The following is a 41,748-nucleotide window of genomic DNA, read 5'->3' on the forward strand; positions in this document are numbered from 1 at the left end:
GAGACCTGCAGCCTGACCGACGTGCCCTCGTCCAGCCGTTCGTCTCGGCGGTCGCCCCGAACCGGCTCCAAGCGCCGAGGCTCGGTCGCACCTACCTGAGCGTCGGCGATCAGTGCGACCCCCACGCCGTTGAACGTGTTGTTCCACGAGGCAATGAGGTGATCGTTGGATTGCCCGTCAAATTGCGAGTTACGGGTGAAACCGAGGGAGAAGCCACCCAGGGACGGGTCCGCCCAGCTCAAACCTGCCGTGTATTGGCGCTTGAAACGCGCATCGAGGTCGTACCCACGCGACGCCTGGCCGGCGTCCAGTACCTCCCGGTAGCCGCGACTCTGTGCCGAGGCACTCAGGTTCATATTGAGGTTGGCGAACAACGGGCTTTCCAGCGACAACGTGCTGCGCGCGCCCCCTACCCCGTCCCGGCCATCACGGGACAGGTTATGGCGCACGCCCACGGTCATCTGATGAAAAAACACACTGCCCAGGGCGCCGCCCGCCGACTGATATTCATCGGTACTCAGCAAACCGAAGCCCAGCGACGAGCGCTGGCCAAGCCCCCAGGTGCCGCTGCCCATGGCAACTACAGGGGACTCCTGGTTGTCGACGGCCGTCTCACGCACCTTACCGAGGGAAAAATAGTACCCCGGCGCCACCGGTGCCCCACCACGAAAGGAAGCAGCGGGCACCACGAAACTGCGCTTTGCCCCACGCACGTCAATCACGCTCACGTCGAGGTCGCTGGTGCTGTTCAGCAACGGTAGACCGGTCAGCCTGAACGGACCTTCCGGCACCAGGGTGGAGTGGATCAATGCGCCCGACTGACGGACTTCAACCCGTGACTGGCTGTGAGCCAGTCCTTCAACAACGACATCGCTGTGGCCCGCACCGGTGCGCTGCTGGCCATCCGGGAAGAACTGCAAACCCGTTAGTTGTACACCGCCAAAGATAGGGTTGTTGCTGGAAATCTGTCCCACCTGGAAGGTCGACTGCAACGCCGCGATATCACGCTGGGCATAGGCATTCACCTGTTCGGTACGCGTCCTGCCATTGTCGGACACATAAAACTGGCGGCTGCGTACAATCCAATTACCCAGGTTGAATCCCGCCTCGGTATAGGCCGACACGAAACGACTTGACCCACTGCGCGAGTGGGTATCGAAACCCAATAGGTCGTAATTGAAGATGGCGGCCGCGCCACCCTCGGAAAAATTCCCGCCCTCCCACTCCGGCGCACGCAGGGACTGGGTCGGCACCACCAGGGTGACCTCGTCGCTGCTGGGGCGCAGCCGCACCATGGTCGCCGGATATTCCCCAACGAAATCATGGCAGGCCTGGTCAGGGGTGATGCCCTCGCGCAGCAGCCTGGACGGGGTAACCAGACCGGCTTTTGCCAGCAACGCAGGAGTGAAGCATAACTGCCCCTGATAATCGAAACGGGCATCGACCAACCCCAGCGGCGTGCCATTGACTCGCAGCCCGACCACATGGACACCTTCGCGAAAGCGCGCTGCGCTACGAAAGTATTCGGACACCTGCGGATCAATTCCAAGGGAGGTCAACGCAGCCAGATCAAAACCCTCCCCCAGCCCAACCGCTGCGCTGGTACCTGGCAGACTCCACAGTGTCGCAAGCCCCAGCAGAATTCTGGAGCGAGCCAGGGAAACATGGCTCGGCACGCTATTGGCAGAGCGACGGGTATGCCTGTTCTTTTTCATAGGCCCGTCAATCCGCATCAACCGTAACGGGCGCACGGTAACTGTCCACCGTAAACCCGTAGACCGTGGCCGGTTGAATTCCCACGGCCACCACTCCCGCCACCGAGCCTGCCGACGCAAGCGTCAGCACTTCGCCCGGCAGGATGTAGGTTCGCGGCAACGTTGCAACGCTTGCCTGCGGATGCAGTTGTACTTCCATCCCCAGGCGCACGACGTAAGCGCTGTTGTTGTGGACCCTCAACTGTTCCCCTTCACGCGTCCATGTCAGCAGCTGCCAGGGCGCGTCATGCCTGGGCAAGCCTTTGGGATGCAGGATCAATGGCAGGCTCTGGCGCAGGGTGATACCAATGGTCGCACCGCCAGGTGCACGTGCCTCGGGGATACCTTCAAAGGAAACCCGTTTCAGGCGCTGGGTCTTGAGCGGTGTCCTTGTGGTACTGATGAAGCGAACCAATTGGGTGTCGCCCGCTTCGACCCGAGTAATCGGAGGCGTCACGATCAACAAGGGTTCCAGGTCTTCCGGTATGTTTTGTATGACCGAATGAAGCAACGCAGGGCCAGGGTCCGTATTTTTAACATTAAGTGTCGCCTCACCCTCTTCCTCATTCAGAATGACAACGGTTGTCTCGGGCTGCATTCCGTCCGCCACTGCCATACCGCACAAAAAAAGGCACAGGCTTATATAGAACAGCAACGACTTCACGATTATTGATAAAGCATTCACCGATTTTCCCCACCGCCATAAAATCGAACACCAACAAATGCACACGCTAAAACAGCCGACACTTGACAGAGACAAGTAAGTGTCTTTGCGTTTATGCCGGCTATTAATGACGTACTTAGATATAATCCACAGACAGACTGGTGCGACCATCCAGCGTTACATCACGGGTCAGGTCCAAATCCTGCGTGCGGTTGATAACGGCTTTCACTTCAAGCGTGCCTGTAAGACTGGTGACGGATGCAGGTACCGCAGTGGTGCCGCTACGCCAGGAATACTGGGCAGGCGATTGGGCGACTTTACCGTCACTGTTCTGCCAGGCCGCCCCCTGACTGCTGCGCATGATGGGGCTCAGGGTCCCGCTGGACGATTGCAGGTTTTTGAGAGTAACGGAGTACCCACCGGTACGCTTGCTATTGGCGATGCCCAGGCCGTAGTTCTGCGCCTCGGTGAAACCGGCACCGAGGATGCCTGTCACCTTGCTGGCGGATTGCAGGTCGCTCAGCGCCACTCGAAACTGCGCCGGCGCTTGGCCGCAACTGATATTCAAGCTCACCGTTTTTGCTGCAAGAGGAGTGAACTGCGTCGGCGACAAGCTTGTGGCGAGAATTGTCTGATAATCGACGATACCGCCACCGGCGAGGCTAAGGCTGCAAGCCACCGGTTTGATAGTCCCTCGTACAATCAGCTCAGCAACATTCGTTGCATGGGCCCCGATACTTGCGGCCAAGCAAAGAGCACCCACTGTCACACCAAGCATTTTTTTCATATTCAACCTGTCATCTGTAATGAGCAGGTGCATTTACGACGGCCGAACATTCCGACCATAAATAAATAACACCACGGCGTAATTGCCGGATGACAGTCTGTCGCTTTGGTACCTGATTAAAGAATCAGACCAGGCGGCAGTTATTGTGGGAACCGTTAAAATAAACAGCGAGCCAAGCCGAAACACTCAGTAGGTGCAAATACAAAATCAATAAGCTATTAGTCGCTCCCTTGTAGGCAAATTCATAAACGGCATAAAAACAACAAAAGGTTAATAAAGCCTACAAGGATAACCTTGCATTCTCTTTGAACTTAGACAACTACCCTACATTTCCCACAAGAATGCCTCACAGACAGCCACAGAGAAATTACCGAAGCCGTACGCGTTGGCACCAAAGGTCGATCGTGGCACGATGGCTGGGTTATCGACCGAGACCCCCTAACCATGCCGCAATCCCAAGCCAAGAATCTGTCCCTGATCGCCGCCATCGACCTGGGCTCCAACAGCTTTCACATGGTCGTGGCCAAGGCCCAGAACGGCGAAATCCGCATCCTTGAGCGGCTGGGCGAAAAAGTGCAGCTGGCTGCCGGCATCGACGACGAGCGCCAGCTCAATGAAGAGTCCATGCAGCGCGGGCTCGATTGCCTCAAGCGGTTCGCCCAATTGATCAACGGCATGCCGCTGGGCGCCGTGCGCATCGTCGGCACCAACGCCCTGCGTGAAGCCCGCAACCGTGGCGAATTCATCCGCCGCGCCGAAGAGATCCTCGGGCACCCGGTAGAAGTCATCTCCGGCCGTGAAGAAGCACGTCTTATCTATCTGGGCGTGTCCCACACCTTGGCCGATACCCCCGGCAAACGCCTGGTCGCCGACATCGGCGGCGGCAGTACCGAATTCATCATTGGCCAGCGCTTCGAACCGCTGTTGCGCGAAAGCCTGCAGATGGGCTGCGTCAGCTACACGCAACGCTATTTCAAGGATGGCAAGATCACCCCGGCGCGCTACGCCCAGGCCTATACGGCGGCGCGACTGGAGATCATGAGCATTGAGCACGCCCTGCACCGCCTGACGTGGGATGAGGCCATCGGTTCGTCCGGCACCATCCGCGCCATCGGCCTGGCCCTCAAGGCCGGCGGCCACGGTACCGGCGAGGTCAACGCCGAAGGCCTGGCATGGCTCAAGCGCAAGCTGTTCAAGCTGGGGGACGCCGAGAAAATCGACTTCGACGGTATCAAGCCTGATCGTCGCACGATCTTCCCGGCAGGCCTGGCGATTCTCGAAGCGATCTTCGACGCCCTCGAACTGCAACGCATGGACCACTGCGACGGCGCCCTGCGCGAAGGCGTGCTCTACGACCTGCTGGGTCGTCACCACCACGAAGACGTGCGTGAGCGCACGCTCACCTCGTTGATGGAGCGTTATCACGTCGACCTGGAACAAGCCGCCCGCGTGGAGCGCAAGGCCTTGCACGCCTTCGATCAGGTGGCCGAGGACTGGGACCTGGAAGACGGCGTATGGCGCGAGCTGCTGGGCTGGGCCGCCAAGGTGCACGAAGTGGGCCTGGATATCGCCCACTACCATTACCACAAGCACGGCGCCTACCTGATCGAACACTCGGACCTGGCCGGCTTCTCCCGGGAAGACCAGCAAATGCTCGCCCTGTTGGTGCGCGGCCATCGCCGGAACATCCCCAAGGACAAGTTCGCCGAATTCGGTGACGAAGGCATCAAGCTGATTCGCCTGTGCGTGCTGCTGCGCTTTGCGATCCTGTTCCACCACATTCGCGGCACCCAGCAAATGCCCCAGGTGACCCTGCGCGCCAACGGCGACAGCCTGGATGTGGTGTTCCCGAAAGGCTGGCTGGATGAGAACCAACTGACCCAGGCGGACTTCGCCCAGGAAGCCGAGTGGCTGACGCGGGTGGGGTTCAGCCTGAACCTGCGCTAACGCGATCTAACGAGCGGCGGGCTTGCTGTGGTGAAAGGGCTCTAATGTATGAGCAGGCTTGTTGTGGTGAGCGGGCTTGCCCCGCGCTGGGCTGCGAAGCGGCCCTAACGCCAAACGCCGCGTTCTGCCTGGCAGAATGCGGTCGTTTTTAGTTGGGGCGGCTGCGCCACCCAGCGCGGGGCAAGCCCGCTCACTACACAGGCTTGCTCACACTTTAGAACCCGCTTAGTTCACCGTCAGAATCGGGCTACCCAGCTTCTCCAGCAACGTCGCCTGCGCACTGCGCGGGTTCTGGTTGCCGGTCGGCGTGTTGCGCACGTAGCGGCCGTCCGACTGCAGGCTCCAGCTATGGGTGTTGTCGGTGAGGTAGCTTTCCAGCTCCTTCTTGACCCGCATGATCAGCTTCTTGCCTTCAACCGGGAAGCACGTCTCTACGCGCTTATCGAGGTTGCGCTCCATCCAGTCGGCGCTGGAGAGGAACATCTGCTCTTCTCCACCGTTGAGGAAGTAGAACACCCGTGTGTGCTCCAGGAAGCGGCCGATGATCGAACGCACATGAATATTGTGCGACACGCCGACAATGCCAGGGCGCAGGCAGCACATGCCGCGCACCACCAGGTCGATACGCACGCCGGACTGGCTGGCCTTGTACAACGCGCGGATGATCTTCGGATCGGTCAGCGAGTTGAACTTGGCGATGATGTGCGCCGGTTTGCCGTCCAGGGCGAACTGGGTCTCGCGGGCAATCATGTCGAGCATGCCCTTCTTGAGGGTGAACGGCGCGTGCAGCAGCTTCTTCATGCGCAAGGTCTTGCCCATGCCGATCAACTGGCTGAACAACTTGCCGACGTCTTCACACAAGGCGTCGTCGGAGGTCAGCAGGCTATAGTCGGTGTAGAGCTTGGCGTTGCCGGCGTGGTAGTTGCCGGTACCCAAGTGGGCGTAACGCACGATCTCTCCGGCTTCGCGGCGCAGGATCAGCATCATCTTGGCGTGGGTCTTGAAGCCGACCACGCCGTAGATCACCACTGCACCCGCCGCTTGCAGTCGGCTGGCCAGTTGCAGGTTGGACTCTTCGTCGAACCGCGCCCGCAACTCGATCACCGCGGTGACTTCCTTGCCGTTGCGCGCGGCGTCGACCAGGGCATCGACGATTTCCGAGTTGGCGCCGGAACGGTACAGGGTCTGGCGTACAGCGAGTACGTGCGGGTCCTTGGCGGCCTGGCGCAGCAGGTCCACCACCGGCGTGAAGGACTCGAACGGGTGCAGCAGCAGGATGTCCTGCTTGCTCACCACGCTGAAAATATTCTCGCTGTTCTGCAGCAGTTTCGGGATCTGCGGGGTGAACGGGGTGTATTGCAGCTCCGGGTGGCTGTCCAGGCCGGTGATGCTGAACAGGCGCGTCAGGTTCACCGGGCCATTGACCTGATACAGCTCCGACTCGCCCAGGTTGAACTGCTTGAGCAGGTAGTCCGACAGGTGTTTGGGGCAGGTGTCGGCGACTTCCAGGCGCACGGCATCACCGTAGCGCCGCGAAAACAGCTCGCCACGCAGGGCACGGGCCAAGTCTTCGACGTCTTCGGAGTCCAGCGCCAGGTCGGCGTTACGGGTCAGGCGGAACTGATAGCAGCCTTTCACTTTCATGCCCTGGAACAGGTCATCGGCGTGTGCATGGATCATCGACGACAGGAATACATAGTTATCGCCAGGCCCCCCCACCTCTTCCGGTACCTTGATGATCCGTGGCAACAGACGCGGCGCCGGGATGATCGCCAAGCCGGAATCGCGACCGAAGGCATCGATACCTTCCAGCTCGACGATGAAGTTGAGGCTTTTGTTCACCAGCAGCGGGAACGGGTGCGTCGGGTCGAGGCCGATCGGGGTGATAATCGGCGCGATCTCGTCGCGGAAGTAGCGGCGCACCCAAGTCTTGATCTTGGTGGTCCAGTGACGACGACGGATGAAGCGAACCTGATGTTTTTCCAGTTCCGGCAGCAGGATATCGTTGAGGATCGCGTACTGGCGGTCCACATGGCCGTGTACCAGCTCGCTGATGCGCGCCAGGGCCTGGTGCGGCTGCAGGCCATCGGCGCCGGCCTGCTCGCGGGCGAAGGTGATCTGCTTCTTGAGGCCCGCCACGCGGATTTCGAAGAACTCGTCCAGGTTGCTGGAGAAGATCAGCAGGAATTTGAGCCGCTCCAGCAGCGGATAGGACTCATCCAGCGCCTGCTCGAGCACGCGGATGTTGAATTGCAGTTGTGACAGCTCGCGATGGATGTACAGGCTGCTGTCATCCAGGTTGGTCACGGCGACCACCGGGGCCGGCACGGGCGGCTCGGCCACCACTGCCGGTGCGGCGGGCTCGTGCTCCGGCGGGGTCTCGCTGACTTGTTCAACCACCGGGTGAGCGTCTTTTACGGCAACTTCTGTGAGTCCTTCGGTATTCATCGAGTGTTCCTGTGAGGGCTATTGTTGCTCTCTAAGCAATTGGGCGGCGCGGGCGGCGAAGTAGGTCAGAATGCCATCAGCCCCGGCGCGTTTAAAGGCTGTCAGGGATTCAAGGATCACCCCTTCACTCAGCCATCCATTCTGTATTGCAGCCATGTGCATCGCGTATTCGCCGCTGACCTGATAGACAAACGTCGGCACCTTGAATTCTTCTTTGACCCGATAAAGGATGTCCAGGTAAGGCATCCCCGGCTTGACCATCACCATGTCAGCGCCTTCGGCCAGGTCGGCCGCCACTTCGTGCAGGGCTTCATGGCTGTTGGCCGGGTCCATCTGGTACGAAGCCTTGTTGGCCTTGCCCAGGTTGAGCGCCGAGCCCACCGCATCGCGGAACGGGCCGTAATAGGCGCTGGCGTACTTGGCCGAATAGGCCATGATCCGCACATTGACGTGGCCCGCCAGCTCCAGGGCTTCGCGGATCGCCTGGATGCGGCCGTCCATCATGTCCGACGGCGCAACCACCTGGGCGCCGGCAGCGGCGTGGGAAAGGGCTTGCTTGACCAGTGCATCGACAGTGATGTCGTTTTGAACATAGCCGTCTTCGTCAAGAATGCCATCCTGCCCGTGGGTGGTGAACGGGTCCAACGCCACGTCGGTAATCACCCCAAGCTCCGGAAAACGCTCGCGCAGGGCACGGGTGGCACGCTGGGCAATTCCTCCAGGGTTCCAGGCTTCGGCAGCATCCAGGGACTTGAGTTCAGACGGCGTGACCGGGAACAGCGCCACGGCCGGAATCCCCAGTTCGACCCAAACGGCGGCTTCTTCAAGCAGCAGATCAATGGTCAAGCGCTCCACACCTGGCATCGACGTCACCGCTTCCCGGCGATTTTCTCCGTCCAGCACAAACACCGGCAGGATCAGATCGTTCGTCGTCAGCACGTTTTCACGCACCAGGCGGCGAGAAAAATCATCACGACGGTTGCGACGCAGACGGGTGGCAGGGAACAGGCGATTGGCAGGGGTAAAGCTCACGACAGACTCCTGAGCCCGGGTTTACGGGCGAGCGTTGCAGTTATAAGCGGCCATTATGACGAAGGTATGACAGTTGTGCTTAACGTTGCGACCTGTAGTCGCATTCGTCATTTTGGTAGGAATTGTTCACTTCGTGACACATCTCGATACTTTCATGAATCTTCGTGAAGGCGTAGGCTGCGCGTTCATTTCGCCAGCACCCAGACCATGCTTCAACAATTTCTGCATGACTTCGGCTACTTTGCCCTCTTCCTAGGCACCTTCTTCGAAGGCGAGACCATCTTGGTACTCGCAGGCTTCCTGGCGTTCCGTGGGTACATGGATATCAACCTGGTGGTGGTGGTTGCGTTTTTCGGCAGCTACGCCGGCGATCAGCTTTGGTACTACATGGGCCGCAAACACGGCCGCAAGCTGTTGGCGCGCAAGCCACGCTGGCAGTTGATGGGCGACAAGGCCCTGGAGCATATCCGCAAGCACCCCGATATCTGGGTTCTGAGCTTCCGCTTCGTGTATGGGTTGCGCACCGTCATGCCGGTGGCGATCGGGCTTTCCGGTTACCCACCGATGCGCTACCTGATCCTCAACGGTATTGGTGCAGCGATCTGGGCCGCCGCCTTGGGCGCGGCCGCTTATCACTTCGGCGCCGTGCTGGAAGGCATGCTCGGCAGCGTCAAGAAATACGAGCTGTGGGTATTGGGTGCCTTGCTGGTACTGGGCTTCGGCCTGTGGTTGCGCCGCCGCATCAAGAATGCGCGCATCGCCCGTGAAGCCTGCGCCGAGGCCAAGGCCCGGCTTGCCGCCGCGCCTGCCCCGGTCGAAGCCCCTAAGACACCAGTCGAGTAACCTGGCTTCTGCAGCAGTAGAGGCCAATCACGCTGAGCAGGCTGTAGCTCAGCAGGCCCAGCCAGCCCAGGTTGCTGGCCGGCCATAGCCCGACCAACGGCGCCAGCCATACCAGCGGCACATTCAGCACCAGCCGCGAAACCTCGGCCTTCAACGCCCACGGCCGGTTTTCCAAGGCCACGCCCAGCGTAAACAGCCCCAGCGCCATCGCACTCCAACCCAGGATCAGCGCAGCCGTGGGCAACCCTTCGCCAAAATTCATCAAATAGCTGCCGAAACCGACATACGCCGCAAATTGCAGCGCGATGTAGACCTGCTGGCGCACGTCCAGCGCCACTTCGAATTTACGGAACTGGCTCAAGTCAGGTTTGGCCATCGGGTACTTGGCTTTCACGTCCGCCGGGCGCCAGCCGGTGCGCATGAACCAGATGCGCAGCTTGTCCCACCCGCTCTCGGTACGCCGCGCGTCACTCCACAACTGTGCATAGAACTGCAGGTTGGCCCACAGCGGGTTCCAACTGGCCAACGGCGTAGTCACGCCGAAAATCACCGGTTCGTTGTCGTCCTCCTCCTGGAAGGTGCCGAACAACCGGTCCCAAAGAATGAACACCCCGCCGTAGTTGCGATCCATGTAGAGAGCATTCTGTGCATGGTGGGCCCGATGATTGGACGGCGTGACGAAAAACCACTCATACCAGCCGAGCTTCGGCACGTGCCGGGTGTGCACCCAGAATTGATACAGCAAATTGAGGGACGCCACGCTGATAAACACCACCAATGGCACGCCCAGTACGGCCAGGGGCAGGTAGAAGATCCAGCTCAGCAGGAAGCCGGTGCTGGTCTGGCGCAGGGCGGTGCTGAGGTTGTAGTCCTCGCTCTGGTGATGCACCGAGTGCGCGGCCCACAGGATATTGCGCTCGTGGCCCATGCGGTGCAGCCAGTAGTAGCAGAAGTCGTAGAACACAAACGCGAACACCCACGTCCAGACGCTCTGCGCAGACAGTTCGATGATGGCCAGGTGTTTGAGGGCGAACGCGTAGGTCAAAAGCCCCACGCCCTTGGTCAGCAACCCCGTGGTCGTCGACAGCACACCGGTGCTGAGGCTGTTGATGGCGTCCGCCACCCGGTAGTTGCGCTCGCCGCGCCAGCGATCGGCAAGCAGCTCCACGACGATCAAGGCGATGAAAAACGGTACCGCGTAAGGCACGAAGTCCATGGTCTGGTCCGGTCTATTTTTGTTACATCAAGATTAGGTGCAGCGGCGCGAGATCCCATTGGCAACAGATGACAAATTAGTAGACATTTAACGCCAAGAACCTAGGAGAAATGCCCATGAGCAAAAAGATTGCAGTGATCCTTTCCGGCTGCGGCGTGTACGACGGCGCAGAGATCCACGAAAGCGTGATCACCTTGCTGCGCCTGGACCAGCGTGGCGCTCAGGTCCAATGTTTTGCCCCGGACATCGCGCAATTGCATGTGATCAACCACCTCACCGGCGAAGAAATGCCCGAGTCGCGCAATGTGTTGGTGGAATCGGCCCGGATCGCCCGGGGTGACGTGAAAGACATTCGCAAAGCCAACGCCGAAGACTTCGATGCGCTGATCGTGCCCGGCGGGTTTGGTGCGGCAAAAAACCTCTCGAACTTCGCCGTGGAAGGCGCCGGCTGCAGCGTCAACCCGCAGGTTCTGGAACTGGCCGAGGCCTTTGCAGAAGCGGGCAAACCCGTGGGGCTGATCTGCATATCGCCGGCCCTGGCGGCCAAGATCTACGGCCCAGGCGTGACCTGCACCATCGGCAACTGTGCCGACACCGCCGCCGCGCTGGACAAGATGGGCGCCACCCACCAGGAATGTGCGGTGGAAGACATCGTCGAAGACAAGGCACGCAAACTGGTGAGCACGCCGGCCTATATGCTCGGCAAGAACATCAGCGAGGTTGCTTCGGGGATCAACAAGCTGGTGGATCGGGTGCTGGAATTGACCCACGAGAACGACTGATAGCCCATTCACTGCGGCAAGTCGCCAGTTGTGGTGAGCGGGCTTGCTCAACACAACTCCCACACCACAGGCTCAGGCCTGGCGCATCAACCGCGTGAGGATCCGGTCCAGCGCGTTGGCAAACGCCTGCTTTTCCTTCTCGCCATGGGGCGGCGGTCCGCCGCCCATCTGGCCTTGCTCACGCAGATCGGTGAACAGGTTACGCACTGCCAGGCGCTCGCTCATGTTCGCCGGGCTGAACTCCTTTCCGCGTGGGTCGAGGGCCGTGACGCCGTTTTTCACCAAGCGGTCGGCCAGCGGAACATCGCTGCAGATCACCAACTCGCCGGGCACCGCGTGCTCCACCAGGTAGTCATCCGCGGCATCCGGCCCGCTGGGCACCACAATCAGCTTCACACAGGCAAAGCTCGGTTTGATCTGGCTCTGCCCGGCCACCAGCACTACTTCGAACTGGCGCTTGAGGGCAAACTTCACCACCTGGTCCTTGGCTGCCCGAGGGCAGGCGTCGGCATCGATCCAGACCCGCATACTCAAGCCACCGCCCGGCGCTTTTCCGCCAAGCGGCTGCGGCCGTACAACACCACAATCGCCAGGATCGCCACCGCTTGCGCGCTCAACGAGTACGCGTCGGCGTGGATGCCCAGCCAGTCGAAGTCAAAGAACGCCACCGGCCGGGTGCCGAAGATGCCGGCCTCCTGCAACGCCTTCACGCCATGCCCGGCAAACACCACCGACAGCGCACACAGCAATGCCGCATTGATCCCGAAGAACAACGCCAGCGGCAGCTTCGCCGAACCGCGCAGGATCACCCACGCCAGGCCCACCAACAGCACCAGCGCCGTGGCGCCACCCGCCAGCACTGCGTTGTGCCCGGCCGGGCCGGCTTGCAGCCACAGGGTTTCGTAAAACAGGATCACTTCGAACAGCTCGCGGTACACCGAGAAGAACGCCAGCATCGCAAAGCCGAAACGCCCGCCGCCGCCTACCAGGCTGCTCTTGATGTAGTCCTGCCAGGCGGCTGCGTGGCGTCGGTCGTGCATCCACACTCCGAGCCACAGCACCATCACGCTGGCGAACAGGGCCGTGCAGCCTTCCAGCAATTCGCGCTGGGCGCCGCTCACGTCAATCACATACGCCGCCAGCGCCCAGGTTGCCAGACCCGCCAGCAGCGCCAAGCCCCAACCCACGTTAACGCTGCGCACCGCCGATTGCTGGCCGGTGTTGCGCAGGAACGCGAGGATTGCGGCCAGTACCAGGATCGCTTCCAGGCCTTCACGCAGCAGGATCAGCAAGCCGGAGATGTAGCTCAATGACCAGCTCAGGCCGTCGCTGCCCAGCAAGCCGGCAGACTCGGTGAGCTTGCCCTTGGCCACGTCCAGGCGTTGCTGCACCTGCTCGACCGGCAAACCGTCCTGCAATGACTGCCGGTAGGCCATCAGCGCCTTCTCGGTGTCCTTGCGCACGTTGGCGTCGACGTTATCCAGCGAGCTTTCCACCAACTCGAAACCTTCCAGGTAGGCGGCCACTGACAGGTCGTAGGCCTGTTCGTGGTCACCCTTTTGGAACGCGGCCAGGCTCTTGTCCAGCGTGCTCGCGGTGTAGTCGAGCAACTGCGCCGGGCCACGCTTGACCTGCGGCGGTTGCGCACGCTGCGCGCGGAACGTCGCGGCAGCGGCAGGGCCGCTGGCAGCGAGTACTTCATTGGGGGTCTGGCGGGCCAGGTCGGCGAGGTTGAACGGTTGCTCGCTTTTCGCGGCAGCCGGGTCGGCGGTGAAGCTGGCGATGTAGGTGGCCAGGTCCCAGCGCTGACGGTCGTCCAGTTGATCGGCGAAGGACGGCATATCGGTGCCTTCGACGCCCAGGCCAAGGGTGTTATAGATCGCGTAGAGGCTCAGGCGATCCAGGCGCACGGCATCCCGCAGGTTGGCGGGCGGCGGCGTCATACCCACACTGGCCGGACCATCACCGGCCCCGGCAGTGCCATGGCACACCGAGCAGTGCTGGGCGTAGAGCGGCGCACCGCGCGTGGGATCAGGCGTGATCGCCGGGGCCTGGCTGACTTCATAGGCCACGGCCAACTGGGCACCCAATTGGCGGGCTTGGCGGGCGACTGTCGCACCGTCCTGATGGGCAGTTACAGCCGCTAACAGTTCGTCGACGCCTTTGACCAACGCCGCGCGCTCCGGGCGTTGCGGCAGTTCTGCCACCAGGCCCTGCAACACCCCGAGAAACTCCAGTTGTTCGCGGTATTCGGATTCATCGATAACCTTGCCCGCCTCCACCGTCGGAGGATAGTCAGCGCCAATGTAGTCCAGCAAATGCAGGGCTTGTGGGGCGCCCTCGGCAGTCGCGGCCAACAGGTTGAAGCTGCACGACATCAACGCCGGCAACATCAGCCAGGCGAGAAAACGGAAGGGGGCAGTCATGAACGAATCTCAAAGGGAAATACGAAGTAACACATTGTTGAGGTTTAAGGGGTTTGACTCAAGGTGTAAGTGATTTGGCGTTTATGGGGGCGAGGCATTTTAGAAGCGGACTAGTGGCGCTTTTGTCGAGCTTTTCGGGCAAAAAGCCATTGTTTTGCCATTAATGGTGCTTATAATGCCGCGCCCTGTTAGTGCGAAAGGGAATTTCGTTCCTCGTTTTCATGAGGAATGACCACATCGGTTGATACTCTCAGGGAAGAAGTCTGCATGGCATTTCGCGCCTTACCTTCGCTCGCTCTCGCGGCGGTTATCTTGTTGTCCGGCTGTTCGATGTTCCGCAGCTACGATACCGAGCTGCAAGCCACCAATCAGCAATTGGCCACCGGCAACGTCGACGCCGCCCTGACCCTGCTGGAAAAAAACAACACGGGTGACGACAAGGACCTGCTTTATTTTTTCGAAAAGGGCGAGTTGCTGCGTGCCAAGGGTGATTTGACCGGTAGCCAGACCGCCTGGCGCAGCGCCGACCTGCAAGTCTACACGTGGGAAGAGTCGGTCAAGTTCGACAGCGCCAAGTACCTCGCCCAGTTCGGCAGTTTCCTCGCCAACGACAAGGTGCGCCGCTACGAAGGCTATGACTACGAAAAGGTCATGCTGACCACGCAGATGGCCCTGAACCTGCTGGCCCTGAACGACTTCGACGGTGCACGCACCGAAATCAAGAAGACCCACGAACGCGAAGCAGTGATCGCCGACCTGCGCGACAAGGAGTACCTCAAGCGCGAGGATGAAGCCCAGCGCGAAGGCGTGACCACCCAGATGAAAGACCTGCGCGGTTACCCGGTGGAATCCCTGGACGCGCCAGAAGTGGTCGGCCTGAAAAACAGCTACCAGAGTGCGTTCAGCCATTACCTGGCCGGTTTCGTCTACGAAGCCCTGGGCGAAAAAGACCTGGCCGCGCCAGGTTATCGCAAGGCCGCCGAGCTGCGCCCCAATACCCCGCTGCTGGAGCAGGCCCTGCTCGACCTGGACAAATCCAAGGTCGGCGCCGATGAAACCGATGTGCTGATCGTGGTGCAGAGCGGCCTGGCACCGGCCCGTGACTCTATTCGCCTGCCGCTGCCGATCCCGATCAATGGCAACCTGGTGATCACCCCTCTTTCATTCCCGGTGATCAAGGCTGATACGTCCACCGCGCCTTTCGCGCAGATTGGCGTCGACGGCCAGCAACGGAACCTCACCGCACTCAACAGCACCACGGCCATGTCCCGTCGCGCCCTGCGCGATGACATGCCAGGCATCATCCTGCGCACCACCGTACGTGCAGTCACCCGTGGCGTGGCGCAAAACAACCTGAACAAGACCAACCCCATGGCAGGCCTGGTGCTGGGGATCGCCTCGGCGGTCACCGAAGGGGCTGACACCCGCACCTGGCGCACCCTGCCGGACATGACCCAGGTCACTCGCCTGCGCCTCAAGCACGGCGACCACCAGGTCAGCCTGCCCAACGCCCTGGGCGGCACGCTGGTGACGGTCAAGGCCGACCAGCGCTATCAGGTCGTCACCCTGCGCGTGGTCGGCAACCAGGTGTTCGCCGGCGGCCTGGCCGCCCATGTGGTGCCGAACACCGCCAACCAGGCCATCGCCCTCAAACAACCTTAAGGAGCACGCTATGCGTCATTTCATCCTCGGCGCCCTGGCGCTGGTCCTGCTTGCCGGCTGCGCCACCCCGCCGCCACCGGAACCTGGCAGCGCCGCGAGCAAAATCGTGGTGATGGGCAAGTTCAAGGGCATCTCGGTCGGTGCCATCCGCGTTGCACGCGAGAACGGCTTCCTCACCGCCAAGGTGCAGTTGAGCAATATCACCAGCAGCAACCAGATGATGTATTACCGCTTTGCCTGGCTAGGGGCCGACGGTTTCCCGGTGGGCGACGAAGAAACCTGGAAGGTACTGAACCTGTACGCCAACCAGGCGACCTTCCTGCCAGCGATCGCCAATTTGCCGCAGGCGGCGGACTTCCGTGTTGAAGTGAAAACCCCTTGAGCCGTCCATCCCTTTTGCTGCAGAGAGATTTCCCAATGTTTGCACGCTTCTCGATCCTTGCCGTCGCCGCCGTCCTGGCCAGCGGCTGCGCCAACACCTCCCCGGTACTGGGCGGCAAAAACATCAGCTATGGCGACACCAAAGCCGTGGAATTGGTGACCAACGAGTTCGGCTCCACCGACCTGCAGATGATCGCCGAAAGCATGACCCGCTCCCTGGCCCAGTCCGGCATTCTGCAGGGCCGCCCGGTCGTGCAGGTGTACGACGTGAAGAACAAGACCAGCGAGTACATCGATACCCGCGAAATCACCACGTCGATCAAGACCCAGCTGATGAAGACCGGCACCGCACGCTTTGCCAGCGACAACACTGACATGCAGAGCCAGGTCGACCAGCTCAAGCTGCAGAACCAGAGCGGCCTGTACAAGAAGTCCACCGTCAGCAAGACCGGCAACATGGTCGCCGCCAAATACCGCCTGGAAGGTTCCATCAGCTCCATCGTCAAGCGCAGCTCGGACTACAAGGACGTGTTCTACAAATTCAGCCTGCAGTTGATCGACGTCGAGAGCGGTCTGGCCGAATGGATGGACGAAAAAGAAATCCGCAAAACCACGGAGCGCTGAACAATGCGTGCATGGATCGGCATGATCGGCCTGCTGTGCGCCTTCGGCGCCTCGGCCGCCCCGAAGATCGCGGTGACGGACCTGGCCTACGAGGCGCGGGTCGAGGAATACATCCACCAGGTTTCGGCGAGCAACAACTTCCAGGCCAGCGCTTACCACGCCAGCGGTGCGTCGAACTACAGCGAGTACGAAAGCCGTACCAGCTACATCGAACAGACCGAGCTGCGTAAATTCAGCGGTGATATCAAGGGCGAGATTCTCAAATCCCGCCAGTTCCAGCTGGTGCAGGGCACGCCTTACACCGCCGATGCCAAGGGTGATGTCTACGATGTGATCAAGCGCATCAAGGCCGGCAACTTCAAGGGTGCCGACTACGTGCTGTTCGGCACGCTGTCAGACATCGACTTCACCCAGGACATCAACGCACTGGACCACACCAACAGCTATTCGGCCGTACTGGGCCTGACGCTGGTGGCGGATTTCAGCCTGATCAATACACGCACCTACGAGATCACCTCGGCGTTCACCGCCATGGGTGAAGGCCAGGACACCAAGTTGGTGAACAGCCGTGACGTGCGCGTGAGCCTCAACCGGCCGCGGGTGGTGAAGGAAGTGTCGAAAGCCTTGGGTGAAGATGTGGCGCGGCAGTTGGCAGAGCAGTTGGGTGGCGGGTATCAAGACCCGGGCAAGCCTGCGTTGCGCAACAACCTGCCAAGGGACGAAGCGCCGAAGATTTTGCGCTGACGCCCTATTCACAAACACCGCAAAACTAATGTGGGAGGGGGCTTGCCCCCGATAGCAGTGGGTCAGCTACACGTTAGCTGACTGACACACCGCCATCGGGAGCAAGCCCCCTCCCACATTTTTTAATCCGGGTTTGTCAGTTATGCCGTTGCACGATGCAGGCTGGCGAGGAAGCCCGCAGCGCCTACAAACAACCCAGCAAACGTACGGTTCATGCGCTTCTGCTGCTTAGGCGTACGCAACAGGCGCAACACCTTCGACGCCAGCCCCGTATAACCTGCCATCACGACCATGTCGACGCAGATCATCGTCGCGCCCAGGATCAGGTACTGGATCAGCAGCGGCGCCTGCGGGTTCACGAACTGCGGCAGCACCGCCAGCATGAAAACCAAGGCCTTGGGGTTGCTGGCATTGACCAGAAAGCCACGGAACATCATCGCCATCGGCTTGCCGATCGGGCGCACCGCCGCATCATCGGTCATGTCCATGGGCAAGGCACGCCATTGCTTGATGGCCAGGTACACCAGGTATGCCACGCCAAACCATTTGATCGCATAGAAGGCGGTAGAGGATGTCGCCAGAATGGCACCCAGGCCGCATGCGACGACCGCAATCTGCATCGCCAGGCCCAGTTGAAGACCAATGGCATTCCAGTAACCGCGCAGGAAACCGTATCGCAGGCCACTGGACATCGAGGCGATGGCGCCAGCGCCAGGCGAAAGGGAGATGATCCAACTGGCCAGGAAAAAGGCCAGCCACGTATCGAGTGCCATTACACACCTCAGGGGGAGTTTGCTGTTGTGCCTTAAGCTAACTCCGCCGACCAAAGGATGGCTATAGATTTTTACAAGATGTGAATGCTAGCGGTCGCCCGGAAATACGTGGGTACCTGGCCAACGCCGCACCGAGCGCTGGAAGAACAAACTGTTGGGCACTTGCACCATCGCGCTGTCGGTTCCGGCCTCTGCCACTTCGACCAGCGTGGTGTAGAGCAGGTTGATCGCCACGACCCTGCCCTTCACGCCCGGTTTGTCGACGGTATCCACCAGCTCGACGATATCCCCCAGGCGAAATGGCCCAACCGTGAAGATCAGAATGGCGCACAGCAGGTTGGACAGCACCGACCACATGGCGAAGAACGCCACCGCGGCGACCGCGACAAAGCCTGACAACGCCGTCCACAACACCGTGGCAGACACGCCCAGGCGACCCAGCACAAAGATCAGCGCACTGCCCATGATCAGCCAGCGCAGGCCACCGCGCAGCGGCATCAGCAGTTGCGGCGGGAACGGGTAGCGCTCACCCAGGCGAGTCAGGCCCTTGGCGACAAAACGTTGGGCGAGGTAACCGGCCAGCAGGATCAGCAGGATTTGCACGCCGATCCATACGGGCTCGACCCATTGCGTCGGTATTGGCAGTTGCAACGCTTCCATCAGGACAGCGCCTCCAGCTCCGCTTGCAGGGTTTCCAGCAGTTCGAGGGCTTCCATCCAGGTTTCCTCCAATTGCCCTTCGCGTACCTTGAGCTTGGCCTGTTCAGCCAGCAGGTCACGCAACTCGTCCTTGCGGGCAGCTTCGTAGACGGCGCTATCGCCCAGGCTGGTCTCGATCTTCGCCAGGCGCTCGTGCACCTTGCCCAGCTCGGCCTCCAGCTTGTCAGCCTCACGCTTGTGCGGCGCCAGTTGTTGGCGCAACGCAGCGGCAGCCTGACGCTGGGCTTTCTTGTCGGTCTTGTCGGGGTTGACCGGAGTGTTGCTGACTGGCGCGTTGCGCAGGCGGTAATCCGTCAGCCAGCGCGCATAGTCATCCAGGTCGCCGTCGAACTCTTCGACTTTACCGTCAGCCACCAGCAGGAAGTTATCCGTGGTGCTCTTGAGCAAGTGGCGATCGTGAGACACCACCAGGACCGCACCGCTGAACTCCTGCAAGGCCATGGTCAGCGCCAGGCGCATTTCCAGGTCCAGGTGGTTGGTCGGTTCATCGAGCAGCAGCAGGTTCGGACGGTCCCAGGCGATCAATGCCAGGGCCAGGCGGGCTTTCTCGCCGCCGGAAAAGTTCAGCACCGGCTCATCGATGCGCGCGCCACGGAAGTCGAAGCCACCCAGGAAGTCGCGCAGGGTCTGCTCGCGCTCGGTCGGCGCCAGGCGCTGCAAGTGCAGCAATGGGCTGGCCTTGGCGTCGAGGGAATCCAACTGGTGCTGGGCAAAGTAGCCCACCACCGTATTCTCGCCACGGGTCAAACGGCCGGCCAGGGGCGAAAGCTCGCCGGACAGGTTCTTGATCAGCGTCGACTTGCCCGCACCGTTAGGGCCGAGCAAACCGATGCGTGCGCCCGGCGTGAGTTGCAGCTTCACTTTTTCCAGGATGGTTTTGTCGCCATACCCCAGGCGCGCATCGGAAAGGTCCAGCAAGGGGCTGGAGATCTTCACCGACTCGCGGAACACGAAGTCGAACGGCGAATCAACGTGGGCCGCCGACAATTCCTCCATGCGCTCCAGGGCCTTGATCCGGCTCTGGGCCTGACGGGCCTTGGTGGCCTGGGCCTTGAAGCGGGCGATGTAGCTTTCCATGTGCGCGCGCTGCGCCTGCTGCTTCTCGTAGGCCTGTTGCTGCTGGGCCAGGCGTTCGGCGCGGGCGCGCTCGAATGCGGTGTAGCCGCCACGGTAGAGCGTGATTTTCTTCTGTTCGACGTGGGCAATGTTGTCGACCACGGCGTCGAGGAAGTCCCGGTCGTGGGAGATCAGCAGCAAGGTGCCCTGATAGTTCTTGAGGAAGTCTTCCAGCCACAGGATCGCATCGAGGTCCAAGTGGTTGGTCGGTTCGTCGAGCAGCAGCAAGTCCGAGGGGCACATCAGCGCCTGCGCCAGGTTCAGGCGCATGCGCCAGCCACCGGAGAAGTCGGCGACCGGGCGGTCCATCTGTTCGTTGGTAAAGCCAAGGCCGGCGAGCATCTTGCGGGCGCGGGCGTCAGCGGTGTACCCGTCGGCGCTGTCCAACTCGGAATGCAGGCGGGCCTGGGCGGCGCCGTCCTGGGCTTTCTCGGCCTCGGCCAGGTCATGCTGCACCTGGCGCAGGCGCAGGTCGCCATCGAGCACGTAGTCGATCGCGATGCGGTCCAGGGTGTCGATCTCCTGGCGCATATGGGCGATACGCCAGTCGGCCGGCAGCAGGCAGTCCCCGGAATCCGGGGTCAGCTCACCCAGCAACAAGGCGAACAACGTGGATTTGCCGGCGCCGTTGGCACCGATCAGGCCGGCTTTGTGACCGGCGTGCAAGGTCAGCTCGGCGTCTTCGAGAAGACGTTGCGGGCCACGCTGTAATGTTAGGCTTTGAAGTCGGATCATAATGGCGGCGGAGTCTACCAGCTTCGTTGGCCGCTGGCTTGGGTGTGAATATGTACGCTGACCTGTGGAGCTTTGCCCTCTCGACTTACGCCCGCTCAGGCGTCGAAGCCGCTTGCCTGCGTTTGCAGGAGCAAGGAGCGGATGTGTGCCTGTTGCTGTGTGGCGCGTGGCTGGAGCAGCGCGCAGTGACCGCGACGGCCGAGCGTATACAAGCACTGAAACAGATTGCCAGGCCTTGGCAGACACAGGTGATCGAACCGTTACGACAAGTACGCACGCAATGGCGCGCCATGGCTCAGCAGGATGAGGCTCTGGCGAGTTTACGCGAACGGGTCAAGGCCCTGGAGCTGGACGCCGAACGGCAACTGCTCACGCGACTGGAAGCGCTGGCACAAACGTGGCCGACAGACAATGCGATGGACTCACGATTGTGGTTGGAAGGTCTGGCGACTGAGGATGCCGCCAACCTTGACCACGACGCGCTGCAGCAGCTGCGCGCCGGGGTCACCAACACTTAGGAAGCGCTGGTTGGGGCGGTGCTTGGCGCTACCGGAGCAGGCGTGCTGCTGGCCGGCGCAGTTGGAGCGGTGGACGCTGCCGGGGCGGCAGCAGGTGTTGCTGGCTTGGCCTGTGCTGGTTTTGCGGCAGCTGGCTTGGCAACGGCTGGCTTTGCAGCAGCAGGTTTAGCAGCTGGCTTGGCGGCTGGTTTTGCAGCAACAGGTTTGGCGGCCGGCTTGGCGGCTGGTTTTGCAGCAGCAGGTTTGGCGGCCGGCTTGGCAGCTGGTTTTGCAGCAGCAGGTTTGGCAACTGGCTTGGCGGCTGGTTTTGCAGCAGCAGGTTTGGCAACTGGCTTGGCGGCTGGTTTTGCAGCAGTAGGTTTGGCCGCTGGCTTGGCGGCTGGTTTTGCAGCAGCAGGTTTGGCCGCTGGCTTGGCGGCTGGTTTTGCAGCAGCGGTTTTAGCCGCTGGCTTAGCAGCCGGTTTCGCAGCAGCCGTTTTGGCAACTGGCTTGGCGGCTGGTTTTGCAGCAGCGGTTTTAGCCGCTGGCTTAGCAGCCGGTTTCGCAGCAGCCGTTTTGGCAACTGGCTTGGCGGCTGGTTTTGCAGCAGCGGTTTTAGCCGCTGGCTTGACGGCCGGTTTTGCAGCAGCAGTTTTAGCCGCTGGCTTGGCGGCTGGTTTCGCAGCAGCGGTTTTAGCCGCTGGCTTAGCAGCCGGTTTTGCAGCAGCAGTTTTGGCAGCAGGTTTTGCTGCGGCTTTAGCCGGTGCCTTGGCAGCAACCGCTTTGCTCGCGGGCTTCTTCGCCGAGCTCGCTGCAACAGCTTTTGCAGGGGTACGAGCGCCCAGCACTTTAGCCACGGCTTCTTTCACACGACCAACGCCCTGGGCCAGTTTCAGGCTTTCCTGAGCATCTTTTTTGAGTTGGGAAATGTAGGCGCGGGTTTCAGCTTGGCGATCCTTGAGGGCGTCCAGCAGGTCCTCAAGCTCTTTGACAGCATCTTTGGCTTTGGCTTGAGCCTTGGCCTTGCCGGCAGTGGCGGCGTCTTGCAGTTTGGTGCGGGATTTGTGCAGCTTCTCTTGCGCTTTACCGCGTTGTTTTTCCAGCTTGGCGAGCAGTTTTTCTGCATCGGCCAACGCTTGGGAACAGGCGCTTTCCAGATGTTCGAGCAAGCTGCCCGAAAGTTGTTGGAGTAAATGCAACGGGGTATTAACAGGCTTCTGTTTGGCCGACATGGTTTACCTCCTGGCTGACGTGGGTGCGGCTCATACTAGCCCTCTGCTCTTACCGCCGCTAGGGCATGTTGACAGTATCGTTTGCCTTGCGTTGCACCGTGCGAAAATTCTTATCGTTATAACGAAAATACGCGGCACTTTTTACCCACTCACACTGGCATAATCCGTCGCACTTTCGGCGGGAGAATGCCCATGTCGCGTTACCTTTTTCTTGTGCTTGGCCTGGCGATTTCGGTGGCCAATGCGAGCGAGCAATCGCCGCCCAAAACCATCGAGCAAAACCAGCACGACCTTGCCTACAGCCTGGGCGCGAGCCTCGGTGAACGCTTGCGCCAGGAGGTTCCCGACCTGCAGATCCAGGCGTTGATCGACGGCCTCAAGCAGGCGTATCAGGGCAAGCCGCTGGCGCTGGACAACGCCCGCATCGAACAGATTCTTGCCCAGCACGAAGCACAGAGCGAAGCCGATGCGCAGGCACCTCAAAGCGAAAAAGCACTCGCGGCCGAACAACAATTCCTGAGCAAGGAAAAAGCCGAAAAAGGCGTGCGCGAATTGGCGGATGGCATCTTGCTCACCGAACTCAGCCCAGGCACTGGCGACAAGCCGACCACCAGCGATCAGGTGCAAGTGAAGTACGTGGGACGGTTGCCAGACGGCACGGTGTTCGACCAGAGCACGCAGCCCCAATGGTTTCGTCTGGATAGCGTGATCAGCGGCTGGAGCAGCGCACTGCAGCAGATGCCCGTGGGAGCGAAATGGCGCCTGGTGATTCCATCAGCCCAGGCTTATGGCGCCGACGGTGCCGGCGAGTTGATTCCGCCCTACGCACCCCTGGTGTTCGAGATCGAATTGCTCGGCATTCGACACTGAGGCAATAAAAAACGGTGCGTCATGCGCACCGTTTTTGTCTCATCGCCAAGGTTCAGGCCTGGATAGCAGCGTCTTCCTTATGAGCGGTGTGCAGCACTTCGATCAAGCAATCTTCCAGCTCGAAACGCTCATGGAGCAGACCTCCGAGCTCCTTGAATTTTTCAGCAACACACTTACCTTCATCACACAAATCGTTGAAGGCCAGCAGCTTCTCGGTGATCACGTCAATACGCGGGTAAATGGTATCGGCCAACTCCAAGCCGCGCTGGTCATTGAAGGCCTTCGCTTCGCCGGTCAGTTGCTCGTAGATTTCAAAATGACCGGCAGAAACGTAATCCACCAAAGCCCCGCAGAACTCTTGCAATGGCTTGTGGTTCTTAGCCAGCGCCTCGGGCTTGGCGCCGAGAGCATCAAAGGCCCGAACCAGTTCGTGACGTGCCTTCAGCCAGCTGTCGATCAGCTTGTGCACCCCACCCCAGCGTTCCTGAGCATTCTGACAACTTTCCAGCATGATGATCTCTCTTCCCTATAGGGGCGCTGCCGCCTGGTGCCCGCGCAACACTTCAAGGATAAAGCAGCAGCCGGACAAGGCCACCTCTGACAAACGGTTTCATTAACACGTGCGGGCCAGATTATGCCCGCATGACTATGGCTTCAAGGTACGCAGGAGAGAAAGTTCATACAAGTGTTTAATCCCGTCCTACAAACTGCGACTGACCTTCAGTGCCTCGCCGGGCGCAAACGTTGGCTCAAGAACAACCGTGAAAACTGCATGGCACCCAGGATCAACATCCCGACGAAAAACAGCAGGCTCCACTCCGGCAAGCTCAAGTCAAACAGCGTCCAGTTGATCTCCACGCAGTCGACGGTACCTTTGACGGTCAATTGCAGGGCCTGCCAGAACGACAGGTTTTCGATCATGTAGTGCAGGCTGGGCCAGCAATCGGTCGCCTGGTCCGGTGCGGCGTTTTGTAGCAATACCTGGCGCACGGCGGTGAAGGCACCAAGCAACGCGAAGCCCATGCTTGCCACGCCGTACAGGCAGACAGCCGAACGCTTGGAGTTATGCAGGGCAGCGACCAGGTTGATCACTGTGAAAGCGGCCAGGAACACCCGTTGCATCTGGCACAGGAAGCAAGGACGCAGCGAGACGCCGAACTCAAGGTAAAAGGACGCACCCAATGTCAGCGCACCTGCCAGGAACGCAAGAAAAAACAATGAGCGTGAGGGGGCCAAAGACATGCTTTATCCGCGTCGCGAAAGATAGGTCGCTACGGTAGATGAAAGGCCTGACCGCTTTCAATACGTGCTGGAGCAGACGATTCCGCGAGAGAGCAAGGACTTCCCGCCTGAAGATGGAAGACCTTGGGCAATCCAGCGTCGGACTTTGCCCACAAGCGCCCTGAACCCGTCTTTTTGAAGACACAAGGGTCGGCTACCAGACAGGTCTGGGCCAACCCTCGCCCGTGTCCCAATTCAAACGCGAGCCGGGACAGGCAGCGGTGATGCCAACAGACGGTTATCCAGCAGCCCCAGCCCTTCCTGGAACAGTTGGTTGCTGCGCTCGGTGTCACCCAACTGGGCCAACAAGCGCGCCAATTCGGCACAGGCCTCGGGATTGCGCTGCACTTGCAGACTGCTTTCCAGGTAATCCCGCGCCTTGCCCCACAGACTGTTTTGCAGGCACAGGCGTCCCAGCGTCAGCAGCAGGCTGGCATCGCCCGGATGATCCTTGAGCCACCCCTCGGCAAACTTCAATTGCCGGGCCGGATCACTGCCGCGCAACAGGCCGTAGAGCCGGATCAGGTGGCTGTCGTAGCCACGCTTGATCGCTCCACGCAGCGCTTCCTCAGCCTTGGCATCGGCCCCCAACTGGCGCAGTTGCTCGGCGTAGGCCAGGACCAACTGAGGCTCCTGGCGCTGGGCGGAAGTCAGTTGCTGCCAGGCCCGCTCAAGGGACTGCAAGCCTGCTTCGCCCTGCTCTTCGCGTTGGGCGGCGAGGCTGAGGTTCTCACCCCAGGCACGGCGCTCAAGCTCGGCGAGTTCGCTGGCGGGCAGTACTTTGTCCTTGCGCAATTCGGGCAGCAGGCGGATCACCGCCGACCAATCACCGCGCTGCTGGTGCAGGCGCTGCAGTTGACGCAAGACCTGCGCGTTATGGGGATGGCGCTCGTGCATCGCCTGCAAGGTGGTCAGTGCGCCGTCAGTGTCGCCGCGGTCCAGTTGCAATTGCGCATGGCTCAAGGCAACCGCGAGCTCGGCCTGGGGCTGACGCTCCAGGGCGCGCTCCAGCAAGCCGTCGGACTCTTCGTAACGTCCTTGCTCATTCGCGGCACGGGCGGCGCCGAGGTAGTACAGCAGTGGCTGACGCTCGGCTTCGGCGGCACGGTGCAGATGGCGCTCGGCGCTGGCCCAACGGCCTTCGGCAAGGTCCATCTGGCCTTGCTCGATGGCGATCTGCACACGGCGGCTGCGGTTACGCCGCGACCACGGGTTGACCACGCCACCGGACGTGGTGACCAGGCTCAACAGCACACGGATCAGGTAGATCGCCAAACCGAGCGCAAATACCGCTACCACCGTCGCCCACAGGCTTGACTCATAATGCAGTACATGAGGGTAGGTAATCAGCACGTAGCCGGTGTGTTTCGAAATGCCTACAGCCAGTGCCAGCGCGACTGCAATCGCCAGCACCAGGATCACATAGAAACGTTTCATCGGCTCTACTCCTGCTTCGCCGGCGTTGCCGCCGCCTTGGCTTCGTCGGCAGACAGATGACGACGCTCAAGGTACGCCTGCACGGCAGCCAGGCTCGCGGCCAAGTCCGGCGTTACCACCGACACCGCCTTGGGCTCGAGCTCGGCGATGCGCGCCAGCATCGCTTTGCTCTGTGGGTTGTCCGGGTTGAAGTTGTCCTGCAACACACTGCGCGCCTCGCCCAGGGAGCGGCTGTAGACGGCCGACTCGCCATTGAGCGCCGCCCACTGTGCTTGCTCCAGTGCCAGGCTCAGGGCCAGGCGCACCTGGTTCAGGCCTTGGCCGGCCAGCAGCGGACGGATGTTGTCGTCGGGGTTGAAGTCGATGCGGAAGTAACGGGAAATCTGCTCCCACCACTGGCTCCAGCGGCTCTCCGTATCGGTAGTCGGGCGCCCACCGGAAGCAGGCTCGGTCAGCTGATACTCTGGGGCAATGGCCGACAGTTGCACGACCTGGTCACGCAAAGCTGCCAATTGCAGGTAGAGCCCGGTGCGGTCCGGCTGCTCGGTGCTGCGCAGCGCGGCAAGGCTCTTGGCCAATTGCTCGCGGGCGGCGTAGGAGCCTGGATCACTTTGCTCGCGAAGAATCTCGTCGGCGCCCTGGACCAGCGCCTGTGCGCTGTTGATATCTTGCAGCGCGGACAGGCGCAGGCTCGCCAGACGAATCAAGTGCTCGGCCTCGGCCAGGCGCCAATCCTTGCGGCTGGACCCCAGTACGGTTTCCAGGCGCTGGCTCAGTTGCTGCTGATCACCCTGCAACTGGGCCACCAGACGACGACGCTCCTCCAGCTCATCCGCACCCGGCAGCTGCGCCAGGCGTGCAGCCAGTTGTTGCTGGCTTTGCTTGAGGGACTGGGACTGGTCATCGAGGGTCTGCACTTGGCCCAACTGTTGTTGGCTGCTGGCTTGCAGGGCACGGACCTGCCAGATCCCCCAACCGCCGGCGGCAACACCGGCGGCGCCGAGCAGCAAGGCGACGATTGCCAGGCCATTGCCACGGCGCGGCGCGGTGACCGGTGACTCAACCGGCGCATCAAGTGCGGGTTGGGCTTCATCTTTAGGCAAGGCTGTTTCGCTCACGTATCCGTCCTTTGCGTATCAGAGAGTGGGAACGGTATAGCTCCGTATCGCCACTAACAAAGCCGCGGCACTCGCACCGCGACAATCCACAACTTTTTCTGCGCCAGCGGCCCGCGCCATTTCCTGGATTCGCGGGCTCGGCACGAACAACGGTAGCTGTGCCACCTGTGGCCAATCGGCTCCGGCCAGGGCCTGCAGGTGCAAAAAACCCTGCCCACTGCTGACCACCAGGCCGTTCAAGCGTTCCAACTGGATGCGTTGCACCAGCACACCGGCGTCGTAGGCCGGAAGAAAACGGCGATACAACTCCAGATAATCGACACTAGCACCTTGCTCACGCAAACGCTCCGCCAGCAGCTCACGACCGCCCTCGCCGCGCAGGATCAATACCCGGGCACCGGGGCGTGCGATAGCCTCGCGCAACGCAGGCAATTGAAGCAAGGCCTCGCTGTCATCGCCAGTCGGTGGGTAGTGAACGTTGAGGCCGTGATCAGCCAGGACCTGCGCGGTGGCGGCGCCGACACTGAACCACGGCAGTTGCTTCCCCGCCCGCCCCAGCTGCTGCACGGCCAGGCGCGCGGCAGGTTTGCTGACGACGATCACCGCACAGTAGCGGTCCAGACCACAGAAGACGGCCTGCTGTTCAGGGGTGACAGGCAGCGGCTCAATGTCCAGCAGCGGCAAACTGCTGCTGAAAATACCCGCTTCGGACAACGTGGCCGCCAGGGCCATCGATTCCTCGGCTGGCCTCGTCAGCAGCACGCGCCATTCGGTCACTGCGGACCGGCCTCGCCGTAGACTTTTTGCAGAATGGCGCCGGCGCCCTTCTCCAGCAGCGCTTCAGCCACCTGGATACCCAGGGCCGTAGCGTCGCGCTGCGGACCACGAACCTCGGCGGTCAGCAGCGTGCCGCCTTCCGGGTCCCCAACCAAGCCACGCAACCACAGGTTGTCACCTTCGAGCACGGCGTAGCAGGCGATCGGCACCTGGCAGCCACCATTGAGGTGCTTGTTCAGGGCACGCTCGGCCGTGACGCGCACCTCGGTGTCGTGGTGATCCAAGGGTTTGAGCAGGGCGTGGATTTCAGGGTCGGCGGTACGGCATTCAATGCCAACGGCGCCCTGCCCACCCGCGGGCAGGCTGTCCTCGACGCTGATGGCCGAGGTGATACGGTCTTCGAAACCCAGACGGATCAGGCCGGCCGCCGCGAGAATGATCGCGTCATATTCGCCCGCGTCGAGCTTCGCCAAACGGGTGTTGACGTTGCCGCGCAGGAAGCGGATCTGCAAGTCCGGGCGGCGGGTCAACAGCTGTGCCTGGCGGCGCAGGCTCGACGTACCGACGATGCTGCCCAGGGGCAGCTCATCCAAAGAGGCATACGTGTTGGAAACGAAGGCATCACGCGGGTCTTCGCGCTCACAGATGCAAAACAGGCCCAGGCCTTCAGGGAAGTCCATGGGCACGTCTTTCATCGAATGCACGGCGATGTCAGCTTCGTTTTCGAGCAGTGCGGTTTCCAGTTCCTTGACGAACAACCCCTTGCCGCCGATCTTCGACAGTGGCGAGTCGAGCAGCTTGTCGCCGCGACTGACCATGGGCACCAGGGTCACCGTGAGACCAGGATGGGCCTGCTCCAGACGTGCTTTGACGTATTCGGCCTGCCACAAGGCCAAGGCGCTTTTACGGGTGGCGATGCGGATTTCGCGAGAGGACATGGATCAATCCGTACTGAATAGATACGGCAGATAATAACAGCTCAGGCAAATACGCTTTGATTTGAATCAGCAAGTGCGGGGCCTCCCTGGCCACGTCGCACCGGGATAAGGAATGCAGGCCGCGCCACAGCCCCTGGGCTAAAGCTGCTGCATCATCTTGCGCACGCCCGCGACATGCCGTCGGCTGACGATCAATGCGTCGCCGTTAAGGCCTTTCAGGAAGAGCTGAAAGTGCCCCAGGGGCGTGCGCTGAAGGCGTTCGATACGCTCGCGGGCCACCAGCGCGTTGCGGTGGATACGCACGAAGCGGTCGCCGAATTCATCTTCAAGGGCCTTGAGCGGTTCGTCGAGCAGCACTTCGCCGCCCTGGTGACGCAGGGTCACGTACTTGTGATCGGCAATAAAATAGACCACCTCGCCCAGCGGGATAAGTTCGATGCCTTTGCGTGTGCGGGCACTGATATGGCTGCGCGGCCCGTTACCACTTTGGGCAGCCGGCTGAGTCAGCGCGGCGAGCTGGACACGGGTCGGGCGCTCGGCCTTTTTTAGGGCCTTGAGCACTGCCTCGCCGGCCACCGGTTTGATGAGGAAGCTGACACCGCTGGCTTCCAGCGTCTCCGCGGAAAACTCTTCACCGGTTGCGCAAAACACCACGGCGGGTGGCGACTCGCGCTCGCTCAGTCGGGCGGCAACTTGCAGGCCGTCGAGGCCCGGCATACGGATATCGAGCAGCACCACATCCGGCTTGAGGCTGTCGATCAACGTCAACGCCTCTTCGCCCGTGGTGGCGCTCGGTTCTAATACTGCGTAACCCTCGAGTTCACTGACCAAACGGCTCAGTCGCTCGCGGGCTTGGGGTTCGTCATCAACGATCAGGACATTCATATTGCGCTGGATTCCTGCGTGAGTCTCGCACAAGGATAGCGTAGACAGGTGCGGTGACTTGCGTCACAGCGATCCACGCTAAGACTAGCGCGAGCGGCAAAAAGTGCCCTGAGAATGGCACCCATATTTACCCGGACCTGTTCAATAGCGCCCAAGACCTGCTGCCTTCGGGCATCGTCGTAGGGTTTGCTGATACACAATCCGAATACCCCCCTTTTTTAATGGATAGTCTGGGCTCTGACCGCATCACCCGACTTTGGTGCATTCACACACTATCAGTCCAACTGTAGACGCTCACTGAGCCGACATTGCTCAATCGTCAAATATCGTTTCAATAAGCCCCTGTACCCAGTCTCGTCCCGGACGCGATCGGCGGCAAGGCACTTAGCCATCCTTTGCACAAATAAAAATGCCGACGACCCGCAGCACCGCCTCCACGGGCAACCCTGTTATTATCGCCGGCACACTTCCATGCCTCTTTATTAAGCAGATCACGAGCGAATCCATGAGCACCGACAAGACCAACCAGTCCTGGGGCGGCCGCTTCAGTGAACCCGTCGACGCCTTCGTCGCCCGCTTCACCGCCTCCGTCACCTTCGACCAGCGCCTGTACCGCCACGACATCATGGGTTCCATTGCCCACGCGACGATGCTGGCCAAGGTCGGCGTGCTGACCGACGCCGAGCGCGACAGCATCATCGACGGCCTGACCACTATCCGTGGCGAGATCGAAGCCGGCACGTTCGACTGGCGCGTCGACCTGGAAGACGTGCACATGAACATCGAAGCGCGCCTCACCGACCGCATCGGCGTGACTGGCAAAAAGCTGCACACTGGCCGCAGCCGTAACGACCAGGTGGCCACCGACATTCGCCTGTGGCTGCGTGACGAGATCGACCTGATCCTCGCCGAAATCACCCGCCTGCAAAAAGGTTTGCTGGAGCAGGCCGAGCGTGAATCGGACACCATCATGCCCGGCTTCACTCACCTGCAGACCGCGCAACCGGTGACCTTCGGCCACCACCTGCTGGCCTGGTTCGAAATGCTCAGCCGCGACTACGAGCGCCTGGTGGACTGCCGCAAGCGCGCCAACCGCATGCCATTGGGCAGCGCCGCACTGGCCGGCACCACGTACCCGATCGACCGCGAGTACACCGCACAATTGCTGGGCTTCGATGCCGTGGGCGGCAACTCGCTGGATGGTGTGTCGGACCGTGACTTCGCCATCGAATTCTGCGCTGCCGCCAGCATCGCCATGATGCACCTGTCGCGTTTCTCCGAAGAGTTGGTGCTGTGGACCAGCGCGCAATTCCAGTTCATCGACCTGCCGGACCGCTTCTGCACCGGCAGCTCGATCATGCCGCAAAAGAAAAACCCCGACGTGCCCGAACTGGTTCGCGGCAAGAGCGGCCGCGTGTTCGGTGCCCTGATGGGCCTGCTGACCCTGATGAAAGGCCAACCCCTGGCCTACAACAAGGACAACCAGGAAGACAAGGAACCGCTGTTCGACGCCGCCGACACCCTGCGCGACTCGTTGCGCGCGTTTGCCGACATGATCCCGGCGATCAAGCCCAAGCACGCGATCATGCGTGAAGCGGCCCTGCGTGGGTTCTCCACCGCGACCGACCTGGCGGACTACCTGGTACGCCGTGGCCTGCCGTTCCGCGACTGCCACGAAATCGTCGGCCACGCCGTGAAGTACGGCGTGGACACCGGCAAGGACCTGGCGGAAATGAGCCTGGAAGAACTGCGTCAGTTCAGCGACCAGATCGAGCAGGACGTGTTTGCCGTGCTGACCCTGGAAGGTTCGGTGAATGCCCGTAACCACGTGGGCGGTACTGCGCCGGCACAGGTGAAGGCTGCGGTGGTACGTGGCCAGGCCCTGCTCGCCAGCCGCTGATCCCCTTGTAGGAGCCGGCTTGCCGGCGATGAAGCCCCTGAGATCCCACCTGATCTTGAGGACGCCATCGCCGGCAAGCCGGCTCCTACAGGTTTGATTGTCGCTATTTTTTTGCTGCAATCATCGCCATAAAGGCCGGCATCGCTGCCTCTCTGTCCGCCGCCACTTTCTGAGCGTTGGGCATGGCATGTAACCTTTCCAGCAACGCCTTGGCCGCTGGCATTTCAGCCAGCAGATCCAGGCCGAACAGCTTCTCGCCCACCGCACAGGCGAGGTTCACGCTGTACATGAAATACAGATCGGCAATGGTGAAGCTCTCGCCCGCCACATAGGGCGCGAACTTGCCGTGCCTGCCCAACGAACCGAACCCCAGCAGCAACTCGGCCTTGGACTTTTCCTTGATTGCCTCCGCTACCGGCATGCCAAAGAACGCCTCGGCAAAACACGCACGGGCAGGCAACTCGATGTACAGCTCGATTTCCCGGCACAGCGCCAACACCTGCGCACGCTGGAACGGCTCGGCCGGGAGCAGCGCCGGCCCTTCCTGGGTGTGCTCGATGTATTCGAGGATCACGCTGGTCTCGTTGATAAAGCCCTGCTTCACCCTCAACACCGGCACCTTGCCTCGCGGACTCACAGCCAGGGCTTCAGGGGTTTGCCCGGCATAAAAGGGCACCTCTTCGAACGGCAGCCCTTTCTCCAGCAGCGCCAGCTTGACCATGTTGTAGTAGTTGCTGACCGAGAATCCGTAGAGCTTGAGCATGACTGTGCCTCCAGGCCGGGAATGGGGTTGGCTGCGACTGTTATAGATCCCGACGCCCGCCCTGACCAGCAGCATCACCCGCCTGAATGGGGGTAGACTGGCGTCCTTTCCTTGAGGAGCCTGCCATGAGCGAGCCGACCGATATCGACAATGACGAAGAAGAATTCGCCGAAACCACGCTGATCGAAGCGATCGAAAACCAGATCGAAAGCGAAAACCCGCCAGCGGCCAAGGCCACGTTCAACAAGCTGACCCTGGTGGGTTACGAGCGCGAAGAGATCCTGCAACTGATGGCTCACGTGCTGGCTGTCGAGATCGACGCACTGTTGGAAGAGGACCGCGCCTTCAATACCGAATGGTATGAAACTGCACTGCGCGCCCTGCCGGAACTGCCGCCCGAAAAACAATAATTCCGGGGCGCAGTAACACGCTGGACAGTTCGGCAAAGTGCGTTCACCTTATGGCCTGCTAGCCTCTAATAAATTCTTAGAAAGTCTGGAGTCCTTATGTCGTATACCCCTGAGTTGGTTGCCGAACTGGAAATCCTTGCACTCTTCAACCTGGGCAGCTCCCAGGAAGGTCTGAAAGTCCACCAGACCGCTGCTCCCACTGCCATCGCCGCCGCCAAGCGCCTGCATGCAAAAGGGCTTATCGACCAACCCGACGGAGGCTACCTGACCAGCCTTGGCCGGGACGCTGCCGAGCAAGCACAAACCCTGCTGACCATCCTGACCACCGCCAGCACCAAAGAAGCGGCCTGATACCTGTTACCGCCCATGGAGTCCGCTACGTGCGGATTCCTGGGGCGTCGCTGTGCAACAGCGAAAATTCTGACGTCAAAAACCATTTCCCTCTAAACCTCCTAAGCTACTGGCTGTAAACTCCCACACGGCCGCCCACGTCGGGCCCTGCGAGCCACCGACTTCGACATGACCCGCACCCATGAAATCCGCCCCGACCTGGACGAAGGCATCGACCGCAAGGTGCTGGCCCAGTTGCGCGCGCGCTTCATGGCCCTCAACGAAGGGCGTATGGCACGGGCCGTCGAGGGGCTGACGCCGCGCCAGCAAAGCGTGTTGAACCTGGTGCCGCTGTTCTTCCACGTCAACCACCCGTTGCTGCCCGGCTATGTGTCGGGCAGCACGCCGGCCGGCCTGTCGAATTTCGAACCCGACACCCAGGCCCTGACCGAAGCCCAGCGCCTGACTCGCTCGTTTTCCTACAAACCGCGCCACGGCAACCCGCCGCGACCGATCCACGGTCTGTTCCTGATGGGCAGCCTTGGCACCCTGGCCCAGGCCGACCAGAGCGACATGGACGTGTGGGTCTGTCATGCCGCGGACCTGAGTGAGAATGAGCTGGCCGAACTGCGCAAGAAATGCCAGTTGCTGGAAGCCTGGGCCCTGAGCATGGGCGCAGAGGCGCATTTCTTCCTGATCGAGCCGACACGCTTTGTGCTCGGTGAGCGCGACACGCAACTGAGCTCCGACGACTGCGGCACCACCCAGCATTACCTGCTGCTGGATGAGTTCTACCGCACCGCTATCTGGCTGGCCGGGCGTACACCGATCTGGTGGCTGGTGCCGGTGTATGAAGAGACCCGCTATGCAGAGTTCACCCACACGCTGATTTCCAAGCGCTTTATCCGCGCCGATGAAACCCTGGACCTTGGCCATCTGGCGCGCATCCCCCCAGGCGAATTCATCGGCGCCGGGCTGTGGCAACTGTTCAAGGGCATCGAGTCGCCCTACAAATCCGTGCTCAAGCTGCTGCTGACCGAGGTCTACGCCAGCGAACACCCCAACGTGCACTGCCTGAGCCTGCGCTTCAAGCGCGCGGTATTCGCCAACCAGGTGGACCTGGATGAGCTGGACCCTTACATCGTGGTGTACCGCCGCATCGAGGAGTACCTCAAGGCCCGCAACGAGTTCGAGCGCCTGGAGTTGGTACGGCGCGCGCTGTACCTGAAGGTCAATCGCAAGCTCAGCGGCGGCCAACGCACTACCAGCTGGCAACGACTGCTGCTGGAGCGCCTGGCCCACGAATGGGGCTGGGACCAGCGCCAATTGGCGCTGCTGGACAGCCGTAGCCAATGGAAGGTGCGCCAGGTGGCCTCCGAGCGCCGGGCGCTGGTCAGCGAGCTCAATTACAGTTATCGCTTCCTGACCCAGTTCGCCCGCACCGAACAGACCGTCAGCCTGATCAACAAGCGCGACCTCAATGTCCTGGGCCGGCGCCTGTACGCCGCCTTCGAGCGCAAGGCTGGCAAAGTCGAGTTCATCAACCCCGGCATCGCCCCGGACCTGGCCGAAGACACCCTGACCCTGGTGCAATCGCCCAACCGCAAGGAACCGGGCCAGCATCACTGGGGCCTGTACAACGGTAGCCTGACGGCCCTGGAATGGGAGCACTTTGCGCCGATCAAGCGCAGCCGAGACCTGCTGGAGATGCTGACCTGGTGCCATCGCAACGGCGTGATCGACAGCAGCACGCGCCTGGCCTTGCACCCCGGCACCAGCGACATGACCGAATTCGAGCTGTTCAACCTGCTCGGCAGCCTGCAACAGACCATCGCCCTACCGTTGGCCAGCGTGGACGAAGACCGCCTGCTGCGCTCGGCAGTGCCCGAGGAAGTGCTACTGCTGATCAATGTCGGCATCGACCCGCTCAAGCACCACCGCGACCTGAATATCCTGATGACCACCGAACGCACCGACTCCCTGAGTTATGCCGGTGTACGCGACAACCTGGTGCTGACGCTGGACCAGGTCACGCTCAATAGCTGGAACGAGGTGATGGTCAGCCGCTACGACGGCCCTCACGCCCTGCTCGACTGCCTGCGCGACTACCTCAACCAGTTGCCGTCGGACCACCTGCCCCGGCTACGAGTGCGCTGTTTCTGTCACAACCGTGCGCAGTTCATTGCCCAGCGCGTGGAAGAAATCTTCGACACCGCGCAAAACCTGCTGCTGGGCCAGGGTAATCACCGCTATCTGCTCCAGGTGCAGCAGCACTATCACGTAATGGAACTGATGCCGGGCCAGACCACCCATGTGCCACTACCGACCCAGGATGAGCTGATCGCCTACCTCAGCGAAGAACTGGCCAGCTACAGCCCGCTGCATCTGGACGCCATGGCCCTGGAAGACCACGACCTGGCCCTGCTGCTGCCGATGGGCATGGCCGATTGCGTGCAGGTGTTCTACCGGGTCAGTGAAGGCTTCGCCGAGCTGTATGTGCTGGATGAATTCAACGCGCTCTGGCAGCAACGCGTACCGTTTCATGATGAACAGAGCCTGCTGGCGCCCTTGCAGCGCTTTCTGCAATCGATCCTCTATCGCCGGGATGCGCTGTCGCCGCTGGATCCCCAGGAGCCGCTGAGCGCAGTGCAAATCCTGTATTACCAGCTATTGCCGTCGGGCAGCGGTCGCGCGCGCGGCGTCGAATCTCGGCCAGCCCCCTTGAATCCGGCGAACAAACCGTTTTATGACGTACAGGCGATTATCGGCAAGGCAGCGCCGGGCCAAGTGGGGATTACCCTGTATTGCAATCAGCGGGAGTTTTCCGAACTGGAATTTGGCGACCAGCTGTTTGCAGTGGTCGCCCAGGAAATCGTCGGGCAACGCCGGGAAGCCGAGCGTTACCGCTGCTACATCACCGACCTCGACCTCTCCGGCCTGCTCGGCGATGTGCAAAGCCCGAGCAACCTGTACCTGCGCTACAAGGCCGAACTGGAGCTGTCGCTCAACGAGGCGCTGAGCCAGATTTAAAGCGGCTCTTGTTACATGGAGAATGCGCCGCCGTCCTTGGGCTGACCTTCAACGCTGAGCAACTCCAGCTTGAGGGTCTTGCCGCCAGGTGCCGGCCAGTCGATGTGCTGGCCAACCTGCAGGCCCAGCAAGGCGCTGCCCACCGGCGCCAGGATCGAGATCTTGCCTTCGTCGGCATTGGCATCTTTCGGGTAGACCAGGGTCAAGTGGTAGTCCTTGCCACTGCCTTGCTCACGGCAATGCACGCTGGAGTTCATGGTCACGACACCCGCAGGCACTTCATCGTGACCAACCACGTCTTCGGCGCGGTCGAGTTCGGCTTGCAATGCTTCGACGCCGGGAGATTCGTCGCCCAGGCGGTCGATCAGTTGCTCCAGACGCTGCACGTCAAGACGGGTGAGAATGATGGACGGTGCGGTGGTCATGATTCAGGCAGACTCCTTTTTTCTGCACAAAAAAGCAAAACCCCGCCAGAAAAAGGCGGGGTTCTCACGGGCCTCGATGAGTTGAGGCGTACCCGGACACTACCACAGCGTCACAAATAAACAAGACGGCCTCAGGCGTGCGCCCGGCGCTGATCGGCCTCGGCACAGATCACTCGGCGCCGGGCATCGTCGGCAGAGCGCCATTCACGGATATCTTCCACGTGGCGGAAGCAGCCGAGGCAGACTTTCTGTTCGTCCAGACGACACAAACTGATACAAGGTGACGGCACCGCCGGGCTGACATTACTGAACAGCGGCTTCGGCGGACGGACAGGTGCAGGCTGGGTCACGGTCAAATCTCGTCGAAATCCAGCTCGGCGCCGGCTTGTTCCAGGACCAGCCGCGCGAGCATTTCACTGAGCAGCTCATCGCTGGTATCGCACTGCCAATTGTTGTCTTCTTCGTTGTAATCGAAGTGAAAACCACCGGAACGTGCAGCCAGCCACAGCTGACGCAACGGCTCCTGGCGACTGAAGATCAGTTGAGTGCCGTTCTCGAACTTGACGGTCAGCACGCCGGCCGAGTTTTCCAGGTCCACGTCCAGGCCGCTGTCGTCGAAAATATCTTCCAGCGCCTGCTGGGTCGAATCCACCAGGTCGTGAAAACGGGCTTCGGTCAAACTCATTGTGGCAACCTCAAAAGTGTCTGGTTTTGCTCAAGCGCCGCACGATACGGGCGAGCCCCGCCGATTGCAAAGGATACCGATTTCAACACGATTGACGGCGTGAAATATCCTCAACCAGCGTAGTCCGCTTCCCGCCTATCTCGGCAAACCCCCGCCGGACGGGTATTCCAGCGCATAGGCAAGCTGGCGGGTGGTCGGTATACTCGGGCGCAATTAATGCATATTCAAGGATTTCGCCATGAAGCGCCTGATCTCTTCCCTTGCTGCGCTCGTCGCGGTCGCTTGCCTCGTTAGTGCCTGTGGTCAAAAAGGCCCGCTGTACCTGCCCGATGACAGCAAAGACCCGAATGAACAGGCGCAATCGTCGCAGAAGCCAGCCAAAGCGCATAAGCACGACACCTACGAATAAGGGAACTCCATGGACGCTTTTAACTACCGGGACGGCGAGCTGTTCGCGGAAGGCGTGGCGTTGTCCGCGATTGCCGAGCGCTTCGGCACCCCGACCTATGTGTATTCCCGTGCGCATATCGAAGCCCAGTACCGCTCATTCACCGACGCACTCGACGGTGTGCCGCACCTGGTGTGCTACGCGGTCAAGGCCAACTCCAACCTGGGTGTACTGAATGTCCTGGCGCGCCTCGGCGCTGGTTTCGACATCGTCTCCCGTGGCGAGCTGGAACGTGTACTGGCTGCTGGCGGCAAGGCTGACAAGATCGTGTTCTCCGGCGTCGGCAAGACCCGCGAAGACATGCGCCGTGCCCTGGAAGTCGGCGTGCATTGCTTCAACATCGAATCCACCGACGAACTCGAACGCCTGCAAGTCGTGGCCGCCGAGATGGGCGTTCGCGCGCCGATCTCCCTGCGCGTCAACCCGGACGTCGACGCCGGCACCCACCCGTACATTTCCACCGGTCTCAAAGAGAACAAGTTCGGCATCGCCATTGCCGACGCCGAAGACGTGTACATCCGCGCCGCGCAACTGCCGAACCTGGAAGTGCTGGGCGTCGACTGCCATATCGGCTCGCAACTGACCAGCCTGCTACCGTTCCTGGATGCACTCGATCGCCTGCTGGCACTGATCGATCGCCTCGGCGAATGCGGCATCTACCTGCACCACATCGACCTCGGTGGCGGCGTGGGCGTGCGCTACCGCGATGAAGAGCCGCCGCTGATTGCCGACTATATCCAGGCTGTGCGCGAGCGCATCGAAGGCCGCGACCTGACGCTGATGTTCGAGCCAGGCCGCTATATCGTCGCCAACGCGGGCGTGCTGCTGACCCAGGTCGAGTACCTCAAGCACACCGAGCACAAGGATTTCGCCATCGTCGACGCGGCGATGAACGACCTGATCCGCCCGGCGCTGTACCAGGCCTGGATGAATGTCACCGCCGTGACGCCTCGCGCCAGCGAAGCGCGCGCCTACGACATCGTCGGCCCGATCTGCGAGACCGGCGACTTCCTGGCCAAGGATCGTCAGCTGGCCCTGGAAGAAGGCGATCTGCTGGCCGTGCATTCGGCCGGTGCCTACGGGTTTGTCATGAGTTCCAACTACAACACCCGCGGGCGTACCGCCGAGGTGCTGGTGGACGGTGATCAAGCGTTTGAAGTGCGTCGCCGCGAGACGGTAGCCGAGTTGTATGCTGGCGAAAGCCTGCTGCCGGAGTAAGCCATGCTGCTGCGTTTTACCAAGATGCACGGACTGGGCAATGATTTCATGGTCCTCGACCTGGTCAGCCAGCACGCGCATATCCTGCCCAAACACGCTAAACAGTGGGGCGATCGTCACACCGGCATTGGTTTCGACCAATTGCTGATCGTCGAGGCACCGAGCAACCCGGAGGTGGATTTCCGTTACCGGATCTTCAACTCCGATGGTTCCGAAGTGGAACAGTGCGGCAACGGTGCGCGCTGCTTTGCGCGCTTTGTGCTGGACAAGCGCCTGACCGCCAAGCGGCAGATCCGCGTCGAGACCAAGAGCGGCGTGATCGAACTGGATATCCGCAACGACGGCCAGATCAGCGTGAACATGGGCGAGCCACGTCTGGTGCCGGCGGATATTCCGTTCCAGGCCACCGAGCAGGCTGCCAGCTATGCGCTGGACGTCGACGGCAAGACCGTCGACATCGCGGCCGTGTCCATGGGCAACCCCCACGCGGTGCTGCGGGTCAACGACATCAACAACGCGCCCGTGCATGAATTGGGGCCGAAGATCGAACACCACCCGCGCTTTCCGGCACGGGTCAACGTGGGCTTCCTGCAGGTGATCGACCGTTCCCGCGCGCAATTGCGTGTGTGGGAACGCGGCGCCGGCGAAACCCAGGCCTGCGGCACCGGCGCTTGCGCCGCTGCCGTGGCCGCGATCAGCCAGGGGTGGATGGATTCGCCACTGCTGATCGACCTGCCCGGCGGACGTTTGTCCATCGAGTGGGCAGGCCCTGGCCACCCGGTGATGATGACCGGGCCGGCCTCGCGCGTATACGAAGGACAGGTCCGTCTATGAGTGAGTCAAGCCAATGACCGATAAGCCTCAAGTACCCGCACAAGCTACCCCGAGCGACAGTCTGGAGGCCGCTGCTGTCGCGGCGTACCTTGAGGCTAATCCGGACTTTTTCGTCGAGCACGAAGAGCTGCTGCCGGCCCTGCGCATCCCGCACCAGCGTGGCGACACCGTATCGCTGGTGGAGCGGCAGATGAAGATCCTGCGCGAGCGCAATATCGAAATGCGTCACAAGCTCTCGCACCTGATGGACGTCGCACGCGACAACGACCGCCTGTTCGAGAAAACCCGTCGCCTGATTCTGACCCTGATGGACGCCACCAGCCTGGAAGAAACGGTGATCGCCGTGGAAGACAGCCTGCGCCAGGACTTCCAGGTGCCGTTCGTGAGCCTGATCCTGTTCAGCGACAACCCGATGCCGGTGGGTCGCTGGGTCAGTGGCAGCGACGCACAAACCGCCATCGGCGGGCTGCTGTCCGAAGGCAAGACCATCAGCGGCACCTTGCGTGAACACGAGCTGGATTTCCTGTTTGGCGCCGAACAGCGCAAGCAGATCGGCTCCACCGCCGTGGTTGCCCTCAGCCATCAAGGCCTGCACGGCGTGCTGGCTATCGCCAGCCGCGACCCTCAGCACTACAAGAGCTCGGTAGGCACCCTGTTCCTGACCTACATCGCCGAAGTGCTGGGCCGCGTCTTGCCGCGCTTCACCACCGCCCTGCGCGCGGTGCGCTAGCCATGGAACGGCAACTGGACGCTTACTGCGCTCACCTGCGCAACGAGCGCCAGGTGTCGCCCCACACCCTGGAAGCCTACCGCCGGGACCTGAACAAGGTCCTGGCGTACTGCGAAAAACAACAGATCAGCAGCTGGAAGGCCCTGGATATCCAGAGCCTGCGCAGCCTGATCGCGCGCCTGCACCAGGCCGGCCAATCCTCGCGCAGCCTGTCACGCCTGCTCTCGGCGGTGCGCGGGCTTTATCACTACCTGAACCGTGAAGGCCTCTGCGACCACGACCCGGCCAATGGCCTGTCGCCGCCCAAGGGCGAGCGGCGCCTGCCCAAGACACTGGACACTGACCGCGCCCTGCAACTGCTGGATGGCGCCGTCGAGGACGATTTCCTGGCTCATCGCGACCAGGCGATCCTTGAACTGTTCTATTCCTCGGGTCTGCGCTTGTCCGAGCTGACCGGCCTGAATCTCGATCAACTGGACCTGGCGGATGGCCTGGTGCAAGTGCTCGGCAAGGGCAGCAAGACCCGCGTCCTACCGGTGGGCCGTAAAGCGCGGGAAGCCCTGCAGTTGTGGCTGCCGCTGCGCCTGCTGAGCAACCCGGCGGATGACGCGGTGTTTGTCAGCCAGCAAGGCCGGCGCCTGGGGCCACGGGCGATTCAGGTACGGGTCAAGGCCGCCGGTGAGCGCGAGCTGGGGCAGAACCTGCACCCACACATGCTGCGACACTCCTTTGCCAGCCATATGCTGGAATCATCCCAGGACCTGCGTGCGGTTCAGGAGCTGCTCGGCCACTCCGACATCAAGACCACACAGATCTACACCCATCTGGACTTCCAGCACCTGGCAACGGTGTACGACAGCGCCCATCCACGGGCCAAACGCATCAAGGGCGGCGACTCATGAGTATCAAGCTGATCACCTTCGACCTGGACGACACGCTCTGGGACAACGTACCCGTCATCATCAGCGCCGAAGCGTCGATGCGCGAATGGCTGACGCTTAACGCTGCCAAGGTTGGCGATTTGCCGCTGGAGCATTTCGCCAGCCTTCGCCAACAGGTATTGGAGCGCCATCCCGAGCTGAAACACCGCATCAGCATCCTGCGCCACCGGGTGTTGATGCATGCGTTTGAAGAGGCCGGCTATCCACAGCCTGAAGCCACGGAAATGGCGGATGTGTGCTTCGAAGCATTCATCCACGCGCGCCACCAGCTCACCCCGTTTCCCGAAGCCGAACCTATGCTCCAGGCGCTGCGTCAGCACTTCCTGCTGGGTGTCATCACCAACGG

At 61.3% G+C, this 41,748-nt stretch carries 42 protein-coding genes (1 of these 42 cut by a window edge); 19 read left to right on the forward strand and 23 right to left on the reverse strand.

Translation table 11 applies throughout. From position 1 onward, the window contains the following. From BM70_RS0118875 to BM70_RS0118885, 3 genes are all read right to left on the reverse strand, one after another. Positions 1-1,715, reverse strand: partial view of a fimbria/pilus outer membrane usher protein gene (locus BM70_RS0118875; RefSeq protein ID WP_256220915.1) — the 5' portion only. It extends 802 nt beyond the left edge of the window; only the first 1,715 of its 2,517 coding nucleotides appear in the window; its start codon is at positions 1,713-1,715; the stop codon falls past the left edge of the window. 7 nt (positions 1,716-1,722) lie between these two features. Continuing rightward, entirely contained in the window at positions 1,723-2,439 is a 717-nt protein-coding gene (locus BM70_RS0118880) for a fimbria/pilus chaperone family protein (protein WP_256220916.1), read from the reverse strand. 115 nt (positions 2,440-2,554) lie between these two features. After that, positions 2,555-3,205, reverse strand: a complete 651-nt coding sequence (locus tag BM70_RS0118885) for a DUF1120 domain-containing protein (RefSeq protein WP_025857424.1) — start codon at positions 3,203-3,205, stop codon at positions 2,555-2,557. Positions 3,206-3,649: 444 nt separating this feature from the next. On the opposite strand from BM70_RS0118885, the gene ppx reads away from it, so the two are divergent. Beyond that, positions 3,650-5,152, forward strand: a complete 1,503-nt coding sequence (gene ppx / locus BM70_RS0118890) for an exopolyphosphatase (RefSeq protein WP_025857425.1) — start codon at positions 3,650-3,652, stop codon at positions 5,150-5,152. 225 nt (positions 5,153-5,377) lie between these two features. Here the strand turns inward: ppx and ppk1 are convergent, their stop codons facing one another. Together ppk1 and hemB are read right to left on the reverse strand one after the other, a co-directional pair. Continuing rightward, on the reverse strand, positions 5,378-7,600 hold the full coding sequence (gene ppk1, locus BM70_RS0118895) for a polyphosphate kinase 1 (RefSeq protein WP_025857426.1): 2,223 nt from the start codon (positions 7,598-7,600) through the stop codon (positions 5,378-5,380). A gap of 18 nt (positions 7,601-7,618) precedes the next feature. Further along, on the reverse strand, positions 7,619-8,632 hold the full coding sequence (gene hemB, locus BM70_RS0118900) for a porphobilinogen synthase (protein ID WP_025857427.1): 1,014 nt from the start codon (positions 8,630-8,632) through the stop codon (positions 7,619-7,621). Between the two features lie 207 nt (positions 8,633-8,839). Here hemB and BM70_RS0118905 point away from each other — a divergent pair, with 207 nt between their 5' ends. After that, entirely contained in the window at positions 8,840-9,475 is a 636-nt protein-coding gene (locus tag BM70_RS0118905; RefSeq protein WP_025857428.1) for a DedA family protein, read from the forward strand. On the opposite strand, the gene BM70_RS0118910 is transcribed toward BM70_RS0118905, so the two are convergent. Next, complete coding sequence (locus tag BM70_RS0118910; protein WP_025857429.1) at positions 9,456-10,691, reverse strand: sterol desaturase family protein; 1,236 nt, start codon at positions 10,689-10,691, stop codon at positions 9,456-9,458. The genes BM70_RS0118905 and BM70_RS0118910 overlap by 20 nt on opposite strands. A 116-nt stretch (positions 10,692-10,807) precedes the next feature. Here BM70_RS0118910 and elbB point away from each other — a divergent pair, with 116 nt between their 5' ends. Next, positions 10,808-11,473 carry an isoprenoid biosynthesis glyoxalase ElbB gene (gene elbB, locus BM70_RS0118915; protein WP_025857430.1) on the forward strand — a complete coding sequence of 222 codons (666 nt, stop codon included), beginning with the start codon at positions 10,808-10,810 and terminating at the stop codon, positions 11,471-11,473. Positions 11,474-11,545: 72 nt separating this feature from the next. Here elbB and BM70_RS0118920 read toward each other — a convergent pair whose 3' ends face one another. Beyond that, positions 11,546-12,001: a YaiI/YqxD family protein gene (locus tag BM70_RS0118920; protein ID WP_025857431.1), complete on the reverse strand. Its 456-nt coding sequence runs from the start codon at positions 11,999-12,001 to the stop codon at positions 11,546-11,548. Between the two features lie 2 nt (positions 12,002-12,003). Continuing rightward, the gene (locus BM70_RS0118925; RefSeq protein WP_025857432.1) at positions 12,004-13,899 is read right to left on the reverse strand and encodes an FTR1 family protein; all 1,896 of its coding nucleotides are present in this window, start codon (positions 13,897-13,899) and stop codon (positions 12,004-12,006) included. A gap of 267 nt (positions 13,900-14,166) precedes the next feature. Here BM70_RS0118925 and BM70_RS0118930 point away from each other — a divergent pair, with 267 nt between their 5' ends. The 4 genes from BM70_RS0118930 to BM70_RS0118945 are packed head-to-tail and all read left to right on the forward strand — an operon-like array spanning position 14,167 to position 17,310. Next, entirely contained in the window at positions 14,167-15,561 is a 1,395-nt protein-coding gene (locus BM70_RS0118930) for a COG3014 family protein (protein WP_025857433.1), read from the forward strand. 10 nt (positions 15,562-15,571) lie between these two features. After that, positions 15,572-15,943 (forward strand): YcfL family protein, encoded by a 372-nt coding sequence (locus tag BM70_RS0118935; protein WP_025857434.1) that lies wholly within the window; start codon positions 15,572-15,574, stop codon positions 15,941-15,943. A 35-nt stretch (positions 15,944-15,978) separates the two neighbouring features. Further along, complete coding sequence (gene lpoB, locus BM70_RS0118940) at positions 15,979-16,566, forward strand: penicillin-binding protein activator LpoB (protein ID WP_025857435.1); 588 nt, start codon at positions 15,979-15,981, stop codon at positions 16,564-16,566. Positions 16,567-16,569: 3 nt separating this feature from the next. Beyond that, the gene (locus tag BM70_RS0118945; protein ID WP_025857436.1) at positions 16,570-17,310 is read left to right on the forward strand and encodes a hypothetical protein; all 741 of its coding nucleotides are present in this window, start codon (positions 16,570-16,572) and stop codon (positions 17,308-17,310) included. Between the two features lie 140 nt (positions 17,311-17,450). On the opposite strand, the gene BM70_RS0118950 is transcribed toward BM70_RS0118945, so the two are convergent. The 3 genes from BM70_RS0118950 to BM70_RS0118960 all read right to left on the reverse strand — a co-directional run bounded on the left by BM70_RS0118950 (position 17,451) and on the right by BM70_RS0118960 (position 20,653). Then, positions 17,451-18,083 (reverse strand): LysE family transporter, encoded by a 633-nt coding sequence (locus BM70_RS0118950; protein ID WP_025857437.1) that lies wholly within the window; start codon positions 18,081-18,083, stop codon positions 17,451-17,453. 87 nt (positions 18,084-18,170) lie between these two features. Next, positions 18,171-18,743 (reverse strand): mechanosensitive ion channel family protein, encoded by a 573-nt coding sequence (locus BM70_RS0118955; protein WP_025857438.1) that lies wholly within the window; start codon positions 18,741-18,743, stop codon positions 18,171-18,173. Next, the gene (locus tag BM70_RS0118960; protein ID WP_025857439.1) at positions 18,743-20,653 is read right to left on the reverse strand and encodes an ATP-binding cassette domain-containing protein; all 1,911 of its coding nucleotides are present in this window, start codon (positions 20,651-20,653) and stop codon (positions 18,743-18,745) included. Before BM70_RS0118960 ends, BM70_RS0118955 begins: the two co-directional genes overlap by 1 nt. A 50-nt stretch (positions 20,654-20,703) precedes the next feature. On the opposite strand from BM70_RS0118960, the gene BM70_RS0118965 reads away from it, so the two are divergent. Next, on the forward strand, positions 20,704-21,171 hold the full coding sequence (locus BM70_RS0118965) for a TIGR02444 family protein (protein ID WP_025857440.1): 468 nt from the start codon (positions 20,704-20,706) through the stop codon (positions 21,169-21,171). Here BM70_RS0118965 and BM70_RS32530 read toward each other — a convergent pair. Then, on the reverse strand, positions 21,168-22,382 hold the full coding sequence (locus tag BM70_RS32530; RefSeq protein ID WP_043274293.1) for an AlgP family protein: 1,215 nt from the start codon (positions 22,380-22,382) through the stop codon (positions 21,168-21,170). The two genes, BM70_RS0118965 and BM70_RS32530, sit on opposite strands and share 4 nt — an antisense overlap. A gap of 192 nt (positions 22,383-22,574) precedes the next feature. Between BM70_RS32530 and BM70_RS0118980 the strand changes: the two genes are divergently transcribed. Beyond that, positions 22,575-23,252 carry an FKBP-type peptidyl-prolyl cis-trans isomerase gene (locus tag BM70_RS0118980; protein WP_025857444.1) on the forward strand — a complete coding sequence of 226 codons (678 nt, stop codon included), beginning with the start codon at positions 22,575-22,577 and terminating at the stop codon, positions 23,250-23,252. A 52-nt stretch (positions 23,253-23,304) separates the two neighbouring features. Here the strand turns inward: BM70_RS0118980 and BM70_RS0118985 are convergent, their stop codons facing one another. The 7 genes from BM70_RS0118985 to BM70_RS0119015 all read right to left on the reverse strand — a co-directional run bounded on the left by BM70_RS0118985 (position 23,305) and on the right by BM70_RS0119015 (position 29,688). Beyond that, a complete protein-coding gene (locus tag BM70_RS0118985; RefSeq protein WP_025857445.1) occupies positions 23,305-23,763 on the reverse strand; it encodes an Rsd/AlgQ family anti-sigma factor in 459 nt (152 codons plus the stop codon). Positions 23,764-23,972: 209 nt separating this feature from the next. Next, positions 23,973-24,494: a disulfide bond formation protein B gene (locus BM70_RS0118990; protein ID WP_025857446.1), complete on the reverse strand. Its 522-nt coding sequence runs from the start codon at positions 24,492-24,494 to the stop codon at positions 23,973-23,975. Positions 24,495-24,728: 234 nt separating this feature from the next. Beyond that, positions 24,729-25,970 carry a heme biosynthesis protein HemY gene (locus tag BM70_RS0118995; protein ID WP_025857447.1) on the reverse strand — a complete coding sequence of 414 codons (1,242 nt, stop codon included), beginning with the start codon at positions 25,968-25,970 and terminating at the stop codon, positions 24,729-24,731. Positions 25,971-25,975: 5 nt separating this feature from the next. Continuing rightward, a complete protein-coding gene (locus BM70_RS33660; RefSeq protein WP_025857448.1) occupies positions 25,976-27,088 on the reverse strand; it encodes a uroporphyrinogen-III C-methyltransferase in 1,113 nt (370 codons plus the stop codon). An 18-nt stretch (positions 27,089-27,106) separates the two neighbouring features. Next, positions 27,107-27,865 carry a uroporphyrinogen-III synthase gene (locus BM70_RS33665; RefSeq protein ID WP_025857449.1) on the reverse strand — a complete coding sequence of 253 codons (759 nt, stop codon included), beginning with the start codon at positions 27,863-27,865 and terminating at the stop codon, positions 27,107-27,109. Continuing rightward, complete coding sequence (gene hemC / locus BM70_RS0119010; RefSeq protein ID WP_025857450.1) at positions 27,862-28,803, reverse strand: hydroxymethylbilane synthase; 942 nt, start codon at positions 28,801-28,803, stop codon at positions 27,862-27,864. Before hemC ends, BM70_RS33665 begins: the two co-directional genes overlap by 4 nt. Positions 28,804-28,941: 138 nt before the next feature. Further along, entirely contained in the window at positions 28,942-29,688 is a 747-nt protein-coding gene (locus BM70_RS0119015; RefSeq protein ID WP_025857451.1) for a LytTR family DNA-binding domain-containing protein, read from the reverse strand. A 505-nt stretch (positions 29,689-30,193) separates the two neighbouring features. Here BM70_RS0119015 and argH point away from each other — a divergent pair. Further along, positions 30,194-31,588 carry an argininosuccinate lyase gene (gene argH, locus BM70_RS0119020; RefSeq protein WP_024078056.1) on the forward strand — a complete coding sequence of 465 codons (1,395 nt, stop codon included), beginning with the start codon at positions 30,194-30,196 and terminating at the stop codon, positions 31,586-31,588. A gap of 103 nt (positions 31,589-31,691) precedes the next feature. Here the strand turns inward: argH and BM70_RS0119025 are convergent, their stop codons facing one another. Further along, on the reverse strand, positions 31,692-32,351 hold the full coding sequence (locus BM70_RS0119025; RefSeq protein WP_025857452.1) for a glutathione S-transferase family protein: 660 nt from the start codon (positions 32,349-32,351) through the stop codon (positions 31,692-31,694). A gap of 125 nt (positions 32,352-32,476) precedes the next feature. On the opposite strand from BM70_RS0119025, the gene BM70_RS0119030 reads away from it, so the two are divergent. The 3 genes from BM70_RS0119030 to BM70_RS0119040 all read left to right on the forward strand — a co-directional run bounded on the left by BM70_RS0119030 (position 32,477) and on the right by BM70_RS0119040 (position 36,121). Beyond that, a complete protein-coding gene (locus tag BM70_RS0119030) occupies positions 32,477-32,761 on the forward strand; it encodes a hypothetical protein (RefSeq protein WP_010207441.1) in 285 nt (94 codons plus the stop codon). A 96-nt stretch (positions 32,762-32,857) separates the two neighbouring features. Next, the gene (locus tag BM70_RS0119035; protein WP_025857453.1) at positions 32,858-33,112 is read left to right on the forward strand and encodes a TIGR02647 family protein; all 255 of its coding nucleotides are present in this window, start codon (positions 32,858-32,860) and stop codon (positions 33,110-33,112) included. Positions 33,113-33,280: 168 nt separating this feature from the next. Then, the gene (locus BM70_RS0119040; RefSeq protein WP_025857454.1) at positions 33,281-36,121 is read left to right on the forward strand and encodes a class I adenylate cyclase; all 2,841 of its coding nucleotides are present in this window, start codon (positions 33,281-33,283) and stop codon (positions 36,119-36,121) included. 11 nt (positions 36,122-36,132) lie between these two features. Here BM70_RS0119040 and rnk read toward each other — a convergent pair whose 3' ends face one another. The 3 genes from rnk to cyaY form a co-directional block, all read right to left on the reverse strand. Next, positions 36,133-36,546: a nucleoside diphosphate kinase regulator gene (gene rnk, locus BM70_RS0119045; protein WP_025857455.1), complete on the reverse strand. Its 414-nt coding sequence runs from the start codon at positions 36,544-36,546 to the stop codon at positions 36,133-36,135. Positions 36,547-36,677: 131 nt separating this feature from the next. Continuing rightward, on the reverse strand, positions 36,678-36,896 hold the full coding sequence (locus tag BM70_RS32540) for a DUF1289 domain-containing protein (protein WP_081782097.1): 219 nt from the start codon (positions 36,894-36,896) through the stop codon (positions 36,678-36,680). Positions 36,897-36,898: 2 nt separating this feature from the next. Then, the gene (gene cyaY / locus BM70_RS0119050; RefSeq protein WP_010207448.1) at positions 36,899-37,231 is read right to left on the reverse strand and encodes an iron donor protein CyaY; all 333 of its coding nucleotides are present in this window, start codon (positions 37,229-37,231) and stop codon (positions 36,899-36,901) included. Between the two features lie 238 nt (positions 37,232-37,469). On the opposite strand from cyaY, the gene BM70_RS32550 reads away from it, so the two are divergent. The 6 genes from BM70_RS32550 to BM70_RS0119080 all read left to right on the forward strand — a co-directional run. Next, a complete protein-coding gene (locus BM70_RS32550) occupies positions 37,470-37,640 on the forward strand; it encodes a lipoprotein (RefSeq protein WP_034110232.1) in 171 nt (56 codons plus the stop codon). A gap of 9 nt (positions 37,641-37,649) precedes the next feature. Further along, a complete protein-coding gene (gene lysA / locus BM70_RS0119060; protein WP_025857456.1) occupies positions 37,650-38,897 on the forward strand; it encodes a diaminopimelate decarboxylase in 1,248 nt (415 codons plus the stop codon). Between the two features lie 3 nt (positions 38,898-38,900). Continuing rightward, entirely contained in the window at positions 38,901-39,731 is an 831-nt protein-coding gene (gene dapF, locus BM70_RS0119065; RefSeq protein WP_025857457.1) for a diaminopimelate epimerase, read from the forward strand. A gap of 13 nt (positions 39,732-39,744) precedes the next feature. After that, the gene (locus BM70_RS0119070) at positions 39,745-40,461 is read left to right on the forward strand and encodes a DUF484 family protein (RefSeq protein ID WP_025857458.1); all 717 of its coding nucleotides are present in this window, start codon (positions 39,745-39,747) and stop codon (positions 40,459-40,461) included. A 2-nt stretch (positions 40,462-40,463) separates the two neighbouring features. Further along, entirely contained in the window at positions 40,464-41,363 is a 900-nt protein-coding gene (xerC, locus tag BM70_RS0119075; protein WP_025857459.1) for a tyrosine recombinase XerC, read from the forward strand. Continuing rightward, positions 41,360-41,748 (forward strand): HAD family hydrolase (locus BM70_RS0119080; RefSeq protein WP_025857460.1); only part of this gene is annotated, 389 nt, incomplete at its 3' end. The genes xerC and BM70_RS0119080, both read left to right, overlap by 4 nt.

This window comes from Pseudomonas sp. CHM02 (assembly GCF_000612585.1).
Classification (GTDB): Bacteria; Pseudomonadota; Gammaproteobacteria; order Pseudomonadales; family Pseudomonadaceae; genus Aquipseudomonas.

Excerpts from the sequence above, each read along its gene's own strand:
- BM70_RS0118885 (WP_025857424.1), bottom strand. The coding sequence starts at position 3,205 with ATGAAAAAAATGCTTGGTGTGACAGTGGGTGCTCTTTGCTTGGCCGCA.
- ppx (WP_025857425.1), top strand. The coding sequence starts at position 3,650 with ATGCCGCAATCCCAAGCCAAGAATCTGTCCCTGATCGCCGCCATCGAC.
- ppk1 (WP_025857426.1), bottom strand. The coding sequence starts at position 7,600 with ATGAATACCGAAGGACTCACAGAAGTTGCCGTAAAAGACGCTCACCCG.
- BM70_RS0118905 (WP_025857428.1), top strand. The coding sequence starts at position 8,840 with ATGCTTCAACAATTTCTGCATGACTTCGGCTACTTTGCCCTCTTCCTA.
- BM70_RS0118910 (WP_025857429.1), bottom strand. The coding sequence starts at position 10,691 with ATGGACTTCGTGCCTTACGCGGTACCGTTTTTCATCGCCTTGATCGTC.
- elbB (WP_025857430.1), top strand. The coding sequence starts at position 10,808 with ATGAGCAAAAAGATTGCAGTGATCCTTTCCGGCTGCGGCGTGTACGAC.
- BM70_RS0118920 (WP_025857431.1), bottom strand. The coding sequence starts at position 12,001 with ATGCGGGTCTGGATCGATGCCGACGCCTGCCCTCGGGCAGCCAAGGAC.
- BM70_RS0118925 (WP_025857432.1), bottom strand. The coding sequence starts at position 13,899 with ATGACTGCCCCCTTCCGTTTTCTCGCCTGGCTGATGTTGCCGGCGTTG.
- BM70_RS0118930 (WP_025857433.1), top strand. The coding sequence starts at position 14,167 with ATGGCATTTCGCGCCTTACCTTCGCTCGCTCTCGCGGCGGTTATCTTG.
- BM70_RS0118935 (WP_025857434.1), top strand. The coding sequence starts at position 15,572 with ATGCGTCATTTCATCCTCGGCGCCCTGGCGCTGGTCCTGCTTGCCGGC.
- lpoB (WP_025857435.1), top strand. The coding sequence starts at position 15,979 with ATGTTTGCACGCTTCTCGATCCTTGCCGTCGCCGCCGTCCTGGCCAGC.
- BM70_RS0118945 (WP_025857436.1), top strand. The coding sequence starts at position 16,570 with ATGCGTGCATGGATCGGCATGATCGGCCTGCTGTGCGCCTTCGGCGCC.
- BM70_RS0118950 (WP_025857437.1), bottom strand. The coding sequence starts at position 18,083 with ATGGCACTCGATACGTGGCTGGCCTTTTTCCTGGCCAGTTGGATCATC.
- BM70_RS0118955 (WP_025857438.1), bottom strand. The coding sequence starts at position 18,743 with ATGGAAGCGTTGCAACTGCCAATACCGACGCAATGGGTCGAGCCCGTA.
- BM70_RS0118960 (WP_025857439.1), bottom strand. The coding sequence starts at position 20,653 with ATGATCCGACTTCAAAGCCTAACATTACAGCGTGGCCCGCAACGTCTT.
- BM70_RS0118965 (WP_025857440.1), top strand. The coding sequence starts at position 20,704 with ATGTACGCTGACCTGTGGAGCTTTGCCCTCTCGACTTACGCCCGCTCA.
- BM70_RS32530 (WP_043274293.1), bottom strand. The coding sequence starts at position 22,382 with ATGTCGGCCAAACAGAAGCCTGTTAATACCCCGTTGCATTTACTCCAA.
- BM70_RS0118980 (WP_025857444.1), top strand. The coding sequence starts at position 22,575 with ATGTCGCGTTACCTTTTTCTTGTGCTTGGCCTGGCGATTTCGGTGGCC.
- BM70_RS0118985 (WP_025857445.1), bottom strand. The coding sequence starts at position 23,763 with ATGCTGGAAAGTTGTCAGAATGCTCAGGAACGCTGGGGTGGGGTGCAC.
- BM70_RS0118990 (WP_025857446.1), bottom strand. The coding sequence starts at position 24,494 with ATGTCTTTGGCCCCCTCACGCTCATTGTTTTTTCTTGCGTTCCTGGCA.
- BM70_RS0118995 (WP_025857447.1), bottom strand. The coding sequence starts at position 25,970 with ATGAAACGTTTCTATGTGATCCTGGTGCTGGCGATTGCAGTCGCGCTG.
- hemC (WP_025857450.1), bottom strand. The coding sequence starts at position 28,803 with ATGTCCTCTCGCGAAATCCGCATCGCCACCCGTAAAAGCGCCTTGGCC.
- BM70_RS0119015 (WP_025857451.1), bottom strand. The coding sequence starts at position 29,688 with ATGAATGTCCTGATCGTTGATGACGAACCCCAAGCCCGCGAGCGACTG.
- argH (WP_024078056.1), top strand. The coding sequence starts at position 30,194 with ATGAGCACCGACAAGACCAACCAGTCCTGGGGCGGCCGCTTCAGTGAA.
- BM70_RS0119025 (WP_025857452.1), bottom strand. The coding sequence starts at position 32,351 with ATGCTCAAGCTCTACGGATTCTCGGTCAGCAACTACTACAACATGGTC.
- BM70_RS0119030 (WP_010207441.1), top strand. The coding sequence starts at position 32,477 with ATGAGCGAGCCGACCGATATCGACAATGACGAAGAAGAATTCGCCGAA.
- BM70_RS0119035 (WP_025857453.1), top strand. The coding sequence starts at position 32,858 with ATGTCGTATACCCCTGAGTTGGTTGCCGAACTGGAAATCCTTGCACTC.
- BM70_RS0119040 (WP_025857454.1), top strand. The coding sequence starts at position 33,281 with ATGACCCGCACCCATGAAATCCGCCCCGACCTGGACGAAGGCATCGAC.
- rnk (WP_025857455.1), bottom strand. The coding sequence starts at position 36,546 with ATGACCACCGCACCGTCCATCATTCTCACCCGTCTTGACGTGCAGCGT.
- cyaY (WP_010207448.1), bottom strand. The coding sequence starts at position 37,231 with ATGAGTTTGACCGAAGCCCGTTTTCACGACCTGGTGGATTCGACCCAG.
- BM70_RS32550 (WP_034110232.1), top strand. The coding sequence starts at position 37,470 with ATGAAGCGCCTGATCTCTTCCCTTGCTGCGCTCGTCGCGGTCGCTTGC.
- lysA (WP_025857456.1), top strand. The coding sequence starts at position 37,650 with ATGGACGCTTTTAACTACCGGGACGGCGAGCTGTTCGCGGAAGGCGTG.
- dapF (WP_025857457.1), top strand. The coding sequence starts at position 38,901 with ATGCTGCTGCGTTTTACCAAGATGCACGGACTGGGCAATGATTTCATG.
- BM70_RS0119070 (WP_025857458.1), top strand. The coding sequence starts at position 39,745 with ATGACCGATAAGCCTCAAGTACCCGCACAAGCTACCCCGAGCGACAGT.
- xerC (WP_025857459.1), top strand. The coding sequence starts at position 40,464 with ATGGAACGGCAACTGGACGCTTACTGCGCTCACCTGCGCAACGAGCGC.